Genomic DNA, 43,092 nt, shown 5'->3' with positions numbered 1-43,092 from the left:
ATTTACATGGCGTCTTTTTTTTTCACAATTGAGTGGCTAAGTTCATTCTAAAATCCACCAAAAGACCTTAACTTTTCCATCTCGGCTCCCATAAAAACCTGGAACAACTACTTTTTGCTTCGCTTGAATATGCTGATTAATCAATTCATAGGAACGAGGCAAATCGACTTTATCGCCATCAAAGACGATGAGATCTTGCGCATCCACAAAATCATAATGTAAATAATTCGCCAATAGTTGGGCATTTAAGTATTCTCCTCGACTCAAAATATAGTCATAGGAATCCGATACTTTGACTTTTTCTAAACAATCTTTGACCACATCATCCAATGAACTATCCAAAGATAAACTTTGGATGATCTCTAGGAATCGTTGGTGAATACGTTCTAAACTTTGGTTACGATCATTTTCTATGCCGTTGACCTTTTTTTGTAATTGGCTAATCTCTTCTTCAATCTCTCTCTTATGTTGATTGGCTTGATCGACATTAATTAAGAGATCCGTTACCTTCACATCAAGAGGATTGCGTTTGCCAGGGGCTGAAACCACAACAATTTGCCGATTTTCTTCTCCTTCAATAATCTTCTTTACCTTACGAAATTGATTGGCATCAGAAAGAGAAGATCCACCAAATTTGGCTACAGATTTCACTTCCAATTCTTTTAATTGGTAAGGGGTGTTTTGGTAAACCGCATAATTGACCCAATTACCGAAAAATAAACTTGCTGTAGACTTCCACAACATGTCAATAGAATCGGCTTGCCCAACTTTCCGATAATAATGAATAGGAGGCTTTATAGGTAAGTTTTTCTCTAGATCACGAACATATTCCCGATGTAAAGTTTCCTTATCATATTCCAGGTGCCCCAAAGAGAAAATAAATCGTTGATCTTGTGTCGCTGCTAGCACCACTCCAGTTTCAGGACTTGTCGCCAGAATATCCAAATCAGGAACAGCTTCTAATTGATCGGCTTCAATACGGGTGTAGCGGGATTGTGGAATATAAAAGATATCATCCATTCCATAAAGCAAGGGACTTTCGGCAATTTTCTTAAAGGGATAGATCCCAAAAATCTTCTCTGTTTCTAACAAATGATGGATATTGTAATAGTAATGAAGAGCAGCTTGTGCAGCCCAACAAATAAATATCGTAGAATACACATGGCTACGAGCATATTCAAAAAGCTGCTCTAATTCTTTCCAATAAGCTATGTCATCGTAGGAGAAACGCTCTAATGGAGCCCCAGTAATAATCATGCCGTCATATTTTTCATCTTTAATATCTTGATAAGTCCGATAATATCGTCCCAAACGTTTCAAATCTGCATGCTTACTTTGATAGGTTTCCGTCCGTATAAAATCCACTTCAATTTGCAGAGCATGACCAGACAAAAGCTGCAAGAGCTGAAGTTCAGTTTCTTCCTTATTAGGCATCAAATTCACAATAGCTATCCGCAAAGGTCTTATATCTTGTGTATGAGCTCGTTCTTGATCTATAGCAAAAATTTGACGACGTAGCAATTCCGTTGTATCTATCAAATTTTCTGGAAGAATAACTGGCATAAAATCCCCCTCCTAAAACTATCCCTTCATTTTGCGATCTGGTATATAACTGAAACAAGCAAAATCTACTAGCCTGAAATATTTTTCAACCGTTTCAAGCTTAAAGCGTCTTATATTTTTTAACTCTTAGATATTACTTATTTCAAATAAAAAAAGAGCCTCCATCCGATAAGGACGAAGACTCGCGGTACCACCTTAATTTTTTACTATTTCTCAATAATAAACTCTATGAGTATTCCATAATACTCTATGCTATAACGGGCATCCCGTAGTCACTTAACTATTCAGTGACTCATTTTAAAAAGGCCATCTTCACTGTTCAAAATTCCACTTCTTTCACCCTAACGAAGCTCTCTATTTGCCTTTTGAACAGTTACTCTTCTTTCACTTTTTTCTATAACAATTGCCGTCATTGTACCTTGAAAATACTTATTTGTCAATGAAATAACGCTTTTCTCATCGTTTTTTTCAAGACGATTAATCTTTCAAAAGTTTCCATCTGTCTCTTTAAGCTATCAAGCGATAAATGAAAGGAGAGACTAGGCTTCTTTTAATTTCTTTGGCCTTCTAACTGTTTCTCATATGGTGCCATTTTTTCCTTGTATTCTTTGTGCTCTTTGACTAATTTGCGGTAAGCCTTCTCTATCTTTTCATCATGCTTTAAGAGAATCTCGTAATCCTCTTCTAATAAGGTCCTTTCAAATTCTACATCTTCCAAGACACAGTAAAAGACAATATTTAAAACCGCTAGTAAGGCAATCAGTAGCACTAAAAACTTACGTGCCAGTAAAAGCGATTTTAGCCATTTTGCCCATCGAAAAAAGCTAAAAGTCTTTTCTTCTTCATCCATTTCTTCCTCTTCATCACTACAAGAGCAAGGCCTCTCTTCTCCCCATGATGGCGTGTCCTTCTGAAAGGATCTCCCCCACTTATCCCTTTTTTCTTTGTCCATCCTATTCCCCCAATGCTGTCCTAATCTTGACCCTTCTCCTTCAAACGATAGCTCCATATACTTAGTCAAAGCTAAGCCAACAAGCTCCTATCATATTTGACTATCAGTCTGTGATAAACCGTTAACGATCTATTCCTCATCAAAATGAGACGATCATTCAGCTATTTTTTTGCATTCCAAAAGACTAACTAGATGCTTTTAAGTTTACCATAAGGCTATAAGCATTTATAGAAAATTCTTAATCAATCTATTGTTCTATTGCTATTTTAGAAAGACCTCTCTTGAAATAAACAACACCTCCTAAAAATTGGATGGCATCCGTTTTTTGGAGGTGGTCTTCATTTTAAACTTCTTTTGCTTTTGCCAATATAAATCCTTCATTTTAAACTTCTTTTGCTTTATCCAAGAGAAAACTTTCAATAGCGTCTGCTAACTTGACATTGTCAGCATGTGAAAGGAGGCAAAAGCGGAAATCACTTGCTGTCAAGTGCTCAAAACTCGAACAATCTCGAATCACAAGAGCTTCTTTTAATAAATGCTCTCGCAGTTCTTCTGCCTTATATCCGTTCTCTAAACGGCATAGGATGAAATTTCCTGCAGACGGAAAAACTCTTAGACCATCCAGCCGGCTCAATCGTTCCATCATATACAGACGTTCCTCAGCTGTTTTTTCTCGTGTTTCCATTTGATAGCCTCTATCACTATACAAAGATTGTCCCATCACATCAGCAAAAATGTTAATCTCCCATAAAGTTGAATTAGCTTTGAGACATTTTAATAAAGAATAATTCCCCGTCACGCCATAACCTAAACGAATACCTGGGCAAGCATAAAATTTACTAACCCCTCGAACAACCAGTAATTGCTCGAAAGAATGCACTAATTCAATTGCCGAATAAAGGGAAGGATCTGTAAATTCATTGTAAGTTTCATCTACTAAAATAAAAGTGGACGTTTCTATAAGAATCTTCTTTATAGCTTCCCTTGTCACTATACTCCCCGTTGGATTATTAGGATTAGCAAAGACTAAAAAATCAATCTTTTGTTCCTTAAGCAGGCTAATCAAGGCCTCCACATCTATTTCAAAATTGTTTTCGGCCTTTAAAGGGAATATTGAGATAGAAATGCCCAAGCGTTTTAATTCATAGGCATATTCACTGTAACAAGGTTCTAACAAAAGCGCATGTCGTGGATGCAAAAGCTGGATAGCCTCTTTCAACAAAGGGGTTGTCCCACTCGATAAAACGATTTGCCTTGCATCTACCCCAATATACTCTGTAATTGATTGAGTTAAGGCCTGATAGCTAGGGTCAGGATAAGTTGTCACTAAATGGAGATTATTCTTGAGCTGTGTCATGGCTTTTTTAGGCGGTCCGTAAGGAGAAATATTAGAAGAAAAATCCCTAATATCTTGCAAGGGAAAACCATATTGACTAGCCAATTCAAACACATTCGCTCCATGTTGACGCATAATTCTTACTCCCTTCAACTAATAGCTCTTGCTACGTTTACGGCGATAATTGGTTAATTCTATCTGTAAAACATAAGTTAAGAAAGCCAATAAAAAAGCCAAAGCAATAAAAGCCATGAATGGTTCGCTCTGGTTAAATGAACTGCCTTGCCGTTCTTTTAAAGCTATGCCTAGTAAAGTCCAGCTCATTGGAATAACCATGGCCACATTATGATAATTTCGATAAAAATAATAACTAATCGCTAGTCCAATGGCTGAAAAGATAACTGCCCAGAGAATACCAATCAATCCAATACCAGAAACGCCAAATCTTCCCATCAAAGTTGATAATTGTATTAATAGCACAACTAAAACCCAAGCTGCATGGAGACCTATAGCATAGCCTATCTCATATTGAAATTGTTGCATCATAACAGAATCTGCTTGTCGAAAGGCCATTAAACTCACGCAAACTAAGTAGCCACATAAGAAAACAAAGGAAAGAAGTAAATGATCCTTACACAAGAAAACTAACCAAACAATGTGGCAAAGCATCCACAGGAGATTAAGGGCAAAATATAACTTGTCATAGAGATGGACGAAGTAATAGTCCTCTCGATAACGGTAACGATAATATAGACTTCTCCCCACAGATAAGAAAACTAAAGCCCACAAAGTCCAAGTATAGTCAGCTGGGCAAAAAACATTAGGCTGTTGATTAAATATCTTGATTGGCGTTGAAAACTCTCCAATGCCCATTAAAGACAATACATGGCAGAAAATAACAAGGGTTAAGCCAAGAACCGGAGCTAAAACTTTTAGGCCAAGATGCCTTATTTTCTTCCAAAATGTTTTCCCATTCCTCCCTAGCAGTTCCCTTAGACCACTAGTGATTTGCAAGTTCGAGTGAGCAGGGCTTAGTTGTCCCCTTGATCTTGACTTAAAAATCCTTTTGATCTTTTCTTTTACCTCGATCCACTGAAGATATCTTCTATTTTTTTCATAGGACATCCTCTCAACTCCTTATACAGCTTAAGCTGACTGAAAAATTTCCCACAAGCAGCTTTTTATAGATCTCATAGACTCCTAAAAGACTGGTCAATTCATTAACTAGCTTTCTCCATTGAACTCAACAAAAACATAACGCTTACATACTAGGCTAGGCTTAGCTCTCCAATAGAAAGTTAAGTCCCGTCATCCTCTTAAAAGAATATAAAGAAGACCAGTATGCTTTATTATTTAGAATGACTGTCTTTATCGTATCTTTCTTTGTCTAACTTCCTTGCATATCTTGCCCAGGCTTCAACATATTGTTGGCCTTCGGACTTTTCACGCTTACTAAAGAAAGATTTAAACAAAGAACCCGGTAAGCCTTCATAAATTTGTTGGCGAATCAAGCGACACTTCCGATCCCCCAATGGAATAATTTTACAAATTAATTCATTTTTAAAGATAGAAGCATGACCTTCGATATGTATTTCTAAGTTTTTTCGATCTAACATAGAAATTCTGTACTTTATTGGGAAGCCTTCAGGCATATGAAGTTTATAGTTCCGCCCGACATAGCAAAAGATTGGTGTTTTATCATATTCAATCCTATCGACTAATTCTATTTCTTCCACCCATTCATTAAAGTGTGTTAAAGCCACCCAAGCCGTTTCACCATCAACTGCTACATCTTTTTCTGCGTGAATTTCGTTCATTATTCTCCCTCATTTCATTCTAAGAATCTAGGATAAGGGGCATCATACAACCACTTAGAGTCATTATACCACAAAGAACGCCCTCTACTCTAGACTAGCTAAACCCTCAAACTATCCGTTTTCTCCTGTATTTCATGCGATAGGAAAATTCCCTTCATCCCACTTGCTTACTATTTTTTTCTCATAGTATTTTATTGTTGTTCATTTGAAACTAAGGCTCTATCCCTTGTCTATTCTTCTTATTCTCTTTCTTTAAATCATATGTTGCCTTTTGGCTATTGTCTTGTCTCATCAATCCTCTTAGCTCATTATATATTATTAACTATATCTATTGTGCTCATCTATTCTTGCCAACTATTTTCCTTTCTATCTGATTCTACTTTTATATAGAAAAGGAAGCTTAACGCTAGATGGCAATATAAAGAACAAATTTTCAGTTTATTTGCCCCTTTATCCACAAAGAAAACTTCTGCGCTTTTACTATCCTCTCTTTTCCCCTTAATTCTCTATATAAACCATAAGGAATTTCTTAAAAATTGAACGTAACGATATTTTTTGTAATTTTCCTAACTCCTCCCTCTATAATTCAATACTTGAAAGCGTTATAATTAACTTGTGGCCATTTTAAGTGATCAAAAAGGAGGAATTTCTATGGCAACAAGTGAAAAAGCTAAGAAGAAACGCAGTTTTCCGACAGCCTTTACCGTACTGTTCATGGTACTCGTTTTAGCCGCTGTCTTAACATGGGTCGTCCCTGCTGGTTCATTCGAGCGTTTAACCTATACAGAGGACGGTCAATTTCAAGTGACCGCCATCGACGGATCCACAAAGACTGAAAAAGCCTCTCAAAAAACCTTAGACAAATACCATATCAATATCCCTTTAAAGAGCTTTAAAGAAGGCGCTATTCGTAAACCTATTGCGATTCCAGGGACTTATAAACGGATAGAGCAAAAACCTCAAGGCTTTGCTTCCTTCATCTTAGCTCCTATTTCAGGGATTGGAGATAGTGTTGGTATCATCGTTTTTGTTCTCATCCTTGGTGGGGTTATTGGTGTAGTGAACAAATCAGGAGCCTTTGATGCGGCTATGGCTGCTCTTTCTCGTAAGACTAAAGGTCATGAATTTATGTTAGTTGTTATTGTTTGTAGCTTGATTGCTGTCGGTGGGACAACTTACGGGATGGCTGAAGAAACTATCGCCTTCTACCCAATCCTTCTTCCTATCTTCTTAGCAGCTGGTTACGATGCTCTTGTCGGGATTGCTGCTATTTACTTAGGTTCAACCATCGGAACCATGTTCTCCACAACCAACCCCTTCTCCGTTGTCATTGCTTCTAACGCCGCAGGGATTAACTTTGCCTCCGCAATGCCTATTCGTTTAGTCAGCCTAGTTCTCGCTCAAATAGTCACCTTAATCTTCATCGGTCGCTATGCTAAAAAGGTTAAGGCTGACCCTAGCAAGTCGCTCATCTACGCTGATAAAGAACGTATCGAAGAGGTCTTCTTAAAGAACTATGATCCAAATAAAGTGGTGCCATTCGATGCACGTCGTAAGTTAATTCTCATTATTTTTGCTCTGGCCTTCCCTGTAATGATCTGGGGTGTTTCTATTGGTGGCTGGTGGTTTGAAGAATTATCTGCTGTCTTCCTAACAGCCGGCTTAATCATTATGGCGATATCTGGTTTATCTGAAAAAGATGCTGTGAATACTTTTATTGCCGGGGCCGCAGACTTAGTCGGTGTGGCTTTGATCATTGGTGTGGCTCGTGGGATTAACATGATCATGGATCAAGGGATGATTTCTGATACTCTCTTGGAATATACCTCTAGAGCTGTTGACGGAATGAATAGTGTCCTCTTCTCTACTACCCAAGCCGCCCTCTTCTCTATTCTAGGGATCTTTATTCCTTCTTCTTCTGGTCTAGCCACCTTGTCTATGCCAATCATGGCACCTTTAGCGGACGCTGTACATTTAAGCCGTGATGTTGTTGTTTCCGCTTATAACTATGGTCAAGGCTGGATGTCCTTCATCACTCCAACTGGTTTAATCTTGGCTTCTTTAGAAATGGTTGGCGTGACTTACGACAAATGGTTGAAATTCGTTCTACCTCTCATGATGACAATCGGTGCTCTTGCCCTCGTCATGCTCGGCATTCAAACCATGCTATAGTTTTAACATGATACAGCTCTATTGAAACAAGATTCTATTGATTGGGCTTAAAGATTCTTTTTGTATCGACTCAAGCTAGGAGCTAGTCAGGAAAAATAGACACCTAAGCCCATTTACATCTTTCAACTTTTAATGGCCACTTTTTTACTAGTATTTCTTACGATCAATATTAGCAGGCTTACGGCCTTTATTCTTCTCCGTAAGCCTTATCATTTTACTGTTTTTTTGTTATACTAAATCAACAATAAACTTAGAAAGGAAGCGATCCTATTGGAAAAAATGTTAGACCGTTTTCTCAAATATATTTCTTTTGACACAAAGAGCGACCCAGATAGCCCTACTTGCCCTTCTACACCTGGTCAATTGGTTTTGGGGAAGGCCTTGGTGGAAGAACTTCACGAACTAGGCCTAACAGATGCTTATCAAGACAAAGATGGCTATGTATACGCTCGATTAAAAGGCAATATGGATAGAAAAGTGCCAACAGTTGGCTTTGTCTCTCACATGGATACCTCTCCGGATCTAAATGGGAAATGCGTCAATCCTCAAATTATAGAAGAATATAAGGGTGGAGATATTCGTCTAAATGATCAATACGCCTTAACCGTCAAAGAATTTCCTTTCTTACAGGACGTCATTGGTCACAAATTGGTCACAACAGATGGTACGACATTGCTTGGGGCTGATGATAAAGCCGGAATCACTATCATCATGACCACTTTGGACTATCTCATTAACCACCCAGAAATCAAACACGGTGATATCCCTATTTGCTTTACACCAGATGAAGAAATAGGCCGTGGTGCTGATCGCTTCAATATTGAAGGTTTTAACGCCGATTTTGCCTATACAGTAGACGGAGGGCCTGAAGGTGAATTGGAATATGAAAACTTCAACGCCGCTTCAGTTGAAATCCATATCCAAGGTAAAAATGTTCACCCTGGATCGGCTAAAAATATCATGGTTAACGCCTTGAGAATTGCCATGGAAATTGATCGCCTCCTACCCGTTAATGAAAAGCCTGAATACACTGAAGGTTATGAGGGTTTCTACCTCCTAGATGAAATCAAAGGAACTGTAGACGAGGCTGAAATGTCCTATATTATCCGTGACCACTCTAAGGAAAAATTTGAAGGCAAAAAAGCTTACTTCCAAGATATTGTTGATTTCTTGAACAAACGCTATGGCAATATCATCAGCATTAAGATTGAAGACAGTTACTACAACATGCGTGAAAAGATTGAACCACACATGGAAATTATTGATTTAGCTGAAAAAGCAATGAAAAATGCTGATGTCACCCCTCAAATCGTTGCTATCCGTGGGGGCACAGATGGCGCTCAATTATCTTATAAGGGTTTGCCATGCCCGAACTTATTCACTGGTGGCTATAACTACCACGGCCGTTTCGAATTTGTTTCCGTTACAAGTATGGAAAAAGGGGTTAAAACCTTATTAGAATTGGTTCAATTGAACGCTAAATAAAGAACAAAAGATAGCTATTAAGCTACTTGTTGCTAAGTTTTTTGCCCACTCAGCAACGCTATAGCTTGTCTCTAGTCTATTCGGTGGCTAAAAAGAGCCACCGTTTTTTTATGGGGCTCTTTGTTCTTATTAACATATCGTCTACAATAGATAAAGAAGGAAGGTGTTTCAATGACACAAACAAGTCCATCTCAAGAATTGCAAGAGGAAGTTTCTCGCTGTAAAGAGGCTATTGCCCCTAAACTGACCCAGATTCAAAAAAATATCCAAACACTAGGTCAAAAAAATAGCAAGGGTCAATCAGCTCAAGTCTTAGCCGTCACCAAAACGGTCGGATTAGCTGAGATGCTTGCTCTTTATCAATTAGGCATCCATAACTTTGGTGAAAATAGAGTGGAGATTTTCCTCGACAAAGTTCAAGCTTTTAAAAACTTCGGTTTACCTGTCACTTGGCATTACATCGGTCGAATCCAAAGTAGACAAGTCAAAAAGATTATCGATCATATCGATGTCCTCCACTCCCTCGATCGACTCTCTCTAGCTAAAGAGATCCAAAAGAGAGCCAGTCACCCTATCAATTGTTTCCTAGAAGTAAATGTTTCTGGAGAAGATTCTAAAGCGGGCTTTGAAGCAGAAGAATTAGAAGAGGTTTTTCCTTTGTTAGGCCAATACGATAAAATCCGCATCGTCGGTTTAATGACCATGGCACCAATTTCTGCAAAAGAAGACGATCTGCATCAGATTTTTGGACGTTTACGGCAACTCCGTGATAAATGGAGCGCCCAAAATTTGCCAAATGGTCCAATCAATCAATTATCCATGGGAATGAGTCGGGATTACCCTATAGCTTTAGAGGAGGGTTCCACCATTATTCGTGTCGGAACTTATCTTTACCAAGACTTAAATTAAGCCATCTAGTCCTTCTATGGTAAGTCTTGAATGAAGCACTAGCCTTTCTTTTTTATTTCAAGCGCTTAAGGCAAAAACACTAAGAGTTCATCTCCACTTAAAGCTCTACACAAGAAGCATGTCAACAGCCTCTTACAATTGCTTTGGCATGCTTTTTGACTTTTCTTCTAGCTGTGGAATTCCTCTTTTTGTCCCCTTCTTATCTTCACATCCATCCTACTTGCATAGAAGTTAGAGAAAAGAAAGCAGAATGAAAAAACTCATCTGGGAAATTGACTTTTATTTCAACTAGACTTTTTTATCGACTCAAACTATTCCTTTTTTTATTTAAAAATTCAATAGATAAAAGGATATTTATTTTCTACGCCTATTTGTTTGCTCATAAATCTTCCTTCCTCCTACCCTTCATGACATCCCGGCAAAAACTCCTTATACTTTTGTATATTTCATTTCATCGAATAAAAATATTCTCATAGTCGTTGACATTCACTTTATACATATTATAAAATTTTCATGTAAACTATTGTTTTTTCATTTCTTGAAATCCATCGGGGTTATTTGTATATCATAGGAGGCCTTATGGGGAAAATTAGCTTGCAACATCTCAAAAAAACATACGATCAAAAAAACTACGCTGTCGAAGATTTTTCACTGGATATTGAAGACGGTGAATTTATCGTCCTAGTTGGGCCTTCAGGTTGCGGAAAGACAACCACCTTACGCATGATCGCAGGATTAGAATCGATTAGTTCTGGTCAATTGCTCATTGATGGAGTTAAGGCTAACAATAAATTACCTAAAGATCGTGATTTGGCGATGGTCTTCCAAAACTATGCCCTCTATCCTCATAAAACAGTCTACGAAAATATGGCCTATCCCTTAGAATTAAGGAAACTATCTAAAGAAGAAACGAAAGCCAAAGTCCTTCAAGCTGCCCGACTTCTTTCTATTGAAGACCAGTTAGATAAAAAACCTGGTCAACTTTCTGGTGGGCAAAAACAAAGAGTTGCCCTAGGTCGTTGTATGGTTCGTACCCCTAAAGCTTTCTTAATGGACGAACCCCTTTCTAATTTAGATGCAAAACTCAGAGTTCAAATGCGCTCAGAAATTGTCCAACTCCAAAAGAAATTACATAAAACTTTCATCTACGTCACCCATGATCAAACAGAAGCTATGACGATGGGTGATCGTATTGTCGTCATGAAAGATGGCAAAATAATGCAAATTGCCTCAGCTACAGAAATTTATGCTGAGCCAGCTAACCGTTTTGTTGCAGAATTTATCGGCAATCCTCCAATGAATATACTTTCTTTTTCTGATGAAGTTCTCCATTTTAATGACACTCAACTAGGCAGTGGAACGCACAGTTTAGATCTAGGCTTTCGTCCTGAAAAAGTTTCTTGCCATAAAAAAGGGCAGGACATTCAATTCGAGGCTATGGTCGACCATATCGAACCTTTAGGAGCTGAAAATCATGTCTTTATTAGTCTCAATGGCAAACAAGTTGTCATTAGAGATTTCGAACTGACTCCTTTAAAAGAGAAACAAAGTCATACTTTTTACCTCGATTTAGCTGATCTTTATTATTTCGATCAACAATCAGGTCAAAGGCTATCTTCCATTCATTAGACTTTTATATCATTCACTAAAGAAAGGAGTCCCTCTTATGTCTACTTTAAAACTGATCTACTTAGAAAATAGCGGTTAAGGAGTCATCTACTTCTTGAAGCTTATTTTCTAAAAAAAGTCATTATTTTAGGAGGAATATCATGAAAAGAAAAATCTTTTCGATTGTTTTATCTGTAGTCGCTGTCTTAGCCCTCTTCTTAAGTGGTGCTAAAGCCAATGTAAATGCCGCTGAAAAATCAGCGAAGAAGACCACCATCCAACTGCTGGTTCCAGGTTATGAAGAAGGTTATTTGAAAGAACAACTTGATTCTCGAATCGCCTTGTTCGAAAAGAAAAACCCTACTATCAAAGTTAAAATCGTCAGTGCTGGTTGGGATGAACTCAATGAAAAAATCGTTCAATTATATCAAGCTAAACAAGCTCCTGACTTGATGTTAGTGGGTTCTCGTTCACTTCGCCAATTTGGTGAATTAGGCGCTTTAGAAGATCTTTCTACTTATATGACTAAAGAAAAGAAAGATAGCTATATTAAAAATGTCCTAGCGACTGGTCAAGTGGACAAGAAACAATTTGGTCTACCAATGGCTCTATCTTCTCGTTGCCTTTTCTACCGCAAAGACTTAATTAAAGAAGCTCCAAAAACTTGGGAAGACTTAAAGAAAGTGGCTCAAGAACAAACCACAGATAAACAAAAAGGTTTTGCCATCCCTACCGATGTTACTTCTGGAACAGACGAAATTTTGAACTTTATCTACCAAGGTGGCGGTCAAATCGTCGATAAAAAAGGCGATTTTGTCATTAATTCTAAAGAAAATATCGCTACATTGACTTACTTGGTCAGCTTAAAGAAATTCATTCCAGATCCAGTTTCTACCTCTCGTCGTGACCAATCCAAACAATTCGTTAACGCTGATTTAGCAATGTTTATCTCCGGTGGTTGGGAAAAAGAAACCATGGATAAAAACCAAGACAAAACGCCTTATGCTACAGCTTTCTTACCAGAAGGAAAGAAAAAAGGCGTGACTATTGTAACCGACTCTTATGCCATGAGTTCTTTGTCTAAACATAAAAAAGAAGCTTACAAATTCTTAGACTTTATGAGCCAACTTGACAACCAAAAAGTTGTGACTGCAGCATATGGTTGGTTCCCTATTCTTAAAGAAGAAAGTAAAGATAAAAAATACTCTAGCGACTTTAACAAACCAATGTATGATATTATCCAATATGGTACACCTGAACCTCAAGTACCAAATTGGGATGAATTCAACAAATCCTTTATCACTGCTGTTCAAAAAGCTTTAACTGGTGAAGCATCTCCAAAAGAGGCCTTGGATAACTGCCAAAAGGAATTAACAAAATAAAATGAAAAAAGAACGGGTTTTGCCCTATATTTTGCTATTACCATGCTTAGTCATGGTAATAGTTTTATATGGGTATCCAATCATGCTCATCTTCTATCAATCCTTCCATCAAATCAACTTATTAAATAATCAAGCCAGCTTTGTTGGTTTAGATAATTATCGCAGGATTGTTGAAGATGATACTTTTTATAAAGTCTTAAGCTTAACTTTTCGTTATACGCTTGTTACTGTCTCCTTAAAGATGGGCTTAGGTTTCCTTTTTGCCTATCTCCTTTACCGACAAAGATATTTCAAAAAAACCTTTCGCTTCTTGACTCTTGTCCCTTGGGCAATCCCTCAAGTAGCAGTAGCGACACTTTGGAAGTGGTTATTAGACAGTAAATATGGTTATATTAATTACTACTTAATGAAATTCCACCTGATCAAGCAGCCTATTCTCTTTTTAGCTCGACCTATACCCGCTTTCTATAGTCTAGCTTTTGTGGATGCCTGGCTAGGAATTTCTCTTGTATCCCTCATGTTACTGGCTAGCCTCGAACAAATCCCTCAAAGTCTATACGAAGCGGCAGAAATGGATGGAGCAGGACCATGGCGGCAATTTGTCGACATCACCCTAACGGAAATGAAAAAATCCTTGATCACCGTCCTTATTTTAGTCTCTATATGGACTTTTAACTCCTTCAATGTCATCTTCATCTTGACACAAGGTGGTCCAATGAGATCTACAGAAACCTTGATCATTAAGATTTACCAAGAGGCCTTCAACCGTTTCAATCTTGGGGCAAGCGCAAGCTTATCCGTTATAGCGGTGCTTATTCTCCTTATCCTATCAACGATCTATATAAGGAGGCTACACGATGAAAAAAAATAAGAGCATTCTACAAACTATCTTTCTCGCTAGCTTGCTTTTCCTCTTTTTATTCCCCATTTTCGTGATGATCAATTCTTCACTATTAACCTACAATGACTTGATTACTTGGCCACCTAAGTGGTTTAAAGAATTTCACTTTGAAAACTATCGTGAAGTCATCACTGGGCGAAAATCCATCCTGCTTCCTTTTATTAATAGTTTGCAAATATCTACAATAACAATGATTCTTTGTGTGATCATCGGTCTACTTGCTAGCTATTCTGTCACTCGCTTCAACTTTATCGGCAAAAAGATTTTCTTACTCACCATGCTACTAACTCAAATGTTTAGTTCCATCTTGTTAATCGGGCCAATGTATGTTTGTTTTAGAGAACTCAATCTCCTAGACACAAAATTTGCTTTGATTGTCTCCTCTACTGCCACTTCATTGCCAATGACCATTTGGCTTCTTTATGCCTACTTTTCACAAATTCCAATCGATTATGAAGAAGCTTCTTTTATGGATGGCTCTAGCCGATTACAAGCTATATTCCACATCATTCTTCCTATTGCTTTTCCTGGAATAATGACAGCTGGACTTTTTGCCTTTATAGCCTCTTGGGGAGATTTAATGTTTGCTAAAACCTTCATCACTTCTCCTCATCTACGAACGATTTCTCTAGCCCTAACCGACTTCAGAGATCTTTATAAAACCACTTGGGAAACACAAATGGCTGCTTCGGTACTGACTAGCCTCCCGCCATTTTTGATTTTCCTTTTCATTCAAAAGCATTTGATTCGTGGCCTTAGTCAGCAAGGTGTGAAAGGCTAATCTCCTAATAAATGAATTTTACTGAAATAGCCGAGGATTGCTCCAAAAAACTAAGCATCTCCTCGGCTATTTTTCTATTGAAAATATTTTGACCTATTCTTTAAGCTTCTAGGATCCCATTTTGCATCTTAGCAGCCTTAATGGTTTGAAGGGCTAGTACAGCTGTTGTGACAGATCCTACTCCACCAGGGACTGGAGTTATTGCACTGGCAATTGGTTCTACTTCATCAAAACGGACATCGCCGCACGGTTTCCCATCTTTATAGCCAAAACCTACATCAATCACAGTCGCTCCTTTAGTGATATGTTCTGGTCCAACTAAGCCCAAAGATCCTGTAGCGGAAATAACAATATCTGCTTTCGTGGTATGAATGGTACAGTCCCTTGTCGAAAAGCGGCAATTCGAAACCGTTGCATAACGATTAAGTAACAAGTTAACAAGTGGTTTTCCCACCACTGGACTTGACCCTATCACACAGACCTCAGCCCCTTTAAGTTCATAATGGTAATGATCTAATATTTCAATCACTGCCCTCGCTGTACTTGGTGCCATTGCAGATGGGTCATTTACCATTAATAAACCTAAATTAACTGGGTTCATTGCATCCACATCTTTTTGAGGATCTAAATGACTCGCAATGTCATGTCTTCTGATATGACTTGGTAAAGGTTGCATAACGATAACGCCGTGAATACTTTCATCTTTATTCAGCCCGTCAATCGCTTGTAACAGCTCGTCTAATGTAGCTTCTTCAGGGAGTGTCAACGCTTCTGCTACTATTCCAACAGACCGCATTACCTTGATGGCCATTCTTTCATAGGTCATTGAAGCTTTACTTTCACCTACTCGTAGCACAACTAATTTGGGATATATGCCTTTTTCTTTTAGGGCTAATGCTTCCTCTTTCACCTTGACCTTAATGGCTTTGGCTACTTCTTTACCATCTAGAATTTTGCTCATCGCTTCTCCTCCATTATTATTACATCTTTTCATATAGCTAATCATGTGATCAAAACATTACATTGTCCAATGTAACAAATTCTATTTCACAAATGAAGAATTATCGGCTTATTTTTCTCTATTGCGTCATACTTATTATGGATAGGCTGATATTCCATTTAGTTATAGCTATTTAAAAAAGTATAGCGTCTAAAAATCCACGAACAGTAAAAACTACTCATTCTTCCTTTAATTTTTCGCCCTCTCCTATCCCCAAAGAAAAATTTCCTATTCTTCCTTTAAGCTGATTTAAAAGAATAAGCTGGGGTATAGACCCCAGCCTTATCTTTTGACTATTTTCCTAGTGGCTATTCTAAGTGGATATTCTAACCATCACGATCAAAAAAGCTCGAGTAACTTTTTATCAAACGACTAGCTTATAGCTACTATCTTTATCCATTTTAGTAAAAGTCATCTATTCCCCGCGCTTTTTCCCTGACTTTAGCTTGATGGCTAAAGCAGAAGATAGGGTCAACCCTGCTAAAGTAAGGCTTGTTAAACTAGAATTTTCACCAGTTTGTGGCAAATTCTTTTTACTTAAAGCTTGAATGCTTGTATAAATGGAAGCTTCTTTTTCTTTAACCAGAGGATCTGTCTCTTTGCTAGATAGCTTATCCTCTTCAACTTTATCCTTCTCACTATTAGAGGATTCACTGACTTTTACATTTTCGGACTCTTGTTCTTTCTTCGCTAATCTTTCCGACTTTTTATCTGTTTGATCAGCTTCTGGCAAATGTTCATTTGTTTTCCCTTCATCAGCTTTTGGGTCTACTTGAGAAGGTTCGCTAGAGGCTACAACTACTTTAGTGCCGACTTCAATAATATGTGCTTTTGGCTCTACATACTTACCTTCAGTAATCCTTGGATCCCCATCTGCTTTCCCATTCTTCAGTTTTTGAATATAATGGGTTTCTTTGCTTCCAGGAAGTCCTGCTTGGACCACTTTAGTTGTTCCAGCTGGCAAGTCTTTATTTTCACGCACGATCACTGGATATGGTACTGGGCAGGTATTGCTGTATTTGTATTCACCTGTTAGATCTTTCGTCCCCACAATGATCTTTTGCTTCGCAGGCGTAACCACTGTTTCCACTGTGTTGACTACCTTACCATTCACGACTTTAGAAACAACTTTCGATTCGGTCTTACCTTTTGTCACTTTGCCTTTTTCAACAAAGCCTTTATCCTTAGTCGCATCGTAAACAAATTCGACTTCTACAGGGACATCTTGGTCGATCGGGGTTTCCGTTCCTTGTGGCAATGGGCAAACGGCTGGCTTAGTCCCAATTTCGATGATGTGTTTCTTAGCTTCTTTAGTCGTTTCCACTTTTGCTTCACCGACTACTTTAGAGTTTTCAACTTTAACCGTCGTGGTCTTTTCACCTTTTTCACCCTGTTGAAGAACTTTATATTCGCCAGCAGGAAGGTCTTGATTGACTCTCACTTCCACTTCAAATGGGACTTCTTCTTTATGAACATAAGTACCATCAGTCTTAGCACCAATTCTGACGATCTTCTTGACTGGTTCTTTGCTTTGTTTCTTTTCACCTTGGACGGAAGACTCTACTTGACCATTCTTAATCTTATGGGTGATCGTTGTTTCTTCTTCACCCAGAGCCCCTTCTTGATCCACTACTTCTTCACCAGCTTTTAGATTTGGATCGATCTTGTATTCCACTTCAAATGGAATTGGGTTCTTGTCAACGGTCTTGAATTCGCCTGTGAAATCTTTCTTACCAACTTTGATCACGGCATTAACAGCTTTTGTTTCAGTTACTGCTGGTTGTCCATCTACTTTGGAATTCTTAATGGTCCATTCGGTCGTTCTTGTTCCTTCTTTGCCCGCAACCTCTACTTTGTATTCGCCTGCTTTCAATGTCGGATCGTATTGAATGTCATATTTAAATGGTATTTTTTCTTCATGGCTGTGTTTACCTTCTGTCAAAGTCCCGACACGTAGAACGCGATTGACTGGTTTCTTAGTGGTTTCGACTGCACTATTCACTGTTCCATCTACATGCCCATTGAGGATATGTTGGGTCACTTTTTCCCTCATATGCCCATTTTCACCTGGGTTATCAATGACTTTTTCACCAGCAGGAAGCGTATTATCTACCTTAATTTCAGTGTCATAAGGGATCACATGATCAATCACATCTTCCACTTTACCTGTATAATCTTTCACCCCAACAATAATCTTTTGCTTGGCAGGAGTTACGACCAATTCCGTCTTGGTTTCAATTTTCCCTGTTGCAGGATTGTATTGGTTCGTCACAACTGTTTCAACTTTACCAGGAGTTAATTCACCGGTTTTTGTAAATCCTTTCGGTTTGTCCTTGTCATAGACATACTCAATGTTAACAGGAATGTCTTTATCTTGTTTGTCTTGATTTTTGAGGGATTTCTTCCCAACACGGATGACTTGTTTAACTGGTTTTACTTCTTTCGTTAGCTTAGATTCAAGCGGACCATCTGCTTCCCCATTCTTAATGGCTTGGCTATAGGTCGTCGTCTTAGAACCTGGCTTACCTGGCGTCACAATTTCGGACTTACCTGGTTCTAGATTTTCATCTTCAATGATCTCGACATCAAATGGCACTTCTTCTGTGACATCATGCGTTACCTTACCCGTGAAATCAGAGTCTCCCACTTTTACGAGTCCATCCACTGGTTCTACCCGTTTAATAGTAGGATCGCCGTCAATCTTAGAATTAGTGATCGTCCATGTCTTTGTAATCGATCCAGCTGTCCCTTCTTTTACAATCTTGTATTCACCCTTTTTAAGGCTAGGGTCTTTTTCGACAGTAAACTTGAATGGAAGTGGATCGGTATCGACGAGTTCGCCGACTGTCTTGGTACCGACTTTAATTTTACGTGCTTTGGCCTCTTTAGTCTTCGCTTGACTGACTGTCACTTTGCCCGTCTTAGGGTCTTTGGTCGTCTTAACGGTCACTTCGCCATCTTCACCATTTTCAACGATTACTTCCTTGCCTGATTCGATGGAGTCGTCAAATTCGTATTCTGTGGTGTGAGGAATGACGACTTTTTCTTCAATCGGTTTCACCCCAACACGGACTTTGCGATTTTTCTTTGCTTGGGTGACTTTCTCTTCTTTGACGAATTTGTCATCACCGGCGACGAACTTACCATTTTCGTCGATGATCCCCTTCTTACCATTAACGACGACTTGCTTAAAGCTAACGGTTGCTTTTCCAACTTCACCTGGTTGGTCTACAACAATTTCGCCGGCTGGTAAGTTTTCATCAAATTTTTCTTCAGTATCGAATGGAATGTCTTTATCCACAGTAGTCGTGACTTCTGTTTGGAATTTTGGCTTGGCAACGAATTCTGCCTTGACATATTCAAATTTTTCTTCTTGTGTTTTAGGGTCAATATATTTTATCTTAACTGGGACAAAAAGTCTTTCCCCACCAACAATCCTCCCATTGTCTGGGACATCGGCTGTGACAACACCTGTCTTAGGGTCAACCTTGACGTTATTCCATACATTCCCCTTATCATCCTTAAATTCCGTCCCGTCTAATTCATAGCCTTGTGGTTCATATTTTTTAGGATTAGGCGTAAGGATTGGCGTATTGCTTAGACTTTCTCCAGGTATACCTACCGGGGCATAATATTCTGGCTTGTTATTGTCGGTATCTTGGACGACAAAGTGGAACCAGTGGGTATCGTTAGAGCCGTTGGTATAGGTATAAGTTAAAGGAATGGCAATAAATTCCCCAGCTTTAGCCGTTTTTGGAGCTTTAACTGTAAATTTGGAGATATCGCCGTCCGCTATATTGATTTCCCAACCTTCAGCCTTGGCTTTTTCAAGGAATCCCTTGTCAAACTCTGCCTTGGTCTTGCCTTCTTTTTTCAGCTCATTCATAGAAGCAGCTGATTCACGCGGATCATTTGGCTTCTTTTCAAAGTTATCATTGATATTGATTTCAACCGGCTTATCTGGCTTAACTGCCGTCATCTTGTCTGTTGGCTTGTCGACTTTGGTGTCAAAAACTTGGTCGTGGTCTTTGGTATCATCCAAGTTGATGGTCAAATCCCCTAATACATTATAGTGATCATAACGGTCGATCCCTTGCTTATCAATAGTCACCTTTTTGCCATTGTGGGTGATTTCTTTGGTGCCGTCGACTGGACCTGTATAGCGACCATTGACCTCATATCTTGGCGCTTCTTCTTCAACTTCGCCATCTTCGCCAATCACATCTTTTTTGCCGGGAATTTTTTTGCCCAAACCTTCATCATCATTATAAGTTGGCAAAGCCGCTTTAAATTCATCCCCTGTTCTTGGGCGGGCATACATCTTCACCTTTAGATTTTGAATGCCACGGAATTTATCCGTATTAAAGACAGAATTAGGATCATCTAAGGCGCCTTTTGGCATTTTGAAGATAATTTCGCCGACCTTTAAGTCATCTGCCTTTAACTCTTTCTTGTATTGTTCAATATTTTCATCCGTGATAATAAAGGCCTTAGCATCCTTAAGGTAAGTCCCATCTGGATGGTAGACTTCCCCTGCGATACGACTTTGGTCGCCCTTTAGGATATTGGAGATATAAGCTCCGGTACGAATCAATTGCCCTTTAACAAAGTATTTGTCATGACTTTGTTTTTCGGTTTCCACCTTCATGACGGCGAGGGCATCATTTTCATTTGGATAAGGGTTGACGGCAAATGTCACACGAAAGTTATCGCCATTAAAATATTGTTTTTTAGGATTGGTTGTACGTTTAGCGTACTTATCTTTCCAAGCAGCAATAGTTTTCTTGTTGTCCTTGCCGTTGATTTTTTTTAAGTCGTCTTCGGTTAAGATTATTTTTAGGGTGCTTCCATCGACATTAAGTTTTGCTTTTGGCTGATAAGTTATCGGGTCTTTAATCAGCTTTTCACCGTTAGCTAGAGCCTCATGTTCACCATTCTTAGAAGGGGCTGGGTTTTTCGAATCGGAGATCCCAATATAGGTATAGGTTCTCTTGGCTTTTTCCTTATCGACTTCTACTTCAATCCCATAGGTTTTCTTGTCTTCATCAGTCGTTTTCGGGTTTTGGCTATTGTATTTAAAACCTTCCTTCATCTCGCCTTTTTCTTCATTGGTCAGGTTTTTTACAACCCCATTGCCCCCTTCCATTTCGGAGGTGCGGTAGCGTTCCTTGTCGCTATAGTTGGCGATCTTGGCTTCATCTTCGGCAAGTTTGCCCTTGGATTCTTCATTCACTTCTGTTGGTGTGGCTAAAGCTCCATCCCCATTCACCGGTTGACTAGCAGGCGTTTCTGTAGGCGCCACTAGAGATCTATCCTCAGAGAGTGGTTGACTAGCAGGGGTTTCCGATGGCTCATTAGCAGCTAGGACAGTTTCAGGTGCATAAAGCGTCATATACCCTAGCGCACAGGATACCAATCCAATGGACAACTTGCGCAAGCCATAACGAGGCTTACGATTAAGTACATGTCTTTTAGCATCTTGTAGATGTTTCAATTTACTCATTTATCTTCCTCCGCTTTCTATCTTAGCTTTATCTTTTTTAAAATAATGAATATAAATATCCTTATTGACTATTCTACCTTTATTAGAATTGTTTTACCATTATAATTTGTCAAATATTTCGAAAAAGCTTGACATATGTATATTGTTTTAGAATTTTCACTTTCTTCATAGTATCTTTTTATACGTCTTTTCTTCTTATATGCATTCGTTTTATCCTATTTGTTTCTTTTTATTCATTTTCGACCTAAAAGCCAGTCAACTATTTTCTTTGAGTTAGAGTCCGATAATGAGGACATAAGAAAAAGGACCTTGATTTTATAATCAAAGTCCTTTAACTATCTTTTCATTGGAATGATCTGAGAACTTGTCACTCGTCAAGAGATTCCATCCTCTAAAAACTTGTCAATCAGCCATTTCCTAGATCTTCAAAAGCTAGAGAAAAAAACTCTACTCCTTCGCTTCTTTTTGATAAATCAAGATAGGATTTTTGGATGCTCCAACTTCATCTAACCGTTTTACCGGTGTCTTGTGAGGAGCGCTAGCAACCAATTCAGGATTTTCTTCTACTTCTTTAGCAATTTGAATGAGCACATCTGCTAAATAGTCTAGGTCTTCCTTCGATTCTGTTTCTGTTGGTTCAATCATCAAGCACTCTGGAACAATGAGTGGAAAATAAGTTGTTGGCGCATGGATACCATAATCCATGAGACGTTTGCCAATATCTTTCGCATTTGCTCCTTGATCTCTTTGCCTTGTCGCAGCTGCTACAAATTCATGTTTGCAGTGAAAGGCTTCAAAAGGTTCATCATAATATTTAGCAATACGTGCTTTAACATAGTTGGCATTTAAAACAGCATCTTGAGACGCTTGCTTCAACCCATCTGGTCCCATGGCACGAATGTAGGCATAGGCTCGAACATTAACGCCAAAATTACCAAAAGCTCCCTTCATTCGTCCAATGGATTGAGGGAAATCATCCTTGATCACATAACGATCTCCTTCTTTTTCAATACGTGGTTCTGGAAGGAATGGTTCAAGGAATTTCTTCACCCCAATAGGACCAGATCCAGGACCTCCCCCACCATGAGGGCCGGAAAAAGTCTTATGAAGATTAAAGTGTACAGCATCAAATCCCATGGCCCCAGGACTAGAAATCCCCATAATAGCATTAGAGTTAGCCCCATCATAGTAAAGGAGACCTCCAGCTTTATGGACAATATCTGCAATCTTCAAGATATCTTTTTCATACAAACCGATCGTATTCGGGTTCGTCAACATGATCCCGGCTGTATCATCCCCAACGGCTTCTTTTAGAGCTTCTATATCCACTGTACCTTCTGGGTTAGAAGGAATTTCCAACACATCATAACCCGCTACCATGGCAGTCGCTGGATTAGTTCCATGTGCCGAATCAGGGATGATAATCTTAGTCCTTTTTTCTCCATCTCCATTTGCTTCATGATAAGCCTTAAAGACCAGAATAGCTGTTAATTCACCCTGAGCTCCAGCCGCTGGTTGCAAGGTCATGGCATCCATACCAGAAACTTCTGCTAAATATTGTTTCAATTCATAAAGTAATTGCAAAGCTCCTTGACTTGAAGAAGCAGCTTGTAAAGGATGAATATGGTTAAAGCCATCAAAAGCTGCAATAACTTCATTCACCTTTGGATTGTATTTCATGGTACAAGACCCCAATGGATAAGGTCCTGACTCAACGCCAAAATTTCGGTTAGAAAGAGCTGTGTAGTGACGAACTAATTGCAATTCGGATACTTCAGGGAAATCCGCTTCCCTTTCTCGATTTAGATATGCTGGAAGTTCACTTGCCAAATCATATGCTGGAACGTCAGAATCCGGTAGGTCATAAGCTGTCCGCCCAGGTCGAGAAATATCAAAAATAAATTCTTGTGTATTATTCAAAATCATGACTTAGACACCTCCATTAAAGCGCTAGCAAAGGCTTCTATTTCTCCCTTACTACGTTTTTCAGTCGCACAAAGCAACATGACATCTTTCTTGCCATAGACATCAGAAGCGTCAAATCCGCCAACAAAGCCCTTTTGAAGTAAAGCTTCATTGATCTCTTTAGGATCTTTAGGCAATTGAACAAGGAATTCATTGAAGAATGGAGAAGAATTCAAAATCTTAAAGCCCTTTTCCTTAAGCAAGTGTGCCAAATAATGGCTATGATTAATATTACGTTGAGCCATTTCCACAATACCCTTCTTCCCTAAAGCATTCATTGCAATAGCGGATGCCAAAGCAAATAAGGCTTGATTAGAAGAATAGTTACTCGTAGCCTTCTCCCGACGAATATGTTGTTCACGTGTTGCCAGAGCCATGACAAAGCCTCGTTTACCTTCTGCATCACTTGTTTGACCAACGATCCGACTAGGCATTTTCCTCATATATTTTTTATTGGCAGCAAAATACCCACAATGAGGCCCACCAAAAGCCATAGGAATCCCAAATGCTTGGACATCCCCCACTGTTATATCAGCTCCCAATTTCCCTGGTTGTTCCAATTTAGCTAAAGCAAGAGGGTTAGCTGACACAATCAAAAGAGCTTTGCTTTCAGCCATAACTTCTTTAATCGAGCGAATATCTTCAATTGACCCAAAGAAGTTTGGATATTGCACAACCACTGCCGCAACATCTTTCCCCATCTTTTCCTTTAGATCATCTACATCTGTAATGTCATCTTTCAAGTCTATGCTTTCTACCTTGTAGCCCTTACCAAATCCATAGGTACGGATAGTTTCACTTGCTTGTGGGTTTAAAGCTTTAGAAATAAGGACTCTAGTCGACTTTTTAACCGCTCCAAAGGCTAAATTACAGGCTTCTGCAACAGCATTGTAGCCATCATACATCCCTGAATTGGCAACATCCATGCCCGTCAATTCGCAAATCAATGATTGCCATTCAAATAGAGCTTGTAATTCACCTTGAGAAACTTCTGGTTGATAAGGTACATAAGCGGTTAGAAATTCTTGGCGCATGATAATTTGACTGACAATAGATGGAATATAATGGTCATAAGTCCCTGCCCCAATAAAATATGGCATTTGGGTAGCGTTTACATTTCTGTGTGCAAGTTGTCGCATATGATCCAACAATTCAACTTCGCTTAAAGCTTTCGGTATATTCATTTCATGCTTAGTACGTACTTCTTCTGGGATATCCGAAAAAAGACCTTCTATACTTTCTTCCCCGATTGTTTGCAACATGGCCTGACGATCTTCGTCAGTATGTGGCAAATATCTGCGTTTTACCATATCTTCACGTCCTTTACCCATTTTTTGACCTAAGCAAACATAAAGATGAAAGAATGACAAAAAAGAAGAAGAGCATCCCGTACTACTATAGTGAAATACCCTTCTTCCCCCAAATAAACTATTCTGCGATGTGGTCAGCGTATTGATCGGCATTCATCAATTCAGATGTATCAATAGCTTCCTCAGCTTTTATAACAGCTAACCAACCTCCTTCAAAAGGCTCGTTAGAAACTAATTCTGGTTCATCTTCTAAAGCTTCGTTGACTTCAACCACAGTTCCAGCGAATGGGACATTAACGTCAGAAACTGATTTAACGGATTCAACAGAAGCAACATCTTCATCGGCATCCAATTCATCGTCTACTTCTGGTAATTCAATGTAGACCACATCCCCCAATTGTTCTGCCGCATGATCCGTAATCCCAATACGGAATTTATTATCTTCCAATACTTCAATCCATTCATGATCTTCAGTATAGAATAAGTTTTCTTTATCAGCCATCTCTTGCACTTCCTTTCAAAAATTTACCTACTACCTTTTTATCACTATTCTATTGAGCTTGCAAGCTTAGCCCAATCTTCTAATTTCCGCTATTTTCTTTCTAAGTCCAAGATTTTAGTCAATTGGTCTAGACTTATCTTTTACTTGCCATTTTTATTTTTGATAACCGACACTTTCAAGTCACTAGTCATCCAATCAGGCAATAATTAACCACCATATTTAGCTTGCGTGGACTTAGCTTTCGGATCTATAAGTCAAGATTTACTTTCTCCCCATACCATTAACGATGGGCTAACCAATCTTTCTTATTGAGTTCAGCAGGCACTAACTTCCCTCGAATATCGATATAAACTCTTTCTCCTACTTTCGCAAAAGGCTTTTTCACACGGACATAACCAATAGCTTCCCCTACTGTTGGAGCTTTCGTTCCAGATGTCACTAGTCCAATCACTTGACCATCTTCTGTTTTGACTTCAAAGCCGTGCCGAGCAATGCCCTTTCCTTTAAGGGTAAAGCCTCTAGACATATAGCGTTCTTCATCTGGTAAAGCTTTATAGTCTTCTAGAGCTTTCTTGCCAATATAATCAGTTGGCTTTTTCTTCCCTGTCTTCACAGCAAAAGCAATCCCTCCTTCGATAGGATTCACTGATTCATCAAAATCATTCCCATAAAGTGGCATGCCTGCTTCCAAACGCAAGGTATCCCGAGCACCAAGACCGCATTCAGCAATGGAAAATTCTTCTCCAGCTTTTAAAAGAGCCTTCCAAATTTCAGTCGCATGATCCCAAGGGCAATAGAGTTCAAAGCCATCTTCACCTGTGTAGCCCGTCCTAGAAACGACTACATTTAAAAATTCGGCTACTTTTTGGTGAGGGCGGAAACAATAATGACTAATCGAGTCTAAGTCACAATCGGTTATTTTAGCCAACACTTGGACTGCTTTAGGGCCTTGAACAGCCACCAAGCCCCATTCAGCTGATTCATTGGTAATAACTACTGACCCATCGTTATGGTCTTTTAGCCAAGTAAAAATTTTTTCGTAATTGCCCGCATTAGGTGTAATCATCAATTCATCGTCTGCTAATTTGAAGATAATCAAATCATCTAAGACGCCACCGTCTTCTTTAGTCATTGCTGTGTAACGAGCATGGTTAATTTCTAAATCTGCACATTCATTGGTCACTAAGCCATTGATAAAATCAAGAGCTTTTTCTCCCTTAACTCGCAATTCTCCCATATGAGAAGCATCGAATAAACCAACAGATTCTCGCACAGCCTGATGTTCATCCTTAATTTTCGTAAACTGAGTTGGTAAGGCCCAACCATTAAAATCAGCCAAATTCATTTGCTTTTCCTTAACAAAATAATCGTAAAGCGGTGTTTGGCGTAAGCCTAATTCATTTTTAACAATCAACTCTATTAACCCCCTTCAGGTCATTTTCACTCCTCATATGGAGTTTTTTTATTTGATCCAACCTTTTGATAGAGCATCTTCATCTAAGTCTTTTCTAGCTAGATCTCAACTAATCAACAGTAATCGACTCTTTCCCCTATCCAAAAATCATCTGGACTTATTTTTCTTCTTCCAGTTCCGGATAAAGTAATTTGACTGCTTTAATCGTATGAACCGCTAAAACAGCTGTAGTCACTGAACCTACTCCTCCTGGGACAGGCGTTATAGCTCCGGCTTTAGGCGCTACTTCATCATAACGAACATCTCCACAAGCTACTCCATCTTTAAAGCCATAGCCGACATCAATGACCGTAGCCCCTTCTTTAATATAATCTGCCCCTACTAAGCCCAAAGCACCTGTAGCAGAAATAACAATATCTGCTTTAGTCGAATAAAGCCTATTATCTTTGGTATAAATGTGGCAATTAGAAACCGTAGCAAAGCGGTTGAGTAGCATATTCACTAATGGTTTTCCAACAACAGGACTAGAGCCGATAACGCAAACATCTGCTCCTTTTAAGTCATATGCATAATAATCTAAAATTTCCATGACTGCTTGAGCGGTACTAGGCGCCATAGCTTTAGGATCGCCTTCCATCAATAAGCCTAGATTAATCGGATTTAAAGCATCGACATCCTTTCGTGGATCTAAACGACTGGATACGTCCTTTCTAGAAATGTGCTGGGGTAGAGGTTGCATCATGATCACGCCATGCACATTTGGGTCATTATTTAAGTCATCAATTGCTGCTAAAACCTCAGCAGTACTAGACTCTTCTTTGAGAGTCCTAGTTTCTACTTCAATTTCCACAGACTTCATGACTTTCATGGCTGCTTTTTCATAAGCCATGGATGCCTTGCTATCCCCTACACGTAGTATGACCAGTTTAGGTGTAACCCCTTTCATTTTTAAGCGGACAGCTTCTTCCTTTACCTTCGCCTTAACCGCCCTTCCAACTGCTTTGCCATCTAAAATCTGACTCATGCCTTTCCTCCTATTCTCGGCTTCTTTTTTAGCATACTTTGTGAAAAAATGGTCAAAATAGACTGTTAACCGCTTTCATTTTATTCCATCTATAATTTAGCACATTTATAGATGAATGGAAAGATTTAAACAGGAATTACTTCCCATCTCTTCTGACATTTTGCTGGTTAAAAGCCCAGAATATCTCTATCATATCAACAAATTCACTGCTTTTCTGAATACAGCATTCCCTCCTTATTCTTTCCAATTCATTTGCTGAGATAAAACGGCTCGGGCTCTTTTCCTTTTTTTATATGCATCTTTCTCCTCTAGCTACTTTTTATTCACATACTTGTATGGATTAGACTGATTCTTTTCGAATAATTTACTAAATAGAGGTGAATATATTACAAATTTCCCCTGTATTCGTTAACCTCTTTTACTTAATCCATTAACAAATAAGTATTTTTTATTTTTTGTTCAAAAATATGGTCTAGAAACTTTGGAGCTCAGTCTAAAAAGAGCTACAATGAAAGAAAAGCTATCAACTTGTCAAGGAGGTTCATGATGTCAAAAAAAGAGTTGCGTCAGTACATTCTAGAGGAACGTTGTAAATTGCCTGAAGCTTATTTTAAAAAAGCAAATCCCCTCATCACCCAATATCTCCTTTCCCTTCCGGAATATCAAAAAAGTCAGCATCTCTTCTGCTTCAAGTCCATGAAAAGAGAGTTCAATACTGATAATTTTATGGAAGAAGCAAATCGAGATGGAAAATCCTTGTATCTTCCTAGAGTGATCTCCATGAAAGAAGGTAAAATGCGTCTTTTATCCTACCAACCAGGCGATCCATTGGAAAAAGCTAAATTTGGCGCTTTAGAACCTTTAAGGAATCAAACAGAGATTCTAGCAGAAGCTGTTGATTTCGTCCTTCTACCTTGTGTAACAGCTAATACACGTGGTGAACGATTGGGTTATGGAGGCGGCTTCTATGACCGTTTCCTAGACCGATCCAAGGCTATATCCGTTCTCGTCTGCTTTGATGCTTTAATGTTCGATGACATCCCTTTAGATCCCCATGACCATCTAGCCGATATAGTCATTTCTGAAAAAGGAATCTTTAGAAGATAAACGACCTAGCTTCTATTTCATATAGGCGATTTTGATTCAATCGTCTATCTACCGCCTGATTGAGCTTATTTTACTTTCCTACTGACTCTTTCATATCTAATTACCTACAATCTCTTTTATGTTCAATTCCCTACAGTCTCTTTTATTTTAAATATCCTAGCTGGCCTTTTATGGTCGAGCAAGTTTTTTCAAAACAAACTTATCATAAGAAACAATAACCCGATAATAGCCTTCAAATAAATGATCTATTTCTTCATTCCCTGAATAGATCAAAAGAGGGCTATTTTTTAAGCTGTTTAATTTCCCTTGAGTCGCCATAATGATCAAATCTTCCTTAGCTAATTGGGATAAAACTTTATAAGAAAGTTGTTGATTCCCTCTTCCTATAATATATCCCTGCCCTCCCATTGGGGTTATAACTAGCCGTGCCTTTCTTCCCTTGATCTGCTCTAAAATATCGGCCTCATTCACATCTTTCGCTATTAATGCTTTATTGTAAACTATATCTACACCAAGCATTGTAAAAGGCAAACCCAGTTCTTCCATAATGGCATTAGGCGTCGTACCAGAGCCTATGATATAAAAGACATCCTCTTCCATCTCGTCAATTAGCCTTAAAGCCGCTGATTCTTGCGCTTGCCGATCCGATTGAGGTGTTGAGGATTTAAGGTTTTGTAAATAACGGCTGTCATTAGGGACTTTTAAATAACCATAAACAGCTGTTTCGATCCGATCTTGGCGAAAGGCCTCTTCTTCTATGTCAATCACTTCTTTATCCACTAATTCTAAAGGGATTCCCTCTAGCCATTCTCTGACTAACTTTCCAGCATTTTCAGGGGAACGCCCATAAACTGGGGAATGAATTTTACAACCAGCCGGCACTCCCACAACTGGTAAAGATAAGCCGACACTTTCATAAATATCCCTTGCTGTCCCATCCCCTCCAGCAAAGATAATCAAGTCCACCCCTTCCTTGATTAGAGCATGAACGAGCTTTTTCGTATCTTCAGAAGACGTTTCCCTAAAAGGACTAGTGTAGACAAGCTTCAAGGCTAAGTTCGCCAAGTGAGCAGCTTCCTCCCCCATTTCCCCATCCGCACCATATAATACAAACTCCTCTTTAAGATCTGCAAATTGTTTGAGGGCTAGACTAGCTTTTAGAATGGCTTCTTTCTTAGCTCCAAGTTCCTTAGCACGTTTAAGAATTTCTTTCCCATCTGTCCCCTTTAATCCCACTCGCCCTCCCATACCAGCAATTGGATTGACCACTAGCCCAATCTTTTTCATGACTAACCTTCTTTCTTATCCTTCCTTTTATCCCACTTTCTAAGGATTTTTATCCATTAAGCTTTCTATTGAGATAAGACCTAAAAATAGCCAGCAAATTTCTAGCTATCCTTTTCGTCTATCATAACATAAAAGCGCTTTCTTCATGATGTGATAAAGTGAGCGTTTTTATTTGGCTATTTTTCACAAAAAGAACCCGCCCCTAGCGAGGCGAGTCCCTATTAAGAATGGTCACTTCTACATGTACGGCAAGAAAAGCACTTCATCAAAAATGATGCGCAAGGCCTTCTTCTTTTATTTATGGCATTGGAACCATTTTTGAATAGCTTCTAAACGGTCAAGGCGAAGGTTCGGTAGACCCATCCGACACAATCCATGACTTGACTTTGGATAGAGACGCATTTCTACTTCAACGCCATGTTCTTTTAGTGCGGTATAAAATTGCTCCCCTTGTTCTTGTGGGCAACGATGGTCTTCCATGCTATGGAGAATCAAGAGAGGTGTTTTTACCTTGTCTGCATAAGCCAGTGGAGACATAGACCAAAGATGTTCTCTATTGGTAAATGGTGTATCTTCCAATTGATAACTTACAAAGAATGGTCCAATATCACTCGTCCCGTAAAAGCTGATCCAGTTAGAAATACAACGTTGGGTTACTGCCGCCTTAAAGCGATCTGTATGTCCCACAATCCAGTTGGTCATATAGCCCCCATAAGACCCACCGGTTAAATAAATATGGTCTTTGTCAATTTCTGGGTGGCGATTAAGAACGTCATCCAATCCGAGCATTAAATCCCCATAATCCTTGTTGCCGTAATCTCCAAGGATAGCTGAAACAAATTTTTGCCCATAAGAATTTCCTCCACGAGGGTTGAGCATAATCACGCCATAACCTAAAGCAGCAAGAGCTTGCATTTCATGATAGAAGCTTTCCCCATAACAAACTTGAGGCCCTCCATGAACATAAAAGACTGCTGGATGTTGATCTTTATTCTTCGGTGAAATTGGTGGAAGATACCAACCTTCAATATCCCAATCATCACAGCCTTTATAGATAAAGCGTTCTGGTGTACTCAACACTTTGTCTGCCAAATAATTGGCATTAGGGTTATACAAAAGTTCAATCGACAATTCATCAAAAACTGGATCTTCCGCACTTAGTTTGATCTTTCCTAACTCACTTGGAATAGTCTGAGTGGAATAGGTCACAAACAAACTTTGGCACTTATGGCACCAAGTCGATCCAGTCAAATGAGCTGGCTGTTCCCAAAGTTTGATAAATTCTCCCTTAACACTGACTTGATAGATCGTCGAGCGCCCTCGTTCATTAGCCCCAATCAGAAAATGTTCTTCATCAGGCCAAGCTACTTCTACTCCAGTGATATTTTGTTGGAAATCTGCTGAAATCAAATCAGAAAATTCTACATCCAAATCCTTAGATAAGCATTTTAACGATTTATCCAAATTATCTAACAGATAAACCTTAGTTTGGGAAGTATATTTATATTCAAAATCATTCCCTGCAAAAATATAGTAACGATCACTTGGGCTAGCTGAGAGGAAATAAAAGTCTCCTTTTGGTTGATCTGGAAGTATTAAACTATGTCGTTGATGAGCTCGATCATACTGATAAGAAGTGCTAGTTGCGCCCCATTCTTGATCTTCTCGAAGTTGTGTATAGATAATAAGTTGCTCATCTTCAGAAATATATTGTAGCGACAGCTCTATATCCTTTTCAAAAACAGTTTCTGCTTCTCCACCCAAAAAGTTGATGCTCTTAACCTTCGTTCGAGTAGGTTGAACGTAAGATCCCCCATCCCATTGGAAAGGATAGTCAGTCAATTTCGTTGCATGTGGCCAATCCTTTTCCTTTTCTTCATTACTATCAAGAAGCTCAGAGGTCACATAGTAAAGACGGGCTCCATTGTCAGAGATATAAAAATCCGATACCCCTTCTTTTTCATCTGTCACCGCATAGGCTGCCCCACCACTCGTCGCCATGACAAAAATTTGACTCTTGCTTTCTCCATCTTTTTGCCCCAAAAAGGCCAAGTATTTCCCATTTTTAGTTAACTTAGGTAAACGGTCATACCCATTCGCCAATCCCCAAATCTGAATGTCTGAAGAGGCTAAGTTTAAACTTTTTATGGCCGTCGCATAACGATTTTTTTCTTCATCGATTTGCGTTTCCATAAAGTATATCAAGCCATTTTTGACATGTGGCTGTGAGACATTCTTTAAGGCGAATAAACTTTTGTTTGTAATTGTTTCCATCGAATCCCTCCAATATTATTGTTATTTTATCTTCTTTTCCTACAGACTAAACAAAACGCAAACCTTTAGGGTAGGCATTTTTTAATTGGCCAGCTGTATGCTTGGCAAAAGCAAAAGGCAAATGCCTATAGGTCAGTAGAACCCAAGAAGACTGCCCTTTATAAGGCAAGCTTTGCCCACTCATATAAAGTCGCCATTCCTCCTCTGTTAGATCAATTCTAGGCCATTTTTCTACACAAGGGTCGGCCAATAGCGCAAAAGCATGTAAAGGTTCAATTCTATTTTTTCGAAATTCCCCAATAGCAAGGCCTGGCAAAGGTAACTTTAAGCCCTGTGAATCCGGAAAATCTTCGGCTTGATAATATACTCTATCCCCAAATCTCACCAATTTACCAGTTTTTTCAAAAGGAAAACGAGCTAGCAAGTCCTCTAGGTAAACTTGTTCTTCCTTTGAAAATTGTCGAGGCGTTTTTTGAGATTTTTGACGTTTTTTCTTGTTCTTCTTAGGCATATCAGACTTATCTTGATAAAAAATCTCACTAGCCTTCCCTTTCACTAGCTTAGCCACAAAATGACCTTCCCCTTTTTGAAGGTGAGGCCATAAGCGAACAGTCCCCTCCAAGCCTGGAACACTCCCCCATTCTTTTCGACCATGAGAGCAGCCTTGTCGGTCGATTGCTTCAATGCTTAATCCCAATTCCTCTACCAGCCAAGAAACAATTTCTTCATCCTCTTCTTTAGCAAAGGTACAGGTTGAATAGATCAAACGTCCCCCTACTTTCAACATTTTAACCGCTTCTAATAAAATATCTTTCTGACGTCTTTGACAAATGATAGGAGTAGATTCCTCCCACAAATCACTTGCCGGATTATCTTTACGAAACATTCCCTCCCCAGAGCAAGGAGCATCCACGACGACCGCATCAAAGAACTCAGGAAAATGTGCCACTAATTCTGCTGGAGAGTGATTAGTCACCACGACATGTGGATAACCCCATCGTTCTACATTTTCTGCCAAAATCTTTGCCCGTTTAGGAATAATTTCATTACTCACTAAAAGCCCTTCTCCAGCCATATCCGCTGCTAATTGGGTTGTCTTGCCACCTGGAGCCGCACATAAATCTAGGATTCTTTCTCCTGCCTTCGCTTCAGCTACATCCGCTACAATCATGGCAGATGGCTCCTGACTATAGACCAGTCCAGCGACATGTTCAGGACTTTTACCTTTGACTTCACCAAAGTAGGCCTGATGACCAAATGGTGCCTTCAAACAGTTTCCTATCAGATCACTTGTCAATTCTGGCGCCAATTTTGCCTTGATAGGATTCAAGCGAAAAGCCTTCTCCCCTTTGCCTTTTTCTAAAGATTGAAAAAATGCCTCAGCTTCCTCAGCTAGGAGAGTTTGATATTTTTCGATGAAAGCTTTAGGTAATTGCACGTTGGTCCTCCTTTTAGTCCATTCAACCGGCTCACTAGTCGTAAGCCCTTACTACTAGATCTAGTTTAGCATGCTATAAATTTTTATGAAATACTTCCTTTACTTTTTATAAATCGCCCAAACAGATCTTCCTTGTTCAAATATTTACTCTTGGACATTTCCCCATCTTCTCTTAGAGCCCTAGAAAAAGAATCCCATTGGCCTAAAAGAAAGTTTCAAGCTAGAAAAATGGTTCTTTTAAGTTAAGTCATTCTCATTTTAGAAAAGCTCATTATAACTTAAGAAGATTTTTGTTATTTTCTACTCCTTAAGTTATAAGCTTCACTTGATCCACTAGAAGCATAAAATAAGCAAAGAGAAAAGGCAAAAGGCTAGGAGCTATCTAATAAAAAAAGTGCTGAATACTCAGCACTTTTTGAGGTAATATTTAAATTTTCCGTCATCATGATCCTATATAAGTGATCTGCTGATGACTTTAGGGAAAAAACGCTCAAAAGATTCGCCTATTATTTAAGGCCTGCTCCCTTGTTCAATTCAGCAGCTAACATCCATAAACGTTTATCAGTAGTTGCTTTGTATTCATGGAACATATCTGAACTTGGGTTATCCCCTTCAGAATCAGCTACTTCAATCCCTTTAGCAAATTGTTCATTCAAGTAAGTGTAAGCTGCAAATAAAGTTTCAAAGTGTTCTTTTAGGGTTAAGTTGTAGTTAGCCTTCTTAGATTTAATCTTGCTATGTTCAGAGAATTCTTCCAAAGTAGAATAAGGTTCTCCACCCAATGTGATCAAACGTTCGGCTACTTCATCCAATTGGCCATTCACTTCATCCATCCATTCGTCCATTAAAGGATGGTAGTATAAGAAACCGTCCCCACGCATATACCAGTGAACTTGATGGATAACTGTTGCCATTTGAGTGAGATCTGCTACTAATTGATTCAAAACTTTTTGTGTTTCTTGATATGCCATAATCATTTCCTCCTTTATCTTTTGAATCCATTATACCCCTACTGTTTGAGAAAGATCAAGTCATATGCATCTATTTTTGATAATCATTCTAAAATTTGTAAATTAAGCCTAAAGACAATTATCCCGATAGTCTTTTGTCCTATTTCAAGCCAAAAGCTCCTGGCAAGGCATAAGACAGAACGGACATAATCAAACAAGCCAGTAGAACACCTAGCGCTATTGGCCATAAGGCATTCTTAGGTTTAACCCCAAGGAAAGCGGCAATTAAAGACCCCGTCCAAGCTCCTGTTCCTGGCAAGGGAATACCTACAAATAAGAAAAGCCCTAACAAGATACTATTGGGGTATCTATTTTGAAGCTCTAAGCCTTTTGACCGTCCCTTCTTCATCATTGTTCGAGCTAAATTTTTAATGGGACCATGCTTAGCCAAATATTCCAAAATCTTTTCAATAAAGAATACAATGAATGGAACGGGTAATAAATTCCCAATAACAGCAATACTTGCTGCTTTCATCCAAGGTAAACCTAATAAACTTGCTGCTACTAAGCCCCCACGTAATTCTAAAATAGGCATTAAAGAAACGATAAAAACGATCATTTCTGAAGTCAAATACTCTTTAAAAAAAGCCACTACTGTTTCTACCATAATTACTCCTCTACATTATTTGTTTATTACATATAACATCGCTATTGCTAAGGAAGGATTTTAGTCCAATTGTCACTTCTTGTTCTCAATAAATCTTGCCTTGAAGCAAACAAGAGACCCTTCTACAAAGATCCAAATCTTCTAGCCTCTTAAATTTTAGTCAACCTAAGAATCTAAGTCAAATAAATCAGAAGTATTCTCATTTACTATTCGGAAATGATAATAGTTTTTTCACAATTATTCTATTTAAATTAAGTAAGGAAAAAGTAAGCTGTCATTCCCTAATAAAAAAGAGTTCATCAACTGAACTAATGCTCCCAAAAGCGAATCTCTGGCTTTCTCCCTACATTATTCAGCTAACAGAACTCTTTTTACTTGACTCAGTCCTTAATAGTTATGTAAAGCAAGGCTTCTTCATGAGGCTTTACCCCTCATACTTTTATTTCCAATCACCATCTAAGCTTTACCCCTCACACTATTTATTTCGAATCAGCATCTAGGCTTTCCCAACGATTGCCCACCACTTCTTTCGTATCAAAGATGACACAAAAGGCTGCCTTATCTTCTGCTTTCAAGGTTTCCTTCAATTCACTCACACGTTTTTGCGGGCAAGTGCAAACCAACATTTGTTTATCTTCTTGAGAGTAGGCTCCGCGACTTTCTACAATAGTTACCCCAAAATCTTTCTTAACCAAGCTATCAATTAAACTAGCACTCTTGTTAGAGATAATAAAGCAAGTTTTGGCTGATACCCCACCAGTTTGAACATAATCCACTGCCTTAGAAACGCAAGCTAATGCGATTAAAGAATAAAGACCAGTTGTAAAATCCAAAAAGATAAACGCCGACATTAAAACTGACCCATCTACTATAATTACCCCTAAGCCATAGGGAATCTTCAAATAATCATGGAGAATTTGAATAGGGATACCTGTCCCGCCAGTAGAAGAACCCCCTCGGAATACCAAACCAATCCCTAGGCCAGCGATAATCCCACCAAAGAGGGCTGCCAGCATAGGATCCCCTGAATAGACCGGAAAAGCTTGCATGAGTCTAACACAGACAGGGAGCAAAAAAGAACAAACGATTGTATTCAATGTATACCGTTTCCCGATAAAAAAGTAGCTCATTAATAACAGGGGGAAGTTAGACCAAAATAGGGAAACATCTGGGCTAATAGCAAATAAGCGATAGAGCAAAATACTAACCCCATTCATCCCACCAGCAACCAAGCTAAAAGGTACGAAAAATGAGTTGATCCCTACAGCGATCAGCATGGTTCCCCCAAGCATATACGCATAATTCATTAATTTTTGTGGCGCAAACCATCGGCTCATCATCATTTCCCCTTTTCTCAACATTTTTGCTTCTAAAACTATACTTCTTCAGTCTCAATACCGTTATATTAGTGGTTTTTATTTGAAATAACAAGTAGCAAATAAAAGGGGGTCTATCTTTCTCATCAAGACTAGGTCTCTAGGATAGACTCCCTTTAATCTTTAATTCATTTTTGTAAGTAAAACTTAATATCTATATAGATGATGACCTATAGTACTTTTTCTACATCAAATTCTATCGCTCAAAAGGGTGTTAACTAGCCTACTTCTTGCCACAATTTATTATTCTATCGGCAATTAACTATCCCACTTTTTACAACAAATATATTATTCTATCAACAATTAACTATCGTATTTCTCTTGGTCAAAAGTTTCGCTTCCATTCCATTTGGCCATAACCACCGTACAAACCGCATCTCCTGTTATATTGACAGTTGTACGGAACATATCAACAATCCGATCAATCCCCATAATCATTGCAATAGCTGTCACTGGTAAGCCCACTGAATTAAAGACCATGGTTAAAGTAATAATCCCCACAGACGGAATTCCTGCAGTCCCGATAGAAGCTAAGGTAGCCGCCAAAATAACGGTGATATAATCCGTTAAGCTCAAATGCATCCCATAGGCGTTAGCAGCAAACACAACTGCTACCCCCTGCATAATAGCCGTTCCATCCATATTCACTGTTGCTCCTAAAGGAATCGTAAAGGATGAAATCTTCCGGCTCACTCCCATCTCCGCTAACTTTTGAATATTCAAAGGAACTGTAGCACTAGAGCTTGAAGTCGATAAAGCAAAACTCATCACAGGGAAAAATTTCTTTAAGAAAGTAAAAGGATTGACTCGTGCTAAAACGACTAATAAGAACAAATAAACCAATACCAAGTGGGCAGTCAATCCTAAAAGAGTCGTCCCCACATAAGCAAACATAGATGCCACTGCAGATAAGCCCAAATTGGAAAAAGTTCTGGCAATTAAGCTAAAGACCCCAAAAGGAGCGATATTCATTACAATCCCCGTCAAGCTCATCATCAAATGATTGCCTTCTTCCATCAAATTGCTAATGGCTTGCAAATTACTAGGAGCATTCGCGAGCACCACACCCAGTAAGAGGGCAAAAACAATCACTTGGAGCATTTCACCATTTGCCAAGGCAGCAAAAGGATTCGTCGGAATAATATTCACTAAAGTATCCACCATAGATATTTTATTTGCAGCTGAAAGAGGCTTAGTCCCTTTAACACTAGCTAACATTTTAGATAAGTCCATTCCTTGACCTGGTTGAATCATATGAGCAATAATCAAAGCTAAAGCAACAGCTAATGTGGTTGTTACTAGATAAAAAATAACCGTTTGAATCCCAATTTTCCCTAATTTCTTAGGATCACCCATGCTCATTGCTCCATTAACCAAGGAGAAGAAGACTAAGGGAACAACAATCATTTGCATGAGGCGAATAAAGCCTTGGCCTACGATATATAAAATCCCATCTACCAATACTTTATCTCGTAAAGTCGAGGCTGGCATCAATTGGTTAATCAAAATACCAACGATTAAACCTAAAACAAGGCCTAACATAATTTTTGACGTTAGTGTCATTTTCTTCAATCGTTTCATCCGTCTCTCCTTTTACATCAAGCCATTATGAGTCATATAGTCCGCTAAGGTTTCTTGCCAAGTTGGAAACTGATAAATATCAGAAATATTAAGAATAAAATTCTCCAAAGCAACTGATTTGGGACGGAAAATTTGGTCGGAATAATCTTCTACTTCTTTTAATTGGGCGGTCAATCCCGCATTTTCCAAAATCTTTTCCGTAAATTCTCGTTGAGAACAATAACCTTCACAACTTGCATGATAAACCCCATATTCATGGCTTTTCATCAATTGAATAATGAACAAGGATAAGGCATAGGCAGAGGTTGGCGACCCAATAGCCGTTCTCGAAATGGAAATCACTTCATTCTTTTTAGCCTTTTCTAAAACTTTTTCCACCATATGGTTTTCATTAGAGTATAGCCAGCTGGTGCGAATAATGAAATGATGAGGGCACACCCTAGACACCATCTCTTCCCCAAACAATTTAGACTTCCCAAAAATGGAAAGTGGAGAAGCTTGGTCACACTCTTTACAAGGGCCATCTATATGTTGACCAAAAACTTGGTCAGTAGAAAGATGGATGAGTTGGGCATTAATTAATTGAGCAGCAACCGCCACATTCCTTGCCCCTAAGCCGTTCACTCTGTAAGCTTCTTCTGGATGGTCTTGACAATACTGATGATTAGTCACCCCAGCACAGTTAATAATAACGGTTGGCCGATTTCGACGAGCGAATAAGATGACTTCATCACAATCAGAGACATCCAATGTATCAATATCCGTTGAGATGATTTCCGCATCAATCGGATTTAAATGATGTTCCAAAGCCTTACCTAAACGCCCATTAGATCCACAAATCCAAATACGTTCCATATTTTCCTCCTTAAGTCATTAGATACACAACTTTTTATTATACAATTCTCATTAATAGGACGCAAAATTTCATAGCGCTTTCTTATATTTTTGTTTGCCAACTTCTTTTTAAGCCTTTCTTCTTCACTATTTTCCATTCTCTTCTCCTTTTGAAATGAAAATTTCGTATAATAAAGGAAGATATTTTAGACTTTTAAATCTTTTAAAACGAGAGGAGGCAGCGCAAGAAGCTTCAACATATAGAAAATCGTACTTCTTGCCAACGCTTATGACGCAACGTATTCCATGGGATCACTATTTCATTTCTCAAAGTCTTGTTCTAGCAACAAGAAGCACCTGTCAACGTGCCATGGTAGGTGCCGTTATCGTTCGGGATAAACGAATGATTGCAGGAGGATATAACGGTTCTGTCTCTGGTGAAACACACTGTATAGATGAAGGATGCTATTTACAAGATGGGCACTGTGTTAGAACTATTCATGCAGAAATGAATGCTTTACTGCAATGTGCCAAATTTGGTGTTCAAACAGATGGGGCAGAGATATATGTTACCCATTTCCCTTGTCTATCTTGTAGTAAGAGCTTAATTCAGGCTGGTATCAAAAAAATCAATTATCTCAATGACTACCGAAACGATGCCTATGCGATCCACCTGTTAGAACAAAGTGGAGTCGCTATTCATCAAATTAAATTACCGCCACATTTTTTTGAAAAAATGAGTTTAGCGCTAGAATCCAATGCTGTTCTACCAAGCTCTAGCCCTCAACTTTTTGAGAACTGCGAAAATGGCGACTGTAAAAATTGCCAATAATCTAAGTCAACTTCAGCCTATCCATAGAAATCTGTTCATTTAAACAATAATGACATAGCTATAAAGTCAACCTTCCACCCTATCCATAGAATAGCTTCATTTAAACAAGGCTTACATAACTATAATATCAACCTTAAACCCTATCTACAGAATAGGTCGTCAATCAGAAGAATATAGTGACTAGATCACTCCTAGCCAATAATTCAACTAATGATGTAAAAAAAGCAAGTGATGTGTATGAATGCCCCTAATATTAGACCACACCAGCTAATTTTAGTGGGAACTTCTACCCTTGACTTGCTTTTTTATTGTCAACTTTTCTCATCCTCTTCCCTTGTCTTCTTGCCATGTCTTCTTGACTTATCTGCTTACCATGTCTTCTTCCCTTGTCCTCTTCCCTTGTCTTCTTGCCTATAGACTAAATCCCCCAAAAATTTGTCCACCATTCTGCATTGGATAAATTTTGTTGGATTTTAGGTTTTTTCGAGTGAACTTTCTAGATCACCTGCAAGCTATCCCGTCAAACTTTGGCCTTTCGTTATCATTCAATTGAGATTAAAGAAATTAGCCAGCTATCGACAAAGAAAAAGACTTTTCAAAGCCCAGCTTTATTTTTTTTTAGGGTATCTTAACATTTTCTTAGTACAAAAGCAGAAGTATATTTCCTGAAATCTGTTTCATTTTTTATTTGAAAGAGTTATACTAGTAGAAGAATGTAGAATCATTCTAATTTATCTTAGGAGGAATTCTTATGTCATTGATTGGAAAAACAGTTGAAGCTTTTAAGGCGCACGCCTACCACCAAGAAAAATTTATCGAAGTTAGCGATGAAGATTTGAAAGGTCATTGGAGTATCCTTGTTTTCTACCCAGCAGACTTCAGCTTTGTCTGCCCTACTGAATTACAAGACGTTCAAGAAAACTATGCCAAATTTAAAGAGTTAGGTGCTGAAGTTTACTCTATCTCAACAGATACTCATTTCGTTCATAAGGCATGGCACGACCATTCAGAAGCCATTTCTAGTCTAGAGTATGTGATGATCGGTGACCCAAGCCAACAAATTTCTCGTCAATTCGACGTTTTGGATGAGGAAAGTGGCTTAGCTAATCGTGCTACTTTCTTAATCGATCCAGATGGAGTCATCCAAACCGTAGAAATTAATGCTGATGGTATCGGCCGGGATGCTTCTAGCTTAGTCGATAAAATCAAAGCCGCTCAATATGTTCGTAGCCATCCAGGTGAAGTATGCCCTGCTAAATGGAAAGAAGATCATCAAACACTTACTCCTGGCCTAGACCTCGTTGGTAAAATTTAGGGTAGATTCATGGTCTTAACAGCTGAACTTCAACAACAACTAAGTCAGTATTTGACTTTATTAGAAAAAGAAGTTGTCCTGAAAGCATGTCTAGGCGAGGATCCTGCTTCTCAAGAAGTCAAAAGCTTTCTGGAGGAAGTTGTTGCTCTAAGCGGCAAACTTTCTTTAACAAGCGCTGATCTTAAGCTAAAACCTTCTTTTACCATTGATCGAAAGGACTACGATAGCGGTATTTGCTTCGCTGGTCTACCTCTTGGGCATGAATTCGAATCTTTTGTTCTCGCCCTTTTGCAAGTAGGTGGTCGTGCCCCAAAAATTAGTCCTGAACAAAAAGCCCGTATTGAAGGCTTAAAACAAACTTGTCATTTCGAAACATTTGTCAGCCTTAGTTGCCATAATTGCCCAGATGTCGTTCAAGCCTTAAACATCATTTCTCTCCTCAATCCCAATATTTCTCACAGTATGATTGAAGGAGGAAGCTTTAAAGACTTGGCAGATAAATACCAAGTTATGGCTGTTCCGACTATTTTCCTTGACGGCAAAGAATGGGCTTCTGGTCGGCAAAATTTAGACCAAATCTTAGACTTACTTTCTCCGCAAGAAAAACCTACTTATCAAGTTGATGAGCCATACGATTGCCTTGTCATAGGCGGAGGCCCAGCTGGTGCATCAGCTGCTATCTATACCGCTCGTAAAGGCTTAAAAGTAGCTTTAGTGGCTAAAAGTTTTGGAGGTCAGGTCAACGAAACTCTCGGTATAGAAAACATGATCGGGCAAATTTACACTGAAGGGCCAAAACTCATGCAGCAAATTAGGGCGCATGTCGAACACTATCCGATTGACCTCATTGAAAATGTGACCGTATCTTCCTTAGAAGTTGAAGATGAAAAAGTAAAGGTATCACTTGGTGAACAGGGCTATCTCACTTCTAAAACACTGATTGTCGCTACTGGTGCCCACTGGAGACTCATTAATGTCCCTGGTGAAAAGGAATTTAAGGCAAAAGGCATTTCTTATTGCCCTCACTGCGATGGTCCACTATTTAAAGATAAGCCTGTTGTCGTCATTGGAGGTGGCAATTCCGGTATAGAAGCCGCCCTAGATATGGCCAATTTAGCTTCAAGTGTCACCGTTTTAGAATATGCCGATCATTTAAAAGCTGATGCTGTTCTTCTTGAACGATTACGCGAAAAATCCAACGTAACAATTGTGACAAAGGCCAATACCACTGCCATTGAAGGTCAAGGAAAAGTTCAATCCTTAACCTATGTCGACCGAGACAGTCAAGAAAGTCATACGATTAAAGCTGATGGCGTCTTTATCCTGGTTGGCTTAGTTCCAAATACCGATTTTGTTAAAAACTGTCTCACGCTCAACGATAAGGGTGAAATTATTGTAGATGAACGAGGCCAAAGTAACCAAGAACGCATTTTTGCTGCCGGTGATTGCACCAACTCCACCTATAAACAAATCGTTATTTCGATGGGATCTGGTGCTACAGCTGCCTTGAGTGCCCACGACTATCTTATGAGACAAGGCTAATTATTTTCCCTTTCTTCCTAACCAAGAGGATGAAAAATGCTTCATCTTCATTATAAAAACACGTCAATCGTAGCTAATAAAAAGTACAATTGACGTGCTGACTTTGACAGTAAAAAAGCAAGAAAAGCGGGTATAGATGTTGATTTAACAACATTTATACTCGCTTTGTTTTTTATTTATTTAGGCTCTATACTTTTTGATGTTGGTGAAAGAGACAGACGATTGCCTGTACAGCTAATCTACATCACAAAAATGACCTCTTAAG

32 protein-coding genes are annotated in these 43,092 nt (G+C 38.9%); 11 read left to right on the top strand and 21 right to left on the bottom strand.

Translation table 11 applies throughout. The annotated features are described in order from the left end of the window. Positions 1-42: 42 nt before the first annotated feature. The 5 genes from metA to D3H64_RS05195 all read right to left on the bottom strand — a co-directional run bounded on the left by metA (position 43) and on the right by D3H64_RS05195 (position 5,668). The gene (gene metA, locus D3H64_RS05215) at positions 43-1,563 is read right to left on the bottom strand and encodes a homoserine O-succinyltransferase (protein ID WP_121565213.1); all 1,521 of its coding nucleotides are present in this window, start codon (positions 1,561-1,563) and stop codon (positions 43-45) included. Positions 1,564-2,113: 550 nt separating this feature from the next. After that, positions 2,114-2,515, bottom strand: coding sequence for a hypothetical protein (locus D3H64_RS05210; protein ID WP_121565212.1), 402 nt, complete (start codon positions 2,513-2,515; stop codon positions 2,114-2,116). 382 nt (positions 2,516-2,897) lie between these two features. Beyond that, the gene (locus tag D3H64_RS05205) at positions 2,898-3,986 is read right to left on the bottom strand and encodes a histidinol-phosphate transaminase (protein WP_199700141.1); all 1,089 of its coding nucleotides are present in this window, start codon (positions 3,984-3,986) and stop codon (positions 2,898-2,900) included. A gap of 18 nt (positions 3,987-4,004) precedes the next feature. Next, positions 4,005-4,976, bottom strand: coding sequence for a hypothetical protein (locus D3H64_RS05200; protein ID WP_121565211.1), 972 nt, complete (start codon positions 4,974-4,976; stop codon positions 4,005-4,007). 224 nt (positions 4,977-5,200) lie between these two features. Then, entirely contained in the window at positions 5,201-5,668 is a 468-nt protein-coding gene (locus D3H64_RS05195) for a hypothetical protein (protein ID WP_121565210.1), read from the bottom strand. Between the two features lie 651 nt (positions 5,669-6,319). On the opposite strand from D3H64_RS05195, the gene D3H64_RS05190 reads away from it, so the two are divergent. The 7 genes from D3H64_RS05190 to D3H64_RS05160 all read left to right on the top strand — a co-directional run bounded on the left by D3H64_RS05190 (position 6,320) and on the right by D3H64_RS05160 (position 14,906). Continuing rightward, on the top strand, positions 6,320-7,840 hold the full coding sequence (locus D3H64_RS05190) for a YfcC family protein (protein ID WP_121565209.1): 1,521 nt from the start codon (positions 6,320-6,322) through the stop codon (positions 7,838-7,840). 279 nt (positions 7,841-8,119) lie between these two features. After that, positions 8,120-9,325 carry a peptidase T gene (pepT, locus tag D3H64_RS05185; RefSeq protein WP_121565217.1) on the top strand — a complete coding sequence of 402 codons (1,206 nt, stop codon included), beginning with the start codon at positions 8,120-8,122 and terminating at the stop codon, positions 9,323-9,325. A gap of 171 nt (positions 9,326-9,496) precedes the next feature. Further along, positions 9,497-10,234 carry a YggS family pyridoxal phosphate-dependent enzyme gene (locus tag D3H64_RS05180; RefSeq protein WP_121565208.1) on the top strand — a complete coding sequence of 246 codons (738 nt, stop codon included), beginning with the start codon at positions 9,497-9,499 and terminating at the stop codon, positions 10,232-10,234. A gap of 579 nt (positions 10,235-10,813) precedes the next feature. Further along, positions 10,814-11,863, top strand: coding sequence for an ABC transporter ATP-binding protein (locus tag D3H64_RS05175; RefSeq protein WP_121565207.1), 1,050 nt, complete (start codon positions 10,814-10,816; stop codon positions 11,861-11,863). Positions 11,864-12,003: 140 nt separating this feature from the next. Then, positions 12,004-13,224 carry a sugar ABC transporter substrate-binding protein gene (locus D3H64_RS05170; RefSeq protein WP_121565206.1) on the top strand — a complete coding sequence of 407 codons (1,221 nt, stop codon included), beginning with the start codon at positions 12,004-12,006 and terminating at the stop codon, positions 13,222-13,224. A 1-nt stretch (position 13,225) separates the two neighbouring features. Next, the gene (locus tag D3H64_RS05165; protein ID WP_121565205.1) at positions 13,226-14,095 is read left to right on the top strand and encodes a carbohydrate ABC transporter permease; all 870 of its coding nucleotides are present in this window, start codon (positions 13,226-13,228) and stop codon (positions 14,093-14,095) included. After that, a complete protein-coding gene (locus D3H64_RS05160; RefSeq protein ID WP_121565204.1) occupies positions 14,082-14,906 on the top strand; it encodes a carbohydrate ABC transporter permease in 825 nt (274 codons plus the stop codon). Before D3H64_RS05165 ends, D3H64_RS05160 begins: the two co-directional genes overlap by 14 nt. 100 nt (positions 14,907-15,006) lie before the next feature. Here D3H64_RS05160 and D3H64_RS05155 read toward each other — a convergent pair whose 3' ends face one another. The 7 genes from D3H64_RS05155 to D3H64_RS05125 form a co-directional block, all read right to left on the bottom strand. Further along, positions 15,007-15,867: a bifunctional 5,10-methylenetetrahydrofolate dehydrogenase/5,10-methenyltetrahydrofolate cyclohydrolase gene (locus D3H64_RS05155; protein WP_121565203.1), complete on the bottom strand. Its 861-nt coding sequence runs from the start codon at positions 15,865-15,867 to the stop codon at positions 15,007-15,009. Positions 15,868-16,321: 454 nt separating this feature from the next. Continuing rightward, positions 16,322-21,409, bottom strand: coding sequence for a G5 domain-containing protein (locus D3H64_RS05150; RefSeq protein WP_121565202.1), 5,088 nt, complete (start codon positions 21,407-21,409; stop codon positions 16,322-16,324). A 447-nt stretch (positions 21,410-21,856) separates the two neighbouring features. Then, positions 21,857-23,335 (bottom strand): aminomethyl-transferring glycine dehydrogenase subunit GcvPB, encoded by a 1,479-nt coding sequence (gcvPB, locus tag D3H64_RS05145; RefSeq protein ID WP_121565201.1) that lies wholly within the window; start codon positions 23,333-23,335, stop codon positions 21,857-21,859. Further along, positions 23,332-24,684: an aminomethyl-transferring glycine dehydrogenase subunit GcvPA gene (gcvPA, locus tag D3H64_RS05140; protein ID WP_121565200.1), complete on the bottom strand. Its 1,353-nt coding sequence runs from the start codon at positions 24,682-24,684 to the stop codon at positions 23,332-23,334. The genes gcvPB and gcvPA overlap by 4 nt, the downstream gene beginning before the upstream one ends. A gap of 118 nt (positions 24,685-24,802) precedes the next feature. After that, positions 24,803-25,186 carry a glycine cleavage system protein GcvH gene (gcvH, locus tag D3H64_RS05135; RefSeq protein WP_121565199.1) on the bottom strand — a complete coding sequence of 128 codons (384 nt, stop codon included), beginning with the start codon at positions 25,184-25,186 and terminating at the stop codon, positions 24,803-24,805. A 280-nt stretch (positions 25,187-25,466) separates the two neighbouring features. Continuing rightward, the gene (gcvT, locus tag D3H64_RS05130; protein WP_233554891.1) at positions 25,467-26,600 is read right to left on the bottom strand and encodes a glycine cleavage system aminomethyltransferase GcvT; all 1,134 of its coding nucleotides are present in this window, start codon (positions 26,598-26,600) and stop codon (positions 25,467-25,469) included. Positions 26,601-26,757: 157 nt separating this feature from the next. Further along, entirely contained in the window at positions 26,758-27,624 is an 867-nt protein-coding gene (locus tag D3H64_RS05125) for a bifunctional 5,10-methylenetetrahydrofolate dehydrogenase/5,10-methenyltetrahydrofolate cyclohydrolase (protein WP_121565197.1), read from the bottom strand. Positions 27,625-28,170: 546 nt separating this feature from the next. Between D3H64_RS05125 and D3H64_RS05120 the strand changes: the two genes are divergently transcribed. After that, complete coding sequence (locus D3H64_RS05120) at positions 28,171-28,731, top strand: 5-formyltetrahydrofolate cyclo-ligase (RefSeq protein WP_158589229.1); 561 nt, start codon at positions 28,171-28,173, stop codon at positions 28,729-28,731. A 168-nt stretch (positions 28,732-28,899) separates the two neighbouring features. Here the strand turns inward: D3H64_RS05120 and D3H64_RS05115 are convergent, their stop codons facing one another. The 9 genes from D3H64_RS05115 to D3H64_RS10215 all read right to left on the bottom strand — a co-directional run bounded on the left by D3H64_RS05115 (position 28,900) and on the right by D3H64_RS10215 (position 39,296). Beyond that, entirely contained in the window at positions 28,900-30,018 is a 1,119-nt protein-coding gene (locus tag D3H64_RS05115; protein WP_121565195.1) for an ATP-NAD kinase family protein, read from the bottom strand. Between the two features lie 294 nt (positions 30,019-30,312). Next, complete coding sequence (locus tag D3H64_RS05110; RefSeq protein ID WP_121565194.1) at positions 30,313-32,292, bottom strand: S9 family peptidase; 1,980 nt, start codon at positions 32,290-32,292, stop codon at positions 30,313-30,315. Between the two features lie 46 nt (positions 32,293-32,338). Next, positions 32,339-33,730: an RsmB/NOP family class I SAM-dependent RNA methyltransferase gene (locus D3H64_RS05105; protein WP_121565193.1), complete on the bottom strand. Its 1,392-nt coding sequence runs from the start codon at positions 33,728-33,730 to the stop codon at positions 32,339-32,341. Positions 33,731-34,236: 506 nt separating this feature from the next. After that, positions 34,237-34,701, bottom strand: coding sequence for a DNA starvation/stationary phase protection protein (locus D3H64_RS05100; RefSeq protein ID WP_121565192.1), 465 nt, complete (start codon positions 34,699-34,701; stop codon positions 34,237-34,239). A 139-nt stretch (positions 34,702-34,840) separates the two neighbouring features. Further along, entirely contained in the window at positions 34,841-35,347 is a 507-nt protein-coding gene (locus tag D3H64_RS05095; RefSeq protein ID WP_121565191.1) for a small multi-drug export protein, read from the bottom strand. 479 nt (positions 35,348-35,826) lie between these two features. Next, positions 35,827-36,684: a YitT family protein gene (locus D3H64_RS05090; RefSeq protein WP_158589228.1), complete on the bottom strand. Its 858-nt coding sequence runs from the start codon at positions 36,682-36,684 to the stop codon at positions 35,827-35,829. A 342-nt stretch (positions 36,685-37,026) separates the two neighbouring features. Continuing rightward, on the bottom strand, positions 37,027-38,304 hold the full coding sequence (locus D3H64_RS05085) for a dicarboxylate/amino acid:cation symporter (protein ID WP_121565189.1): 1,278 nt from the start codon (positions 38,302-38,304) through the stop codon (positions 37,027-37,029). A 12-nt stretch (positions 38,305-38,316) separates the two neighbouring features. After that, positions 38,317-39,159, bottom strand: coding sequence for an NAD(P)-dependent oxidoreductase (locus D3H64_RS05080; protein ID WP_121565188.1), 843 nt, complete (start codon positions 39,157-39,159; stop codon positions 38,317-38,319). Continuing rightward, positions 39,120-39,296 (bottom strand): hypothetical protein, encoded by a 177-nt coding sequence (locus tag D3H64_RS10215; protein ID WP_158589227.1) that lies wholly within the window; start codon positions 39,294-39,296, stop codon positions 39,120-39,122. The genes D3H64_RS05080 and D3H64_RS10215 overlap by 40 nt, the downstream gene beginning before the upstream one ends. 131 nt (positions 39,297-39,427) lie before the next feature. Between D3H64_RS10215 and D3H64_RS05075 the strand changes: the two genes are divergently transcribed. The 3 genes from D3H64_RS05075 (at position 39,428) to ahpF (ending at position 42,827) form a co-directional block, all read left to right on the top strand. Further along, a complete protein-coding gene (locus tag D3H64_RS05075) occupies positions 39,428-39,970 on the top strand; it encodes a ComE operon protein 2 (RefSeq protein ID WP_121565216.1) in 543 nt (180 codons plus the stop codon). Between the two features lie 751 nt (positions 39,971-40,721). Then, a complete protein-coding gene (gene ahpC, locus D3H64_RS05070; protein ID WP_121565187.1) occupies positions 40,722-41,285 on the top strand; it encodes an alkyl hydroperoxide reductase subunit C in 564 nt (187 codons plus the stop codon). 9 nt (positions 41,286-41,294) lie between these two features. Beyond that, the gene (gene ahpF / locus D3H64_RS05065) at positions 41,295-42,827 is read left to right on the top strand and encodes an alkyl hydroperoxide reductase subunit F (RefSeq protein WP_121565186.1); all 1,533 of its coding nucleotides are present in this window, start codon (positions 41,295-41,297) and stop codon (positions 42,825-42,827) included. Positions 42,828-43,092: the final 265 nt, after the last annotated feature.

Origin of the sequence: Atopobacter sp. AH10, from assembly GCF_003664595.1 — a bacterium.
Classification (GTDB): domain Bacteria; phylum Bacillota; class Bacilli; order Lactobacillales; family Aerococcaceae; genus Atopobacter.
Note: the sequence above shows the minus strand (reverse complement) of the source record. Positions and strands in the feature narration are given on the sequence as shown.

Bases quoted from the DNA above. Each gene is read 5' to 3' on its own strand.
- metA (WP_121565213.1), bottom strand. From the start codon at position 1,563: ATGCCAGTTATTCTTCCAGAAAATTTGATAGATACAACGGAATTGCTA.
- D3H64_RS05210 (WP_121565212.1), bottom strand. From the start codon at position 2,515: ATGGACAAAGAAAAAAGGGATAAGTGGGGGAGATCCTTTCAGAAGGAC.
- D3H64_RS05205 (WP_199700141.1), bottom strand. From the start codon at position 3,986: ATGCGTCAACATGGAGCGAATGTGTTTGAATTGGCTAGTCAATATGGT.
- D3H64_RS05200 (WP_121565211.1), bottom strand. From the start codon at position 4,976: ATGTCCTATGAAAAAAATAGAAGATATCTTCAGTGGATCGAGGTAAAA.
- D3H64_RS05195 (WP_121565210.1), bottom strand. From the start codon at position 5,668: ATGAACGAAATTCACGCAGAAAAAGATGTAGCAGTTGATGGTGAAACG.
- D3H64_RS05190 (WP_121565209.1), top strand. From the start codon at position 6,320: ATGGCAACAAGTGAAAAAGCTAAGAAGAAACGCAGTTTTCCGACAGCC.
- pepT (WP_121565217.1), top strand. From the start codon at position 8,120: ATGTTAGACCGTTTTCTCAAATATATTTCTTTTGACACAAAGAGCGAC.
- D3H64_RS05180 (WP_121565208.1), top strand. From the start codon at position 9,497: ATGACACAAACAAGTCCATCTCAAGAATTGCAAGAGGAAGTTTCTCGC.
- D3H64_RS05175 (WP_121565207.1), top strand. From the start codon at position 10,814: ATGGGGAAAATTAGCTTGCAACATCTCAAAAAAACATACGATCAAAAA.
- D3H64_RS05170 (WP_121565206.1), top strand. From the start codon at position 12,004: ATGAAAAGAAAAATCTTTTCGATTGTTTTATCTGTAGTCGCTGTCTTA.
- D3H64_RS05165 (WP_121565205.1), top strand. From the start codon at position 13,226: ATGAAAAAAGAACGGGTTTTGCCCTATATTTTGCTATTACCATGCTTA.
- D3H64_RS05160 (WP_121565204.1), top strand. From the start codon at position 14,082: ATGAAAAAAAATAAGAGCATTCTACAAACTATCTTTCTCGCTAGCTTG.
- D3H64_RS05155 (WP_121565203.1), bottom strand. From the start codon at position 15,867: ATGAGCAAAATTCTAGATGGTAAAGAAGTAGCCAAAGCCATTAAGGTC.
- D3H64_RS05150 (WP_121565202.1), bottom strand. From the start codon at position 21,409: ATGAGTAAATTGAAACATCTACAAGATGCTAAAAGACATGTACTTAAT.
- gcvPB (WP_121565201.1), bottom strand. From the start codon at position 23,335: ATGATTTTGAATAATACACAAGAATTTATTTTTGATATTTCTCGACCT.
- gcvPA (WP_121565200.1), bottom strand. From the start codon at position 24,684: ATGGTAAAACGCAGATATTTGCCACATACTGACGAAGATCGTCAGGCC.
- gcvH (WP_121565199.1), bottom strand. From the start codon at position 25,186: ATGGCTGATAAAGAAAACTTATTCTATACTGAAGATCATGAATGGATT.
- D3H64_RS05125 (WP_121565197.1), bottom strand. From the start codon at position 27,624: ATGAGTCAGATTTTAGATGGCAAAGCAGTTGGAAGGGCGGTTAAGGCG.
- D3H64_RS05120 (WP_158589229.1), top strand. From the start codon at position 28,171: ATGTCAAAAAAAGAGTTGCGTCAGTACATTCTAGAGGAACGTTGTAAA.
- D3H64_RS05115 (WP_121565195.1), bottom strand. From the start codon at position 30,018: ATGAAAAAGATTGGGCTAGTGGTCAATCCAATTGCTGGTATGGGAGGG.
- D3H64_RS05110 (WP_121565194.1), bottom strand. From the start codon at position 32,292: ATGGAAACAATTACAAACAAAAGTTTATTCGCCTTAAAGAATGTCTCA.
- D3H64_RS05100 (WP_121565192.1), bottom strand. From the start codon at position 34,701: ATGGCATATCAAGAAACACAAAAAGTTTTGAATCAATTAGTAGCAGAT.
- D3H64_RS05095 (WP_121565191.1), bottom strand. From the start codon at position 35,347: ATGGTAGAAACAGTAGTGGCTTTTTTTAAAGAGTATTTGACTTCAGAA.
- D3H64_RS05090 (WP_158589228.1), bottom strand. From the start codon at position 36,684: ATGAGCCGATGGTTTGCGCCACAAAAATTAATGAATTATGCGTATATG.
- D3H64_RS05085 (WP_121565189.1), bottom strand. From the start codon at position 38,304: ATGAAACGATTGAAGAAAATGACACTAACGTCAAAAATTATGTTAGGC.
- D3H64_RS05080 (WP_121565188.1), bottom strand. From the start codon at position 39,159: ATGGAACGTATTTGGATTTGTGGATCTAATGGGCGTTTAGGTAAGGCT.
- D3H64_RS10215 (WP_158589227.1), bottom strand. From the start codon at position 39,296: ATGGAAAATAGTGAAGAAGAAAGGCTTAAAAAGAAGTTGGCAAACAAA.
- D3H64_RS05075 (WP_121565216.1), top strand. From the start codon at position 39,428: ATGACGCAACGTATTCCATGGGATCACTATTTCATTTCTCAAAGTCTT.
- ahpC (WP_121565187.1), top strand. From the start codon at position 40,722: ATGTCATTGATTGGAAAAACAGTTGAAGCTTTTAAGGCGCACGCCTAC.
- ahpF (WP_121565186.1), top strand. From the start codon at position 41,295: ATGGTCTTAACAGCTGAACTTCAACAACAACTAAGTCAGTATTTGACT.